A 57671-nucleotide genomic window follows, 5' to 3' on the forward strand; every position below is an offset into this window, starting at 1 on the left:
GTTCGAAGAGCGAAATCTGAACTGCGCGGTTTACCAGACGTTGACTGGGCGGTCGCACCGCACATCATCTACTCCCATGCTGACTACGATTGCTCCGATGATTCCTCATCGAGGCCGCCGGTACTCGGATTCGACGTCGCCGGGTTTGAATACACGGTTGATGGACAGCGAATGCGATACCTGGGAGTCGTAACTGATTGGAATGAGGATCCGTTCGAGGTCTACTTACAGATCGCCCAACTCGGCGAGACAGCAGCGACCGGCGTGGTTGTCTTCCCAAACCGAGAGGAGATTTACGACTTCCTCCAGTACCTGAAGACAGCCGAACTAGACCGCGATCGCGGTGTTCTCCCTGAAGAGCGCGACGAGTACTCGTCGGTTCCGAATGTCCAGGCGTTACACGAACAGATCCTCAATGAGGTGCCACTCCTCGATGGGATTGCGTTGCTTCCCCGTCGGAAATTCCTAGATGAGGGATTCGACACCCTCGCTGACTTGGTCTCTGTTCCAACCTATGCTTGATCTGGACGCTTCCGACGCCAATGTAGCACGAGCGGTGGTGTTGCCACTGGACTGCTCACGAAAGCAGTTGAAGCACTTGCTGTCCCTGTCCGGCGAGTCCGAGACGCCATTCGGGAAGCGACTCGATGAGTACTGCGTCGAGGCGTTGAAGGGAACGGGGAGTCCCGAGGATCCGCCCGTTGTGGAGTCCATCCACGAGATCGCCACGTTTGCAGCGCGTGCTGCTGTCCGCATCGAATTCGCCGATCCGCTTCCCGGAACGCATCACTACACGCAGTTCCCCGAACACAGTTCGGAGCGTCGGATGATGACACATCCGTTCCGGAAGCATCCTGGCCTCTCCCGATTTACACGAGATATTCGAGACCACTACGTCTACAACGTCCTCTACATGTTCCAGAATCTGCTACCTGAGGGACTACAACGTGAAATCGTTGCCGCGCTCTTCGCACCAGATTCCGAACGGAGGGCATCCACACCGAAACGACCGGCGCGAACGTACTACTCTCAGGACGAGTCGTTGAGGACGCTCCACTCTCGATACGCGAGTCGGGTTACGCAGTGCGAGGGTGGATACGAGATACCGTTCACTGAGGTGACTGCACGGACATTTATCGAGCCTGTAGACGACCGGCTGTACCTCCCCTCTCCCGATCTTGACGAGCTCCCGCCGCTCTCCAGACGAGGTGATTCCCTCTATATTCCAGAGGAAGTGGTGTTGGTTCGCCTCGCCAACTATGCGTGGCACGGCTGGTATCGATTAGTGAGTCTCGCTTACCAGACCCTTTCCGACAGCGACATCCAACGATACGTCGAAACAACGCCCCGCGTCGCTGAGACGATTCGTGACCACCTGGATTTGCGGAAGCCGAATCGGTCGTTCGTTCCGTATTACGGCGCAGCCTCTCAGAATCCACTCGTAGATCCGAGTTCGCGGGACACGATATCCAGACCAGATAAACGTCTCGTCACGGTCGCAGATACCATTCGTGCGAGTTCGACGCTCAATTTCGACGAGCCCATTTTCCTCCCAGAGTTGTTCGACGAGATCTGCGAGTTCTTTCCGTCTCCTGCAAGACCCGGCAACGACGTCTCCAACAAGCAAACGCTCAAAAATGCATTAGAGAGTGCGATTGATGACCGATTCGACACCACTGAGATGATCGCTTCCTACGAGATACCTGCACCTATCCCCACCCCGTTCGCCCCACGCACAAAAATGAGCTCTTGGAAGCAGTACCGGCACGAACTCGCTACGTTGACCGAGGCATCTATCGATATTCCTGACTCACGGAGCATCTTACCGTTCCTTCCCGAGTCGTTGCAACCCAGTACGTCGTCGGAGTACGCAGCATCGCAACAGCAGGCAGAGCAGGCAGCGGTGTCGATGCCGAGAGACGACGCTCCCCGAGTAATGTCCGTCCAACCGCTCGTCGATCCGTCCGATATCGAGGATTTGACCGCTCATGAAGTCCTGTTCCTTACGCGGGTCGGCTTAGCGATGGAGCGCCGAATCGGGACGTATTCGCTGACCGAGAGCATGGCGTCGTTCCGGGACACACCAGCCGGATCGGAACTCGATATCGACGTCGCACAGCTCGAAGACCGCGGCGTTCTCTCTCAACCCAAGGCCCCTCAGACGTACTATTCTGTCCCCGGATCGGTGCGCAAGCAACTGGGGATCAAGAACGTCAGCCACGACGGCTGGGGAGAGCGAGCTCCCTCCGAAGGGACTCTCCACCGGGTCGGGATAGATCTGCTCGCGTTTCTCGTCGCTTCCCGGCAGGACGTTGACCGCGTCGTCCGGTACTGCGATGCTTGGCGACTCCAGCCGACCGATTGTTGGGACGCAGTTTCGCATCTGGAGACGAAACGCCTCGACGTGGTCGGGTTCTCCCAGGGTGATCCGACCGTCATTGGCGAGGTCGAAACGAAGACTGGGGGTAAAGCAGGAACACAGGGGACGATGGAGAAACTCCGCTCGTTCCCGGAGCGGATAGATCGCTACTTCGTGACGCCGAGTGGAAAACACCTGCCTGCGATCCTGTCACGGCTCTCCGACATGGAACATTTCGACGTCGAAGTTAGCAAACGCAAAGAGGATGGGTACCGGCCTGCAGAGGTGCGTGAGGTACTCACCGAATCCGGGGCGATCAGTACTGTTTTCGACGAACTCCTCACGTACTACAACATCCGGAGACGGTTGCCTGACCAAAACGAGATGAGTGAGTGCGCGGATCGTATCGTCGGCGCAATCTGACCAGAAGTGTACTAGTACAGATAGGTATTTAGCACGTTTTCCCAATTCTCAGAACACGTTTAGATCCATTCTTAGCAGATTTGCCGTTCTCTAATCAGATATCAGTGAGCAGTGTACTCAGACGAATATTTGGGGGTTCTAACCGCCTCTTAGCACGTATTCGTAAAATGGTGGGGGACTACACTGAAGAGTGTACCTCGACGCACCCCGGGAAGATAGCAGCAGTAAGAAAACGTGCTAAGGAAGTCTCTCATTCGATGAGAGCTCACTCACCGAAGCCATCACTACCGGTATAATGTCTCCGTGGATGGCCCGCATGTAGTCACTCCCGCAGTGGATTCTGGATGGTGTGGAAGTAGGTGTGTTAGTTATTATTTTATTGAAAGTTCTGATGCGCAGAATCGGAGGGGTAAATTGTCGTGTAGATTCGAGAGATGTGCATCCGATACCGGTCGCGGTGGCCGTCAATGGGGAGCTTTTCCTTGTCTCCACGACCGCGTCCCGGGTACGGGGTATCTGCTAGGTAGCCGAGATTCTCCTTGCAGATCCGCTCGGTCTTCTCATCGGCGACGTCGAGGAACTCGCTGGCTTCGTCACCGAGCAGGACGTCGTACTCAGACATCCGAGAGAGGCGTCAACTCATCGCTGTCTGCCTCCTCCAACTTCTGGAAGCGCTCTTCCAGGTTCTGTCGCCGCCGCTGTTGCGCGAGTTGCTTCAGCAGGTCGTCGTACGTCTGGCTGGGTTCCTTTAGCTCGTGAAGCTCTTTCCGCGTTTCCTCTGTCACCGGGATGCGCTTGTCTGCCGACATAGCTCTGTACGGACGTATAATACTGATAGTCCTAACAATTACTCCCACGTTGTATCTCGTTGAATATGATCAAACCCTCATTCCCTCGCTGCCGACAACAGTCCCTCCGCGATCAGCGTCCCGTCAGTGGTCTCCACCCGATATACTGACTCTGTCCCTATCGACTCGACGGCGGTGACGGTCGTGTGACCGCCGATCCGTCGATTGCCGACGAACGACAGTCGCTTTCGATAGACCTTGGGCCTAATCTCCATCAGGTGTTCGAAGACTCGCCCTGTCTCTCGCCCTGGCGTGAGTCGCACCTTATCCGAGAACTCACCGCGTTCGCCTTCGTCGTGGCTCCATTCGTAGCCGAGGAGGTCGAGGTACTCGCACACCTTGTCGAATATCGGGCCTTCGTACTGGCAGTAACCCAACTCCTTGCCTTTCGGGAAGGTACCATCGGTGTCGAACATGCCGGCCAGCCAGCCGCGAGCGAAGTCCTCGTCGTTCGCTGGGTGGTTCGACCGCAGATCGTCGCGGATGAGCTTGTCGCTTGCGCCGGGTGAGACAGGCATCGTTGCCGTGTCGTTGTTGCCGTTGTAGCTTCGCTGTTTCAGTGCGAGGCGGTATTCCGGGGCGACATCCGCGGCGTATTCCACGACGGCTCGGCCCACTGCTTCATCAACTGAACTGACGTACGAACCGGTGTTTCGCGGGTCCTCACTGCGGTCTTTGTAGCCCGGGACACTCCCGTCTCCGGCGAACGCGCCCATGAGATAGCCGCGCTTGTAGGCGTTGTTCTCGTCGTAGTCATTTGGTGGTGCGAACCGGAAGACGTGATCGTCGGGTTCCAGCTTCTCGGCGTCGCGGAACATGGTTTTGTTCCACTTCTTCACGAAGAGCGGGTGCGTGGCGGCGACGTCGATCTCGGCGTCGGCAGTCGTGACTCGTAGCGTTTCTGTCCGGGTCGTTCGGATATCGGTCACTCGGCCGGTACGGTACATCCGGTAGCGGTGGTCTGTAGGGCTCGCGTCGAACGTGACAACCTGCTGGCCGACGTAGAGGGAATGAACGGGTTCCCAGGTCAGATCGGCTGTGAGAACCCGTGGTGGGCGCGCGTCGGTGTTCGCCAGCATACTACCGGCCTCCGTCGAGGAGTGCGTCGAGTCGGTCCCGGATGATTGACGGCGACAGTGGTTCCGCGGTTCGGTCGCTGATTGCGCCGAACGTTTCGACTGCGGTGGTGATCGCGGTTGGGTCATCGACGTCGGTTTCGCGCGCGAGGAGCCACGCGTAGCAGGCGACCTGTACCCGGTAGCGATGGCGCGTGTCGGCGTTCGGCTCGGTGAGTGCGATCTTCGTATCGGTGACTGTGACGGTGCCGTCGGGGTGTCGGAGGACGAAATCGGCTTGTCCTTCGAGTTCGAATTCGACGTCGTTCCGTCTGACGTGGCCACGGAGGCGTTTTTCCACGTAGACGTCGTCTGCGCGTTCCAGTTGCCTCCACAGGTCGGATTCGACGACGTCCGGCAGTACGTCCTCGGTGAGAAACGCGAGCAATCCGTCTCGCTCGGCGTCGGTTGCTGGTAGACCGTGCTTCCGCAACTGGTCGTCGATGATCTGTTGAACTTCATCGTTCACGGTACGGAGAGCGGTTGCTGACACGCCGTTTTGCACGGCGGTCGTGAGAACGCTGTGGACGAACGTGCCGACGTCCTCTGTATCGAATTCGTCGAGGGTGAGCGGCAGCTCGTCATCGACCGTGTCGGTGTCCGTGTGGAGTGGCCGGCCTTGGAGGTGGTCGAGTATGTTCGCCGCTGGTTCTTCGGAGAGCGGGTACAGCGTGCTCGGACGGAGGATTCGCGGGACGAGGCTGGGGAGACGGTTTCTCTCCGGCGGGGTCGTCGCTGCAAACGGTGGTCGGGTGGTTGCATCGTCGCGGGTGGGCTGTCCGGTGAGCGTGTCGACGGAATTGACTGCGACGTCGATGGATCGCTCCCTACTGTCCGGTGCTTCGACGTCGGTGGGGTACGTTCCAGCACCGGGCGTCCCGTCGAACCCGAGACCGTCACGGATCGATTCGAGCCAGCGATCCCGAGGGCGTTCGGGTCCGGGAATCTCGCGTGGGAGCGGGACGACGAGATGATTCCTGGCCCGGGACAATGCGACGAACAAGAGCCGCCAGGATTCGGCTCGCGTGAGTCGAGTCGCCGTCTGGACGCGGTCGTGACCCGCGAGTGTAGGATTGGAGGGCTCGGGTTCGGTCTCGTCCGTCCAGCGTTCGCTGGCCCACCGAAGGCCGACATCGAAGGGGTACGGTGTCGAACCGATCCGACTGTCGTCGCCGGGGTCGTACAGCCCGCCCGCGTAGACCGAGACTGACTCCACACTTGGCGTGGTAGCGTGTTCCGGCGGTGCGAACCCAACCATCGACCCGGTGGCGACGAGGCGCTGGCTAACTGGCCCGTGTTTATGCAACGGGAATCCGACGTCGGCGAGGGCGACAACGTCGCTCTCGTCGCCCTTCATCTGGTGAATCGTCTTGAACACGACGTCGTGATCGTCAGTATGGACGGGCTGGGTCGGGCCTGTATGAGGGTCGTCACGGTACTGCGTCAGCACGTCCGTCAGGTCGCTGAGGCCACTCAGTGACTCGGTCTCCCACTGCGTCACGAGTTCAACAAGCTTGTCCAGATTTGCGACGCGCTGGGCCGGCGCAACCCTAGGAGCAACATCGTTGGGATCGGCTCGTAGTGCCAGCGTGTCGATGATGTCGGCGAGGCTGACCGCGGCTGACTGACGCCTGAACGTCGCCCGCTGTTCACGGAGACGATGGAGTCGGTCGAGGACGTCGCGTTGTTCGGTGGATGTCTCGCTCGTAGCGGTGGTACGGACGGCGTCGAGCTGCCAGTCGTGTGCCTCGAAGGTCGCTTCGAGTGTGGATAGTCCGAGTTCGGATTCTGTGACGAGCGTGCGCGTGTGAACTGTGTCGACAGAATCTGCGAGCCACTCGACGACGTCGATGGCTGCCGTGACGGCAGGGCAGTCGAAGAGATACGCCGATGCGTCGGCGACTGTGAGCCCCTCGGCCTCAAACGCCTGCCGGTAGCGATCCATGTGTGTACGCCACCGGAACAACACCGTGACATCAGGGTCGTCGGGGGCGTCTTCACCTGCTCTCTCGGCCTCGCTATCGCGGTGGTGGAACGTGCCGTCGGCGAGACCACATGAGACGTACGTTGCTAAGATACCGGCTTCGCCCTTGCCGTGGTCCGGGGCGATGTATGGGATCGACCCGGGAACGGCGGCGGTATCGAACGCGGCGATGTGAACACTCGGCCCGGGGTTCGGGTCGCGGGCGGCGTTGAGATGCGGGTATGTGACGTCGAGGGAACCGATATCGCCACGCAGAGGGTCGGTAAGACTCGGCTCGGAAATCTCGTTGATTGCGGCGGCGACGTCGGGCGTGCAGCGATACGTGGTGGCCGCCGTCTCGGTCACGTGTGTGTCCCAGTCGATGCCTAGGTAGCGCCCTTCTTCGACGGCGCGTTCGAAAATCCCCGGATGCGCATCCCGCCACACGTAGACGGTCTGGCGGAGATCACCGGCTGCCAGGACGCGACAGTCCTCGGTGACGATCTCCGCGAGCGCGTCGTGCTGGAGCTGGGAGATGTCCTGCGCCTCGTCGATGATGACGCTTCCAAGGCGGTCCTGATACCGAGACAGCACTCGCTCCCGTTTCTTCGTCGTCGCGGCATTCGTGCCGAGAGTCCCCGTGAGGAACTCCGTGACGAGGTACGAGCAGTCCGTGTGCGAGATGACGCCGCGCTCGCGGGTGAGCCGCTGGTACGTCTCGCGGTACCCGTCGAGGAGCGTCTCGAAGGCGTCAACCGTCTCGATCCACTCCGTGTGTATCTGCTGGTCGGCGGCGACGAGTTTCTGCCGGTCAGATTCATCTATTGACCGGCACGCCTCCGTTGCTGCTTCGGTGCCGACACAGCGAGCGAGTGCATCGGCGATGTCATCGAACGACGCCGTCTCTCCTTCTTCATACACGGCCCCCACGGTTGCACGGAGTTCGTCGGTGAACTCCGCCGTCGTGAGCCGTCGTGATCGGCAGTGGTGGAGGGCTTGGCGCAGGAGGTCGGTTGGGCCGTCGTCGTACTCCCCCGGTGGATAGGCGACTTCGACGACGTCGATGGCGTCCGCGTACGCTGGGTCGGACACGAGTTCCTCGTAGCAGTCAGCGTGCAGGCGAGTGAGTTGCCCGTCGTTGCCGACGTCGGGCATCTCTGCGAATCCGACCTCGGCGACGAACTCTCCGAGGATACGTCGGAAGACGCCGTCAATCGTCCCGAAAAGCGGCGCTCGCCTGACGCGGTCCACCAAGTATTCGATGTCGTCCTCAGAGACGGCTGCGGCGACCGGCGACAGGTCGTGTTCGACGAGTTCTCGGAGGCGTTCGATAACTGCTGGCACGAAGTCGGCGGCGTCATCGCGGGTGAATGAGACCACGCAGAGATGCTGTTCGGGTGTTGAGTCGCCGGCGACGTACCGGCGCAGAAGTTCTTCTGCTGCGACGTGCGTGATCGTGACCGACTTACCAGCCCCCGGGTTACAGTTCAGGACGTACAAGCCGGTGTCCTGGTCGAAGTAGGCGTCCCGGATTCGTTTCTGTGCGTCTCGTAGTTCGGTCGGTTCATCGCGGTCAGTCGTGTCGTTGTTCGTGTTGGTGCTCTCAGGCATCGGGTGTCACCTCCGGTGTCGCTGACGTCTCCTCAGGAAGCATCGATTCGATCTCATTCGGCAGCGCTCGGTCTGCACTCAGGATTCGCTGGCGAGCATCACGGCTGATGGGTTCGACGTCGATGTGGTCGAGCAACGGCGACCGTGTCTGTTGACTCCCATCGACGTCGCGCACGTGGCGTGTGACGATGAGCGCCGTCGTGGCTGCGGAAATTGTATCGCGGAACTGGTCGAGGTCACGACCGCCGAGCCAGGCCGCCCGTGGGGCCAATCGTTCTGCGGGGCCGTCACCGGCGAGGATCGCGTGCTGGAGTTCCGACGGCATGGTGCTGGTCGCACGTGTCGGCCACTCGCCATCGACGAGCCCCACAGCGACGACGTACGGAATCTCGCGTGCCCAGATATCGTTCGCCTCCACGATATCGAGTGCCCGCGCGTTCGCGTGTTCCCGACGCCCCGGCCGTTGTCGTGCGAGCGACTCGCACATTCCGTGGACTGCTGTCCACGATTCGTCCGTCCACTCGTCTGCTAATCGCTGGCTGTACTTGCTTTCGACCTGTTCGACGAGCGTCTCCATCCGAACGGTCGCACGCGCCCCCGTTTCGGTCTCCAGCAGCGCCGGCGAATCCGTCGCCTGTCGCTCAGGTACTACTGTTTCCCGATACGATTCGACCACACCACCGAGAACGTCAGCAACAGCTGTCGGCGTCGGCTCCGGATCACGAGCGACCCACTCGACGTATTCGACCACTCGCCGGTCTGCCCACGTTGCCTCGTCGATGAGCGAGTTCCACGCGTGGGCGGGACGCGACTCTTGTGGGAGTCGGTGAACTGTCTCTGCGAGCACCTCGGCGGGAAGCGGCCATTCGTCAGTCGCCTCCTGCGGTGTCCACCCTACCTCCAGCGGTCGGAGGAGGAGTTCCCGATCCGGTTCGGCGGCGGCGAACAACTCACAGAGCGAGGTTACCAGCCGATACAGACCAGTTTCGACGAGGTCGATCTGCGTCCAGAACACCGGCGTAACGCCGTGTCGAATCGCGGCCCGCGTGAGCGGTTCCTCGTAGCTGTCCAGATCGCGGGCAACGACGGCGATGTCTCGAACGGGAACGCCGCGCTCCCTGAGCGCAGCGACGACGGCCATCGCAGCCCGAGCTTCCTGATAGCGGATCGTCGTCTCGATCTCCGCAACCGGAACGTCCGTGTCCAGATTCGGGGCATCGAATCGGATCGGAGACGGCGTGTCAGTCACGTAACCACCACCTGCCCCGGATTCGGTACTGACCACACGTCGGCGAGCCGCTGTTCGAGAAACGGCCCGGTTCCACGTCGGAGATAGAGGTGGGCTTCGACATCACACCGCGACATGATAGCGTTGAACAGATCGACCAGTGTCGCAGGGACCGTGCTCAGTCCGACCAGGGCGATCCGTTCGGCTGACGGATATGCTTCGTCCCACGCCGAGCCGTCCGTGTCGATCACGGTCCGCGTGGCACGACGGATGAGCGCACCATCTGACGGGGATTTCTCGGATCGACGTCGAAGCGCCCGCTCCACGGCAAGCGTCACGTCAAGAAGGTCGCCCGCATCGACGTCGATGGGCGACGGAGTCGATTCGACGGCCTGCCGAAACGCGTGCATCCGGACGGGATGGTAGTTCGTCGCCACTTCGAGTTCTCGCCGCGCCTGCTCGACGTCGTCCCCGCTCTGCGCCGGCTCCCCACCGAACACCAACCGGAACCGTTCGGTCGCCTCATTCTCTCCGCTCAGGATATCCCCGAGTAGTGCGAGCCGATCAACACGGTCCAGGGCCTTCGAGGACTTGCCCGCCGTCTCCAAGACGTTCGAGGCGACGACTGTGGGCCCGGCAAACGCGAACGCATCCAGCGGTAGATTCGCGTCTGTGAGGCGGAGCTTCAGATTCCGCCTGTGGAGTTCCACCGGGGCGATGACGACGGTCGATACGTGACTGGCGTGGTCAGCCCAGCCGAGAAGCGATTCGACGTCGCCGACGTGAACGGTGACAGATTCAGGGAGGGCGTCGGACGCTACAAACTCCGAGGCCATTCTCACTCGCCCGCATCCTCCGCGGGCGTGTAACACTCGGTCGTCACTTCCCGGATCAACCGGGCGAGTGGGGCCGTCGCAGCTGTCGGCTTGACGAGTTTCGACCGAGAGTCGTAACGCGCCGCACCGAGGTCATCGAGCGTGTCCAGATGGTTCTGAACCAGACCAACGTACACCCGCGAGCGCTGTTCACCAGTTACTTTGCTCGGATCTACTGCGTTCTCGCGGGACGCGATTTCTACTGAGAGTTCGTTCGCGTCCACGCCGTCCTCTGAGCGGTCCACCGAGAGGATCACCCGTCGGCGTCGGCTGTTCGAAACCGCCTGGAAGACGTCCTCCGGACTCATCGGTATCGCACGCCCGCAATCGACATCGGTCATCGTCGCCCCCGAGCGAGAATCTCGCCCCGATTCGTCAGCACGACCATCTGCCGATCCGAATCACCGATCAACTCCGCGTACTCCTTCGATTCAAGTCGGTCGAGAAGCTGGTCGAGCTCGGCTGCACTCCACTGGGTTTCGATTTCGAGATCGCGGCGGGTCGTCGTGCCAGCGGTCTCGTATGCGTGTTCGATAATCTGGACGAGCGCGAGGTCGTTGGCCGGCGTGTCAACCCCGTCTTCAGTCCCCTGAAAGACAGAGTTATCACTCGCGGCGCTGTTGGTGTCAAATGCTGTCATAACCTGGCAGCGTAGTCTCCGGTGTCACATCACCGGGGGCGCTTTCAGCCGACTAAGCGTACTGTCTAGACTATAAAAGATATTTGTATTCTTAGTGAGCGAAGCGGCAGAGAAACGCGACAGACGTCCTACAGCGCATTTTCTATGAAGAATTTAGGAAATCGTTATCACATATCCGACTAAGGGACTTTCATTCCAGGGAACGAACAGGGAACCATCTTAGCAAGAGGCCATCACACCACGGTGATTCCCCATGAACGATACCACACCGCTGCTGTACCCAATGGAGCGCGAACAGCTTCGGGCCGAATCAACCCTCGTCGTGACCGTGAAGTCGTCTAGTGAGTTCCACGACGACATCACCGACGGAATCGAGGCGCTCGAACAGGGCGACGCGGTGGATTCCACGCCGACGCTCTCGTTCACGAGTTACGACGATTTGATGGAGACACTGACGCCGCGCGTCCTTGGCCTCATCGAAGCCATCCATCGGGAAGAGTCAGCCAGCATCAACGAAACCGCACGGGTCGTTGACCGGGACGTGAAGAACGTCCACGAGGAACTCAGCCGACTCGCTCAACTGGGCATCATTTTCTTCGAGGAAGACGGCCAGAGTAAGCGCCCGGTCGTCTGGTTCGACGAGCTCGTCATCAATCTCCCCTCCGACCCAGATACTGGCGACATGACCACTGCCGCGCCGTGAAACAGCCGGTACATAGGTTTGCGAACGAATCGTATGTTCCGACGTGAGGGATTCGAACAGGGAGATGTGAAACACGCCGAAAAATACAGTATTCTGCGTACCCACAGATATCTGTATGCCGAGTATCACCGTCAATGTGGACGACGATCTCAAAGAGCGAATGGAGAGGCACCCAGAAATCAACTGGAGTGAGGTCACGCGGCAGGCAATCCAGGAGAAGATCGAGACGCTAGAAGTGATGGACGAACTCACCAAAGAAAGCGAACTCACCGAGAGTGATGTGCAGGAGATTGCTGACCAAATCAACGAGAGCGGACGTACGGGCGTCGATGAGGAATCCGCGTAGATACGACGGATGAGGCTGGTCATCGACGCCAACATCGTCATCTCCGCACTCATCGCTGACTCGAAAACGCGAGAACTCATCGTCACGCTCGAACCAGACCTGCTGACACCCGCGTTTGTCCACGACGAAATCGAGAACTATGAAGACCTGATCGTTGAGAAGTCCGGAATGGAACCAGACCGAGTGGAACAGTTTATCGAACTACTGTTTCAGTACATCGAGGTCGTCCCTGTCAACGAGTTCTCGTCAGCCATCGAGCCAGCAGACGAAGCAATCGGCGACACTGACCCTGACGACGTACTCTACCTCGCGTGTGCAGTCGCCACCGATGCAGTCATCTGGAGTGATGACTCCGACTTCGACGAACAGAGTCTAGTTACGGTCTATTCCACGAGCGACGTCATCGGCTCATTCGATACGCTCTAGCCCGGCTAATTCTCACGCGGGGGTGACAAACTTCGACTACCGCTCGCCACCCCGTAATAAACACTGTTAATGTCTGTTAACGGTAAATAATTATACACGCGCGGATGTTGACTCTCTATACGAGCAGCATGGAATCCGCGGCTGACCGCGGGGAGAAGAAGGAACTCCGGATGGAGCACCCTAGCGGGTGGCTCTACCTCACGCAGCACGACGCCATCCCGATCCTCGTGGATGCGTTGCTTGATCTTCCGCCGAACCGCGAGTTCAACAAAACTGAACTCGCAGAGCACGCCGGCGTCACACGCCAGACTGTTGGCAACTACACTGACTTTCTGCTTGAGGTCGAACTCATTGAGGAGGTTCCGAACACATCTCCACGTCGGTACCGGGTTGCAGACAGTAACGTCGTTCGAGAACTCTTCGAGTTGAACAGCGCGCTCAACAACGTCGGCGACGAGTAGCAGTTGGAGGAGTCGGTGCCGATGCTCGTTATACTCACCTATTGCGGCGAACGGGCAGTAGGTCCTTGGGCGGACTTCTCACCACTCGCCGTCAGTGGCACACTGGTAAGCTTGCTCCGATTGGTCGGTGAGCGTCTCCCAGTCGAACTGTTGGGCGCGTTCGAGCGGATCCCCCGGTGAGCGTCCGTCGTCGAGAAACTGCTACTGACCGTTCGACTAGCTTCCCCAAGCGCTTGTATACATTAAAAATATAGTATACATATGGGCTCGATCTCCGTACGCGTCCCCGACGACTTAGAGGAGGAGTTAGAGAGATTCATCGACGAGGAACGTCTCGATACGAGCACGGCGATCCGAAAACTGCTCTCGGAAGGACTAGAAGAGTGGCGAACGGAACAGGCCCTCGAACGGCTTGAGCGCGGCGAGGTGGCTTTCAGTAAAGCAGCCGACATCGCGGGTGTGGATACGTGGGAACTCGCCCGCCTCGCCCGCGAACGAGACATTTCGTGGATCGGCGATGACCACCTCGAATCCGACCTCGACGACCTCTAATGTTCGTCTTTGACACGACGCCGCTCATCTACCTCGCAAAAGCAGAGCGACTCTCTTTGCTCAGTCGTCTCGATGCATCTCGACTGATTCCTTCTCGATACGATAGTCCACGACGCACACTTGACGATTGAGGTTCCGCCGAAACGCCTATTGGTAAGACCAGCGTATTACGTTTATATGTCTGAAGCAGCTACAAACGACGATGGCGGAGACGACATTGCCACGGTGAACTTCAAAGTCACCGAGTCGTTCCTCGAACAGATAGACGACACGTGGCAGGGGCGGGGGTTCAACAGCCGGAGCGAGTTCATCCGGTACACGCTTCGGGACGCCGTCGAGTTCCCGATATTCGACCGCGACGAACTCGTCGCTCTGCTCGAAGCCGAAGAAGACATCCGTAAAGGTCGAACGACGAGTGCCGAGGAAGCCCGCGAGCGGTTCGGCACGAGCGATGAGTGACGACGGGTGGACGTGGGAACTCTCCTCGACGGCCGAAGACGACCTCGACAGACTGTATCCCGCCGACCAAGACCGGATACTCGATGAGCTCGATGAAATCGTCTCCTCGCCGTACCAGCGAGCCGATAAGTGAGGAGCATCTGGGGATGCCCACCTAACAACTGTTTTACGAGGGCTCTGTCGTTACCTCATCGAGCGCTTCACGAACACGCTCGTCGTCACTCTCCCCGTCAAGGTACCACCGTCGCCGCTGGGAGTCTTTGTGAATATTGGAGAGCCCTTGTCGGCTGATCGAGAGTGTCTTAGCGACGGATCGGTACGATTCACCGTCTTCCAGTCGTTCGAGTGTGTCTACGAGCTCGAAGTAACTGTCCTCCCCTCCATCGGGCTCAACGATGGGCTGTAGGTATCCCTCATCGTTGCGTCGGAACCCTGCAGGAACGTTTCCGACCCATTTTCCTTGGTCTTTCGCTCGCTTCACGCCGGCTTTCACGCGTCGGATCAGCTGTCGTCGCTCTTGCTGATACACCATACCGACGATGTCAGCGACGAACCGACCGGTGCCGTCCGGTTTGACCTTCTCGACAGCTCCGTCCGTGATGTGAATCGTAACGCCGTGTTCCTCACAGGCGTCGAAGAATTCCTGCAGCGTTGCACCGCGCCGAGAGATCCGGCTGATCTCCCAGACGATGACGTGGTCGAACTCGTCGTTTCGGATCGCGTCAAGGAGAGCGTTGAATTGTTCGCGCTCGTCGTTCGATCCGGATTCAATATCGACATACTGTTCGACCCTGTCTTGGGGGAGGTCATACTCGTCGATGTACCGGGTGATCGAGTCGCGTTGGTGCTGGTCGTCTTGTCGTTCTGTCGAAGGGCGAATGTACGTTCCGACTTTCCTCGCATTCTCCATATCTAACTTACCGCCTGTTGAACTCTTAAAGTTCGGATGTTGGTTGCAGGCTGCAAGCAGGCATGTGCCTCGTTACAGGGGTGTTCACCTGAACTCGACTCGGTCAATACTGTCGAACACTTCCCGCCACTGGTCGGGCATGTCGCTACTCGTATACTCGCCGTCGTTCGCTCGCTTTAGGACTTGGCGAGCTTCCGTGTTACTGAGGGTCGTGAGGTTCATTTCGCTGACCGCGTGTTTCCGGGACCGTTCTGTGCTCATCACACGATCTTCTCGTATCGCCGTGTAGACGTAGTACCAGAACCACATGTCGCCTTCTTGCTCGATTGATTCCGCCGATGGACTCGACGCCTCAGGGGATGCAAAAAGTCGCTCAGCGAGTGATACCCCAGGGAGTGTTGCGACCGTGTTGAGGAAAGCCCGGCGTAACATACTCTGTCGACAGAGGATGAGATACAAAACCCTTCCCCCAAGTGCAGTGACACCGGAATCTCGAACTAATCACAGAGGACTGCAAAATACTGATACCTGTTGGTGATTATCCGATTACACTCTACTGTGACTCTTCTTGGGGAGTGACCCTTAGTTAGGGACAGGGGACATTCGCACTCACTCCTCGAAGGATGGCTCCGATCTATCTTTCGACGTGATCATATTCCATGTTCGATTCGCGTCCTTCACAGTCGTCTGAGCAGGCTGATCGAGGAGTCGCCGACCGCGGGCGGTGAGATCATATATTTCTCCCTCAGACGTGACTGCTCGATCCAGAAGGTCGAAGAAATACAGCTCGTATAGAATCCCCTGTGTCGCGTAGAGATTCATCCCGATCCGATCTGCCGCTTCTCGTGGGGATATCCCGCTGTGGTTCTCCAGTTTCTGGAGTAAGTCATGCGCTTGTTCGGTCACGACCACGATATCGCTCGGAGTAACTTCCTCGTCGGCTTCCGCTGATAGCTCACGGGACAGTTCGACAGCTGATTCGACGAGCTCGCCAAACAGTTCGGATTGCCGACGTTCGTACTTCTCCTGTTTCGATAGGACGAACTCTCCTTTCTCCGTCGTGACGTGCATCCCGGAGTTCTCGGCTGGGCCGGGTTGTTCAAGCAACCCCATCTCGCTGAGTTTCGAGAGTTCTTTCGAGATGTAGTTCGGTGACTTGTCCAGCGCTGCGGCGATGTTCTTGCGCGTTTCACGGTTGTCGCTACAGAGGTCGAGGATTCCCCAGTCGGTCTCTGAAAGCTCCATTAGCAGTTTCCTGTACCCCTATTGTAATAGTTATTGTGTTCTTCTTCACCTATCTATTACTACGGTAGATGGAGATAGGTTTACTGGGAAACTTTATAAGTAGCGGAGCCATAGCGGGAGGTAGTCATGATTCAACGAGACCGAAGACGGAAACGACGGCGGAATAGAGGGATTTTCTCGCACCATTGCCCCTCTCGTCGTACAGCACGAGGTGAAAACCGTCTGCAACAGGACTCAACGTACGCGCTGAGTCTGCTAGAAGACCGGAGAAGTCACTCAACCTTGGGAGGAGCGATGAATGGAAGCAGCGGTAACACCTCTAATATTGTCGGCCAGGAGTCAGATAGTAGGGGGTGGTTGGTGTGAGCAGCCAGCAGCAGAACGAAGAGTCCCAAGAGAACTCACTAGACGGAGACGGAACTCCAGAACTCCGAACCATCGCGGCGCGGCTAGAGGCTCACTCGAAGCGGATCGAATCTCTCGAAGACGAACGTGAGGACGTGGGCAAGGAATACGACGCGCTTCGTGGCGAGGTCGAAAAGCTCCGACATGAGAACGAAGACCTTCGGGCGGAGATCGAGCGCTTGGACGCGCGAACTGACTTGCTGTCTTTCGTCGAGAACAGCGACGAGATGACGGCGAAGCAGCGTCGTATCGCGCTCATTCAACATCTGAAGAAGGCGGCTGAGAAGGAGCGTGAGCGCGGCCGGGATGCGAAGGCGTCGATGAATAAGGAAGAGGCTGAGGCGGCGCTGAAGTACCCCGACATCGACCGCACGACATTCTATGACGACCTTCGGAAGGCACCACGTCTCATCGGGATGAACGACGTCCTCTGGTACGAGAGCAACTCTGGCGGGGAGAGTCGGCTGAAGTTGAACCTGGAGAATGGTGATCTCCCTGGCGACGTCGTCGGTCACCCTAGGAGGAACGGAGGCGAGTAACTGTGGGGGCCCCACAACACCTCGGAGGTGGGAAGCCCCCGCCGACGGAGTTGGTCTCAGACGATACCCTCTGAGGCCTTAGGAATTGTACGGTAGAGGCGGTTGTAAATAAAGGTCGGTTAGCTGACGGTATGCTTGCTGACCGCTCGCTCCGCTCGCTCCGGTCGAGGAACCGCACCCCGGCAAGGGTGTTGTGGGGCTCCAACAAATCGACATGAGAGCAGAACACCACGATATCACCGAACGTCTGATAGGATTCCTCCGGGACTACTACCGGGAGGAAGTTGCACAGCTCGCTCAGCACTACCCGCGAGAACAACGCTCACTCCAGGTAAGCTACGATGACATCTTCCGATTCGACCCCGATCTCGCGGACGACATCCAAGAGCATCCGCGAGAGATGCTGGAGTACTTCGAAGAGGCGCTCCGACTGTACGACCTGCCCGTGGACGTCAGCCTCTCCGACGCCCACGTCCGCATTCACGACCTCCCAGACAATGATGTTCTAGATGTCGCGGAGGTTCCGCGTCACGAGAACATCGGGAGGCTGCTGGGGATTCGCGGCCAGGTCCAGAAGGTCAGTGCAGTGAAGCCGCGCATCGTCGAAGCCACCTTCGAGTGCCAGCGCTGCGGGACCCAGACGAGTATCCCGCAGGCCGGCGACCAGCTTCAGGAACCGCACGAGTGTCAGGGATGCGAACGACAGGGTCCGTTCCGGCTCGACTCGTCGGCCAGCACGTGGACCGACCACCAGTTCGCCCGCGTTCAGCAGCCGCCCGAGCGCACGAAAGGCGGTGAAGGCGAGACCATCGATGTCCATCTCGAAGACGACATCATTCAGGAGTTCGACGCCGGTGATCGCGTCACCCTCACCGGTGTTCTCGACATCGAGGAGCCGGGGAATGACCAGACGCGCGACTTCGACACCACCGTAGACGGGCAGGCAGTCGTCCGAGAGGAGAGTTCGTACGAAGATATCGACGTCTCCGAGCACCTGGATGAGATCGAGGCCATTGCCGCCGGCGAGCATGGTGACCCGTACGACCTGCTGGTTCAGTCGATCAACCCGGAGCACGAGGGAGACGAGGACGTGAAGCTCGCCATCGCGCTCCAGATGTTCGGCGGGTGGTCCCGCGGTGGGCAGAAGCGCGGGGACTCCCACATCCTCCTGATGGGTGACCCTGGTTGCGGAAAATCGACCTTCCTTCAGGCCGTCGATGAACTCGCACCGCGCTCGACGTACGCCTCCGGAAAGGGGGCCACGGCGGCGGGGTTAACCGCGGCGGCGGTAGCCGACGACTTCGGCGACGCCGAATGGGGCCTCGAAGCCGGTGCTCTCGTCCTCGCTGACGGCGGCGTCGCATGTATCGATGAGATAGACAAGGTCAACGACAGTGTCGTCTCGTCACTCCACGACGCCCTGGAGAGTCAGCTGGTCCGTATAAACAAAGCGGGCATCAACGCGACGCTGAACGCCCGGACGGCGCTGCTGGCGGGGGGAAATCCGGAACACGGACGGTTCAACCCCTACCAGCCGATTGCTCAGCAACTCGACCTCGGTCCGACGCTGCTGTCTCGGTTCGATCTGATGTTCATGGTCTCCGACTCGCCCGACGAGGAGGCCGACCGAGAGGTCATCGACCACATGATGCGGTCCCGGCGGGCGGCGGCGAAGAAGGAACTCGGTGAGAATCTCACCGAGGAAGAACGGAAGAGCATCGAGCCGGAGATCTCCCGCGAGACGCTGCGTGCATACATCGCCTACGCGAAGGAAGAGGTGACGCCGTACCTGCGGGAGGCGGAAACGGAGGCACGCGAGTACCTCCGTGAGGAGTTCCTGAAGCTCCGTCTCGCCAACGCCGACGAGGATGACAACCCAGTGCCGGTGACCTACCGACAGGAGGAAGCCATCGAGCGCCTCGCTGAGGCGTCTGCACGAGTGCGTCTCTCCGACGAAGTCCGGCGAGAGGACGTGGACCGTGCCCTCTCACTGGTTCGGACGTCGATGGAGCAGGTCGGCATCGACCCCGAGAGCGGGCAGTTCGATGCGGACGTCGTCGAGACGGGGCAGACCAAGAGCCAGCGCGACCGGCGGAAGCAGGTTCTTGCCGTCATCGAGGATCAGAACGGGGCGACCGTCGAAGCGGTCACGGACATCATCGACATGGACGAGGCGAAGATCGAGCCCGACATCGACTCGCTGAAGCAGCGCGGTCAGATCTACGAGATAGACGGCGAACTGAGGAGGTCGTAACCTTGACCACGCAACTCACCAGCGACTGGCACCAGAAGGTCCAAGGGAACGGCCGACGAGTTCGTCGAACTCCTCGACCACGTCAACGCGCGGACGCTTACCCTGTCCCGCGACGACGCCGAGGACTTGGTCGTGGAGCACCGCCACGAGGAAGGGCCCGCCACGTCGAGGAGATAGCGACATCGGAGTTCTGGCAGCAGTACACCGCCAGCGCAGTCTCCATCCACTGTTGAACCATCAGGTGGATTCGAGGGACTTTGAATCGCTATTCGTCTCTTTCCGGCACCCTATCATCCTTTACAACTTGTCGCGCTCCCCCTATGTTTCGTTCCATCTCTGTGACTCCGCCCATAATTGCATCCAGACCGCCCCAAAGAACGATTCCGATAGCGGTGACAAGCAAAAGCGCCGCCAGAAGTATCCTCATTATCGACATCCTTTTGCAGGTATTGAACTTGGGGGGCTATCAAATTCACCACTGAGGGCCGAACTTGACCAGGGAGCTTCGGGTAGATGATACACGTTTCACCGTCTTCACCAAGAAGATGAGGTGTATGGATGTATTGACTCACCTGTTTCTCCCAATCACGGTTGCTTATGTAGTTCGGCCAGATCTCTTTCCCTCACCGTGGTATTTTGCGCTTGCAGTGTTCGCAGTTCTCCCTGACTTCGATAAGTTACTCGGCATACCGGGATTGCTTCATTCGGTCTTTACAGTCGGCACTATCGGTTTGGGTGTTGGGCTCCTTGAGCGGCGATTCTCCGGAACCACAATATATGCAACAGTAGCGACGGTGTTTCTGTCCAGTCATCTGCTATTGGATCTCCTTGACGGTGGACCTGTTACGTTCTTGTACCCGATTATTGAGACTGGCGTGGGACTGAAGAATCCAACACAAATCGTGTTCGGTGATACTGTACAGGATGTTGCTGTCCACAATCCGCTCCAACGTGTCCACACTGGCGCAACTAACTCAAGCCGAGAAGCGTACTCACTGGTGAATGGCTACGGAATACTGTCGGCACTCGTGTTTGTGACAGTGTATCTCGGGATTGAGTCCCGACGCCGCTACAAGGATCGATAGATATGGAATCAAACACCCTCACTTACTGTCCTACTTGCGGCGCTGCGCTTGTCGACAAACAGATCGAAGGGCGGACACGTCGATACTGCCAGCAGTGTGAGAACCCGATTTACCGAAATCCAAAGCCGTGCGCGGGGGTACTCGTCGTTGACGAGGGCGATTTGCTACTCGTGAAGCGCACGCAACCCCCTGGTGTTGGTGCGTGGAGCGTCCCTGCGGGGTTTCTGGAGTACGACGAGCCTCCTGCTTTCGGTGCTGTTCGAGAACTCGAAGAAGAGACTAGTATAACGGCTTCAGCGGAAGATCTGGAACTGTTTGAGACCGCGTTCGTTACTGCGGGCGAACGGGCGAACGTTCTCGTCATCATCTATCGCGTCGAACGAAGCGCGACGAAAGGAGACCCCGAACCTGGCTCCGACGCAGGCGATGCTCGGTTCTGGGAGATGGAGGCCTTTGAGAGTGAAAATGAACAGGTCGAACCGGGCTACGAAGAGATTTTTCGGCGCGCTCGAAGGCTCTGAGGGCTACTCCGTGAGCATCTGATAGTAGTCGTCAATCGATTCGTCCACGGTGAAGTTCTCCTCAAAGGCCTCACGTGCATTCTTCCCCTGTTTCTCAACGAGTTCAGGGGTCGATTTCCAACGCTCGATGGCGTCTACAATACCGTCCACATCTCCCTGTGAGACGTGAATCCCGGCGTCGAACTGTTCAACAATTCGGGATTCGTCGTCGTCTGGTTGGGCGATTGTAAGGACAGGTTCCCCAGTAGCCATTGCGGTGTAGAGTTTGCTGGAGACGCAGATTCCCTCAAATCCTTCCTTGACTGTGACGACCGACACATCCGCAGACGTGAGACTGTACGGGAGGTCATCCCATGGTTGGTACGGGAGGAACTCCACCGTATCGCCTTTGATGTCGAGTTCTTCGGCCAGCGAGACGATATTTGATTTGTTGTCTCCCTCGCCGATGATGAGGAAGCCGACATCTTCGTCCTCGAACTCGGCAGCAGCCTCGACCAGCGTTTCGAGGTCGTGGAAGTCGGCGATGTTCCCCGAGTAGAGGATTGTGAACTGATCGACGAGTCCGTGTTCCTCGCTGAACCAGTTATCCTCCTTTTCCATCGGCTGGATGAACTCCTCGTCCTCCCAGTTGTGGATGATTTTGACCTTGCTCTCGTCGAACTTGGGGCCCGCGTTGCGGCTGATTCGCTCCTTCATCACGGGGCCGAGCGCGACGATGTGCTTCGCTGCGAGGAAGGCACGGCGATTCATAACATGCCAAACCCTATCTATAACCCCATTCTCCACAATATAATCGAGTTCTACCGGCTGATCGGGATACAAGTCGTGAACGATGTACGTGTAATCCCATCCGCGAATCCGGCAGACCAGCCACATAGCAACCGGAAGGAAAGGTGGGTTCGAAACGAAGACAACTTCTCGTTCTTTGTCAGTCTGGCTGATGAGCAAGACAAAGAACATCCAGACTGTGAAAATGCCCCAGTTGAAGAGGCGACGAACGAGAGACGACTGACGAAGTTGTGGCGCTCGTATGCGCTTGACGGGCACCCCTTCGTGTACCGTGTTTTGGGGTTGCTTTTCGTTGTCCCCGCTGTGGTAATTCGGTTGGCTCGTGAGAACTCTTAGATCTAACCCTCTATCCCGCAATCCAACGGCTAGGTCCGTTATCAGCTGGCCGGTCGATGCAGTATCCGGATGAAAATACTCGGTGATCAGCAGAAACTCCTTGTCGGAATCAGTCATTTAGAGTGGAAAGGGTTACTCGACAATCTCATCGCGGTGATTCTCGTACCATTCAATTGTCTCCCGAAGTCCTTCTTTGAACTCCGTGGAAGCTTCCCAATCGAATTTCTCCTTTGCACGGGACGTGTCCAGTCGACGACGCGGCTGGCCATCGGGCTTCGACGTGTCCCAGCTTATCTCTCCTTCAAAGTTAGTGAGGTCAGCGATAAGGTTGATTAGCTCCTTAATGCTGATTTCCATCCCGCTACCGAGATTGATGGGTGTGCTCTCATCAAGTTCTTCGGTTCCTCGAATGATTCCCTCTGCTGCGTCCTTCACGTAGAGGAACTCTCGGGTTGGCTCTCCAGTTCCCCATGCCGTGATGGAGTCTTCATTGTTCTCTCGGGCTTCGACGCATTTCCGAATAATAGCTGGGATGACGTGACTCGTCTCCAAGTTGAAGTCATCACGGGGCCCGTAGAGGTTTACCGGCATCAGGTATACGCTATTGAAATCGTACTGCTTTCGGTACGCTTTCGATTGTGTGAGGAGGGCCTTCTTCGCAATTCCGTATGGGGCGTTCGTCTCCTCAGGATAGCCATCGAAGAGATTCTCCTCTTCAAAGGGAACGGGAGTGTGCTTCGGGTACGAGCAGATGGTTCCCAGAATCGTGAACTTGTCCACGTCAAACTGACGTGCCATCTCCATGAGTTCGATGCCCATGATCGCGTTGTCGTAGAAGTAGCGTCCAGGGTTATCACGGTTCGCGCCGATGCCACCTACTGTAGCGGCGAGATGGATGACTACGTCTGCCCCCGAATCGGTGAACGCTCGGCGAATGTCTGCCTCTTCACAGAGGTCGTATTCGGAACTACGAGGGACGAATATCTCGGCGTTCGGCGCACGTTCTTTAAGTTTTTCAATGAGATGGCTTCCAAGGAAGCCCGCGCCCCCAGTCACCATCACCGTTCGACCATCCCAGAAATCCTTACTCATCGCCAGTCCACCCGTCCGTACCACGATTCCTTATTGTTCGCATACCAGTCGATTGTTCGCCGGATGCCTTCTTCCCACGAAACCTGCGGCTCCCAGCCAGTTTCTTCGTTAAGTTTCTCGAACCCGACGAGGAGTTCCTCAACGTCACTGTCGCCCGGGCGGTATCGCTCTTCCTCCTGAACGATTTCTGGATCTTCCCAGTAATCGTGTTCGGAACCAACTTGGAGAATCTTTTCAGTCCAGTCACGCATCGAGATATTTTCTCCGTAACCGTACACGTACTGTTCACCGGGATTCCCTTCGAGCGCAACGTGAAGATGGCCTCGAACACCGTCCTCAACGAAGCACATGTCACGTCGGGGTTCCAAATTGCCGAGTTCCACGATATCACGTTCGAGAGCCTGGGTAATGATGGTCCCCGTGATGTACCGGGGGTTCTGTCGTGGCCCGTAGTTGTTGAACATCCGAGTTGTGACAGTAGGGAGGTCATATGCGTCGTGGTAGTTCATTGTGAGGAAGTCCGCTGCCAGTTTTGAGGTCGCATATACACTGGTGGGATTGACGGGGGAGCGCTCGCTAAGAAGGACACGTCCGTCGTCACCAACCTCATGTTTGTCCTTCATCTCTTCTTTGATGTTGCCGTACTCCTCACTGGTGCCTGCAGTGTCGAATTTATAGATATCTAAGTCAAGATCCACGATAGATTGGAGGAGATTTAGTGTACCATTGATATTGGAATCAATGGTTTCGTAAGGACGTTCCCATGACTCTCCTACGTGGGCCTGAGCTCCAAGGTGAAAAATAATGGAATCACCATGACCTTGAAGATGAGATAGTGCTTCCTGCACGGAATGTTTGTCACGAAGGTCACCGCGATGAACTGTGATTTCATTGGTCCGATGGCGGATATTATGGAGTTCCCCACTTGATGTGGCACGGACAAAAGCATGGACATCAGCTCCCATTTCACAAAGTGTGTCAACAAGGTGTGACCCAACGAATCCATCTGCCCCGGTCACAAACACGGAGCGGTCACGGAGTCGATCTTCGACATGCATGTATAGTTCAACGGATAAGTGATATCTGTAAGAACCTTTCCATTGACTCAGCTCTGAGTAGATTATAAATAACCAAGGTCTTCCAGACAGTCCTCAACGTCTGTTTCCATGTCTCCCTGCAAAATTCAGATGAGCTCACACCGAATCTCAGCCCCTTCCAGTTTCGCTGGCGAATCTTACGCAAGCCATGTTGAGACACTCGAAGAATTCGTTCGAATCGGCCTCTGACTTACCAACAACATACTTTATATGAGTGATTCACTATTATACTGATTCACAGAACTTTAGTTAAACAACTTATTCTACTGGTTATTGCGATTGGGGGTCTATACCTTTGTTCCTATCAAATTTGTGCTCTTGAATCCTACTTCAATATTTTTTCCACAAATCTATCAACATAGCGCTCCACAGAATGATTTTCTATAGCGTATTGATAGCCGTTACTTGCAATATTCATACGATCTTCTCTCGAATAAAGTAGCTTTTTAATATAGTGTTCCCATTCATCCTCTGTTCTTGCAAGATACCCGTTACGCCCATGATGGACTACATCTTCATATGCCTTGTATCCTGATGCGACAACAGGAACCTTAGTAGCCATCGTTTCCGTGACTTTCATCGGGGATTTTCCGTTCATGAAAGGATCGTTTCCATCCAATGGAAGGGCCGCAATGTCAAATTCCCACATTTCTTTCACTACTTCTTCTATAGGACGCCAACTATCAGCACCGTAATCAACAAGAACGTAGTCTTCCAATTCAGAAAATAATGACTTTATCCTATCATCTCCCAAATAATTGACTATTTTAAATTTAAAATCGTGCTCCTGTGCGAGTCTCAGCAATGGACCTTTTATTATCTTTAGATTTCTAAAATGAACCCTTGCATCTCCCATCCAGCCTATTACCGGTAGGTTGTTCTCTTCCTCACTATGATCTTGGTTTGGCGGAGTAAATACATTAGTATTGATTGGAGTTGGGTTATAGACGGTATTCTCGTTTCTTTTTAATAAAGAATTGTGTAAAGTCTTTGAAGGCGCCATCACAAAGTCGCTATTCTCTATTAGCTTATCTGAGAATAAATACCCTGGATGTGGGATGGGGGATTCCCCGACCGTTCTGCTTGTCTCAAGTGTATCCCCCAGGTCATAAACAATAGTCGTATCTCGCTTCTCAAGTTCAAATACGAGGTTTGAAAGGAAACCTCCATCATTAATTATTACGATAACGTCATAATCATTTCTGAGTATTTTAGCTATAGCTTTCGGTGAGATATGCAAAAAATCTCTGTCCATGATGGTCCAACGATGGCCCTCTAACATCTCCACAGGATATCCTCTTTGTTCAAGCTCTTTAACAGGGAATTCGCCGCGATGAGACGTGACTTGACTCTTATTGTCTGCCTGAGCCAAAAATAATAACTTTTTCATAGTGGTTCAAAATTGGTTTGGGAAAGCACTTGTTGTATTAGTAAATTTGCTATACGAATGAGTTTTGCGCTTGACGAGGGAGTTCCTCTCTATCGCCGAGGGTGTCATAGAACGATTACCACACCTAAGAGCAGGGAGAATGCTGAGATGGTATAAACTCAGCGACCCTGCAGAGCACGAGCCACCAGAGATGATGCGTGGTTTCCTCCACTGCTGCTACAAGGACATCTACGGAATTCGTCCCGTTGAATGAGAGCTTCGGAACACGATTATCTGGCTGAGCTGTGGGTTCGATCGACCGTCGTCGAGAGACGCGGTCGGTCGCTTTCTCACCGGCCTCGAACACGTCGTTGACGAGGTCTTTGACCGCCTCGTCGAGCAGGCCGTGGCGGGCGGCCTGCTCGACTTGACCTACTGCATCAATTCAACTGACATGAGTGCGATACCCGCCGATCAAGATGCGTCGAAGTGCTACGATCCAACCGCCGACGAGTACTACTACGGCTACAGCTGTACGATCGTCTCGACCGGGCCAAAGATCCCGATTGCGACGGAGTTTACCGAGAGTAAGCAAGCGCCAGAAAAGACAGCGAGGGTGTCACGCGTGACGCGCTCGCTGTCGCCAAACCGATACTGGATGGTCGGTGACAGGCCTACGACACGCTCGACTGGCACGACCCCTGCGGCCAGCAGGTGGTCGTGCCAATTGCTCCGTACAACGCGCGAAACACCGACGACCCGAAAGACATCAAGTACAGGGGCGAAGACCGCATCGAACAACACAACGAGGACGTTCACCTCAAGCAGTCCACGTTGGATGAGAAGTACAACCGCCGTACTGGAGTCGAACGAACCAACGAATCAGTGAAGGACTGCGGCCTCGGGCGTGTGTTCGTCCGAGGCCGCGTCCACGCACGAGCGCAGGTGTTTCTTGCCCTGTGCCTTCGCCTTGTCGTCGCTATCACCAACTACGAACGCGGAGACAATCCAGGAAGTACGATCATCACGGTGTGAGAAGAGTTCTATGACACCCTCTTAAATAGAAAGCTATATTCATGATATAGTACGATGGAGAACCGTAATCAATGAGTTCTAAACTAGAAATATCTGCTTGCATTACTACCAAAGACAATGAGGATACTATTGGTGAATGTTTATCAAGTATCGGTGATTTCGTAGATGAAATTATTGTGGTAGACTCCTTCAGCGAAGATAGTACTATAGAAATATGTAGGAATTACGGCGCAAAAGTTATCGAGAAGGAATTCACCGGAATAGCGGATATGAAGCGAACAGCTATTGAAAACGCAAATAATGAGTGGGTATTTATAATAGATTCAGACGAAGTGATTCCACCGAAATTGAAACACGAGATAATAGAAAACTTCGATCCAAATAATTTTGTGGCATATTATATATGGAAAAAGAACTATATGTTTGATTCATGGATACGTGCTTCACACCCTGAGCGGCCACTTCTAGCAAAGAAAAGTGTTATTTATTTCGAAGAGGATTATGTTATGGAAGAACTATCAGTAGAAGACCAATATCGAAATGATACAGCACATCTTTCAAATCCTATTCATCATTATATTTATTCTAATTCTTACGAATATATAATGAAGCATAATCAATACTCCTCTCTAGAAGCACTTCGGCTCCATGACTCTAATCAAATGCACAGTGTGTTCTATCATTTTGCACTGGGGATCGGAACCTGTTGTTATTACCTATTTATATCACGTTCATTATTTGATGGATGGGAGGGGATATTCTGGTCTGGAATGCATATTTGGTTTCAATTGCTTGTTTATCAGAAGAGCAAAGACCTTCGGAAACTGAAGACGGAAAACCCAGAAGACTGGAGAACAGAGTGGTTGGAACAGTGTAAACGATAGAAATAAGATGTAACTCTTAAGAACACCTATGACAATCCTACACACGAAATTACTGACTGTTAGATAATATGATTCGAGTGAGCCGATAACTCACCCTAAACCCATTCTATTCCACCGGCAGTTGTCTTTCAGACGTTTTATGTGCTTAGGATATGATGTTTAACTACCTTTATGGATATTGCGCAGGTTACAACCGCACCGCCTCAAGCATGGGAAACCGGTGGGATTGCTAGAGTGGCATACGAACTTTCAAAAGAGCTCGTAGAACAGGGTAATAGTGTAGATATACTTACTACCGATGCTTACAACTCCGATGAGAGATACCCTTTAGACTCAAATCCAGAGGTGCGCGCGGGCATTAAGATTTTCCGTTATCCGAATATTAGTAATTATTTGGCATCTAAATATCATTTATATGCATCTCCGTCACTTGTAGCAAGTTTCCGAAGACGAATCCGGAACTACGATGTCGTTCATTGTCATGATGTAATTTCTTTTCACGCTCGCCCATTATTGCACTATTGTAACCGATATAATATTCCGTGTGTAGTAACCCTTCACGGTTCTCTACCGTGGCTCCATGAAACCGGTTTGATGGGGAAACTATCTAAACGACACATTGCGATCCCTGTTCTTGATATGGCTGATAGGATTCTAGCACTTAATGAATCTGAGGTGCGTCAAGCTGTAGAACTAGGAATTGATGAAGAAAAGATCTCGATTATCCCAAATGGAATTGATCTCGGTGATATCGAAGACCTCCCTAAAGAAGGACAATTCAAATCCAAGTTCGATATTAACGAATCCACAGATATAATTCTATATGTGGGAAGACTTCATAAATCGAAGGGTCTAGATTTATTAATAGACTCATTTTCAGAATTGGTTGAATCTCAACCAAATTCTAAATTGGTGTTTGTAGGCCCGGACGACCGATATAAATCTGAATTGACGGAGAAAATCATTGACAAAGGGATTAGTGAAAAGGTCTTGTTCACAGGATTTATTGAAGAAGACATGAAATATAAGGCATATACTGATTCTAAATGTTTGATAACACCTAATTTTGACGGCTTTCCAATGACATTTGTCGAATCTTGTCTGTGTGGGACCCCTATAATTACAACTAATCGTGGGGATACGTTAGGTTGGATCGATGGAAACACTGGATACGTTACCGAGTGGGACCAAGTGCAACTAGTCGAATCAATGATAAATATAATTCGTAATGATAGAAAATATGACTGCTTTTCCAATAACTGTAAACAAATAGTTAGAGAAAAGTTTAATTGGGAATCAATTACCTCCGACACATATGAAATATATGAGAGTTTGGATAGGAAAAAATAGGATTTATTGATATTCTTATAACTCATAATCTAGATTTTGCCAACAATTCGGTATCATAGTCAGCACCACTATATGATTGAACCACCACATATTCTGAGGATTTACAACCAGCTGAGCCTACAGCATTTCGAATGAATCCTAAGACCACAGGCCCCCTTGCGTTCGTCTTTAGCTAAGCCTCAAACCTCGTTACGTAGCGGTAGCGGCCGTCTACTGGAAGATCGGAGATTCCTTGTGGATCTTCTCAAGAAGGACACAACGATGGAGGTAGTGCTCAGTAGTACCGCTGCAAGAAGTGTGAGACGTGTTTCAACGACCTCACGGGGACGGTCTTCAAGTACCAAGTTCCCAATCACGGAGATATTCTAATGCTCAAAGAGATACGATCCGTGCCGACCGCATGGGTCGCAGCGGATCTCGGGTGAGACGCGGACGCAGTACTGGATTTTAGCCACCCCGTTCAGGAGATCTGTGGTGAGATCGACGAGATAACGTTCAGCGAGCTGTGTGAAGCTGATATGATCTACGTGACTGCAAGTAAGAAGGTAAACGAGAAAGAGGACGCAGAGGGGAGGGACCGCGGGCTCAAAAAAGGAAGGTAGCTTCGAGGCAGACAAGCTGCCAGTCGTGACGCTCGTCTGTCGGAGCGACGGACCAACTCGTTATCTAGTGTGGGAGGCGCCCGAAGGAGTAGACAAAATCATAGATTATCCTCAATCGTTCTTTTCGTGACTTTCAGTCTTTGGCGTAACGATGTTTTTATCGATTCAACAGTCCTATTTCCGTAATCTTGCGTTTATTTCGGCTAGCAGGTGCTTTTGAGTATTTTCAAAATTTGATTCAGTATTGATTTTTGTACCAGATCGCTCAGAGACGATTTTTTCAATAATACGATGTTGTCTCTCAATTGCTTCGGTAGTCAATTCTGGTTTCCGGTTAAAAATCACTTCTGGGGAGGCATAAAGGTAAATTAAAAGGTCAGGGTGTGGCACTAGGTCACTAAAAATACTATACAAGTGATCGTCAAAGTCTACTCCATTTGGTTGTATCGCATAGTCGTAAAAGTATCTATCCGCAATTATCACCTTCCCTCGATGTAGTTCTCGTAGGAGAGCAAGTCTAAACAAGAGATAGTCAATAAAATAATATGGGATCAATATATACTGATAGGGCCTCGGGAGGGGACTTGGAGCTCCTCTTTGTGTAGAACCTCCAGAAGATGCTCTATGCTCAATCAATGGGATAATAGAGCTTAGATCTGGAATTATATTTGGCCTACCATGAAGGTATTTAGTCTCAACGAACTCATTTTCTAAGTTGTTGAGAAGATGTTCCGCAGTGGTAGACTTACCGGAACCATCAGGGCCGATGAGACTAATGAACGCACCACCCTTCCTCTGAAAGAACTCATCAATATGGTCCTTAATAAAGCCGGTCAACTTCTTTGAGGTAAACTTTGATTGGAAAATATCCCGAAGTAATCGGAAACGATATTTCTCTATCTTCGTAAAATCCCCATCAATAGCTAATTGCAGTATCTTCTGGCTCAACTTCCCGTAAATAGGTATTAATGAATTCTTGAAAGAGTTTGGATCAGATTTGGCAAATTCAGATATCCGATTGGTATACTCTGACTTGATATGTCCGTTTTGAATTATATCCTTCAAACAAAGCACAGCAGCTTCTGCCCCCTTTTCTGGAATGTAGAAGCTTTCTTGGGATTGCCTATTCTCAAGGATATAGTCCGAGTCGATCCATTCCATTCCTTTCCAAGTGAGCGGATACCACATATCAACTTTGACGCCACCGGTACTACTGGAGAAAATAACCGTGCTGAAACAATACCGGTCGGAAGTCTTGATAGCATAGTAGCTATTACTATTTGCGGTCTCTTCGAATACAGTTAAGAGTGATTCAACATCTTGGCGCTTCACTAATATATCGATATCGTGGTCAACCTCCTCTGGTAAAGGTCCATAATTTCTAAGGACAACATAACTAATGTCCTCTTGACTAATACGCTCAAATAGGTCTTGGATGAAGTAACTATGCGTGCTCACTTGATTCCTCCAGAATGTCGATGAGTTCCTCGACTTTCTGTTCTGTTTTTATGTTAAGTTCCTCAACCTGGTTGAGGACACGCTTCTTCTCTGTCGCAAACCAGCTGTCGTAATTAATCATCTTCTCAAATGCTTCATCTACAAATTGTGTATGATCACCGGTAATTAATGTTTCTGAATTACCATAGATACTGGGGAGACCACCTAACGGTCTTGAAAAAATCACACAGCCTGCTGCCATCGCCTCTAAGATCAGAAGAGGAGTGTCTATTGAACTACTAATTTTTCGATATGGCTGTAAGAATACGTCTGCATGTTCCAACTCGGTTCTTACCAATTCATCCACCCGTGGAGTATAACTCTCGAAATCGATATGAGTATAATCAATTGTTGATGAATTGAGATACTCATGTGTTTCTCTTGCTATTTTATCCTCTTCCCAATATGTGCCTATAACTTTAGAATTAAAATTGTCGTATCCTTCTAACTTTTCAATTAATTCTATAGATTCGAATATGCCTTTCCCATCGTCGAGTCTCCCTAAGAATAGTATATTAATCGGTTTCTCTAAAGCATCATTTTTCTCTTGAAAATATGATTCTGGAACGGGAGGGTGACATAAATGCGTCCTTGAACGGAACTGTGAAACTCTCCTCTGGAGTCGTTTTGATATGCATAGAGAAGACCCACCATATGGAGTGAGAACTTTAGAACCAAGATTACCGAGCCGTTCAAATGTATTCTCTGGGTACTCAAGATAGTAGTAGTGGAATTCTGTACTATTTGTCGTCATACAGGTATACATAAACTGCGGAATACGGCTCTTATCTACGTAAAGTACAATGACATGATCATAATCGGATAGATGATTGGTAGCAGACCTAAATTCCTCGAAAAATACTTCACGTATGCTATTTTCATTAGACTCTCTATATTCATCAGAATCATAATACACTGCATCTACTTGATGTCCTTTTTGTATGATCCCTGGAGCGATTCTGCGTACAAGAGAATTGGTCCCCCCGATATTTGACAGATTAAAGGAACCATCCTGACCAAAGAAGGCGATCCGCATTGATGGTTGATAATATGAAGTGAATAAAAATAAAGTTACTCCTTTGATTTACGACAGTGCCACCCGTGGTTAGATAGTCGGGAAACTATTGAATCCGCGTAGGGCGTCAGGATGAGTCGTCCCCCAAGTTTCGATAGCTTCTGGCCGAAAGTAGGCTGGCTTTCATGCATACTCGGATATGTCCAGTTAGTGGCGCTAATGCTTCTAGTTCCGCAGTTTCCTGAAGAACGTGTGAATATCTCTAAATTATCCACCTTACTATCGGTTGGAGTAACCTGATTCCCAAGATACTGTCTAGTCCAGCACATCCTCGGCTGGTGTTCGTCCATCTAGTGCTCGATTCGGCCGATGTCGGTTGTAGTAGTGTCTGAACCGCCGAAACCACCGGTTGCGCTTGATAAACTACCCTTCTAGAACGAGTGAAAGCGGTCGATCCGCATCGCCACGGTTTGGGACTATTTTTCGATGTGGTTCCGCTGGCCGTAGTTGAGGTGACCGCTCAACTCACGCCGAGCAAGGGCAGTCGGATAGCCAACAGAATCAACCATAAACTCGGTGTTGGTGATGGAGGAATGTCGCCGCGGGATCAGTCCCGCGACGGCTGAACACATTGATCTCCAGCAGCAACTTCGACTCCGTGTCGATGGCGGCGTACAGCCACTTCTTGTCATCGACAACCTCGATCTGTTTCTCATCAACCGCGACCTGCGACGGCTCCGTCGTCGTCGGGTCGCTTTGTGCGTCGACGAGCGTCCCTTTCCAATTCCAAACGGCCCGATGACAGCGATCGACACCCAACCATCCCAAGACGGCCTTGACTTCACGCTACGACAGCCCCATTGAGTGAAGTCGAACCGCGAAACAGAGCACGGGTGTCGGCGTCCGCTCATTCTCCCAAGCGTCTTGCTTCTCGATATCTAAGCCTTCTCTGAGGAGGTCTGCGAGTCGCATGAGCACTTCTGCTACGACCTCCTCGCTTCTCAAACTCGCTCAACTAGACAGTGCCTGCTCACTTTTCAATCTGACTTAATTAGACAGTCCCTCCGAGAAGTATATACACTAAGAGTTGCAAATAGAGTTACTAACATAATATGCTCAGACGTCTGAAATCCTGGCATATGGTTATCCGATCTAACCGACTCAAATTGATGATTATAGGTATTAATTTACTCATTGCTGCCTACATACTTCGTTTAATTCCATATCTAAATTATCCATTTGACCCCGCTGGATTCCGATTTATGCTCTATAACACGATTGAACTCACGTATCAACTTGGGAGGATTCCTGTCCCCGACTCGTTACCGTACGCTGCAAGCCACCGAATCACCTTAACAAGCGAGTGGGGGCGGCTGACAACTATTCCAGTTGTCTGGCACGTACTTGGCGCAGATACACTCACCCAACGATATGCGACACTCCGATATGTGATTTGGCAACCATTATTGGTTGTAGGGTCAGTTGTCTTCCTGGCACACCGGTTAGGTCTATCCCCGCAGGAACAATTTATATCCGCTTTGGTTCCGCTATTTGCTACGGCAGAGTTCGTGAACAAGACTGTCTCGGGAATGAACGACACTGGTGCAGGAATAGCATTTTTCACATTCGCTCTAACAATGATATTTGTCTGGAATCAAACAGGAGACCGGAGATACTGGCTTTTATTCACATTTGGCCTTATTTTGACGATGGCATGGGATACGACCGTTACGATGGTGTTGCTATTCACGCTCTTTGCAGGCTTTTTTGTTCTTCGACGACAGACTCTTCTGGCTTTTTCATCGGTCGTTTGCTTCTATTATTTGCTTGCAGGTAGTGACTTTCTGAGGATTGCCATAATCGGTGCCATCTCTTCCCTAACAGGTGGTACTCCACATATTGAGGTTAGTGGAACCTCTATCGGCTGGGACCTGAGTGCCGTTCTTGTCACCATGGATCGGATGCTTACCTTTGCCATTTTGGCAGCTATTTCGATCATTATCCTATTGCAGATTGTATCAGCTCACAGACAAAGTTCTCATGATATTAGGCAACCACACTACCTCCTCCTCACGTTTATTTTCGGAGCGGGAATGAGCATTATAGTATTCGTTATTTATAAAGGCCTATTCGGAGCCGTCTTCCGGCTACCTCGGTATGTCGCCCCATTAGTTTTCGTGGGGGTACCCGTCGTACTGTTTCTCTTTCATAGCCACAGAATTCCAACATCGCGGTTCAGACATTCTATTCTCACACTTGTGGTTATCCTGATGATTGTCTCCCCCGCAGCAATTCTGACAGGACATCCTGATCAATCGAAAACGCACTTCACACATACCGAGGCAACCGGAATAACAACAACACAGCAATATCTTCCTTCCGATGCTAGTATCTACGCCACGCAACACTTGGCACCTACATACGGTGGGACTCACGATCGGGTTATCCTTCCGAATGCAGCTCATCTTTCAAACCAAGACTTCCAAACTACGCTATCCGGTATTTTTCATTCGCCCGGAGGTCAGGAGACCACGCAAGCCCTCTCAATTTTGGAGGATCGATATTTCCCAATCGAGTATATCGCTCTCTCAACGCGAGCATCAGAGGAAGGATTTGGGATCAAATCTGCGGCACGGGTGTTCGAACCAGCTGATGAAGGATATACGAATCAGTACGGTGATAAAGCTAATCGTGTCTATGTGAATGGGGAGCTGGTATTACATCAGGTTCGAGAATAATGAAGACAGATATTGAGTGTGGTTGACTAGATTGTACTCCCGTTAGTGGTCCGTAATCTCAGTACCTCTCACATATATCCTAACGCCTCAAGCTGCCCTTCAACTTCCTCGGAGGACTTGTGAGTGTCTGCTTGATCAATATCCGGGGTGTGTGATCTAGTATCCTTAGCACTTGTCAGGGCCCATGGGACTTTCTTCACTTTAGGGTGGGGGAAACCCAGCGGATGATTATATACGCCGAATTCGCCAAATGCCTCTCCGTGGTCTGCCGTGATCACAACTTTTTCTGCATCAATATTATCTAAGAGCACAGAAACATTATCAAGCCCATATCGAAGTTCATCAAGATATGATCTCCAAATCTTCTCTTTAGGATGCCCCCGACGAAGACTGCCAAATGGGTCCTTTTCGTGCGGCTTCATTTCTCGGTTCTCTCGGAGTGCGTTCGCTGTGTAGGGCTCATGCGGTTGCTTGTAATGTACGACCATCCGGTTAGGATTGTGCTCCCTCGAAACGGAGATTGCATGGTTAGTGATGGTTTCAGGTCGAGTCAAATCAGTTAACTTACACCCATCTGTTTTTTGCCACACCTCCTCAATTAGGTAGAAATCCTCTTTATTCACGACATCCCACTCGCAGAGATATGGTTCAAAACCCGACTCGGTTGTCGTTATACGGGGTGAACCCTCTGACATAACCCAGTCTGCGATCCCGCAGTAGTTCACCAATGCCGTTTCCTGAATTTCATCTAGGCGGTCCCGATTGAACGTATTTGCTATCCATTCGCGCGTTGCACTCCCAACTGACCAAATTGAATTGACGTTGTCAATAAAGTCGTACTCTGGAGCAACTTCTTTCAATGCATCCACTCGGCATGTATCGAGCACGATAACAACGTCCCAGTCTCGATCATAAATGTTTGTTCCGAACCGAAAACGCGACGAGGCGGCTAATAGCGGACCTTCAACCAAATTGTAATGGATCGGTCGGATCACGTTATTAAACACGGAATCTTCGATACTTGTCATATCCTCTGTCTGGGTGTCCATTTTTAAATATCAATCGGTTTGTTAAATCTGCTCTGTTGAATCCGCAGAAGGCGGCGGGATAGCGTCGCTGTAAAGGCGGTAGCGAAGTGGAAGAGCCGAATGTGACTAAACTCCTCTTCTGCTTCGTCAAACAAGCCGTGTCGCTGGCTCAAGAGCGCTGTGCCGCCAGTCCAACGGCGGTGAGTGAACCGGCTGGCCACGGATTTCCCGGCTGGAAGCATGTCACGCTCCACTTTTTGCGGGTTCACATAGACGCGACGTACCGCGAGATCGTCTATTGGGCGAGTGAGATGGATCGAGTTCATGGGCTGTTACAGCTTGCTCGAACAGCATTTCCTGCACCTACAACGCTGTACCGGTCGTTCGAGAGGGTGCCATATCCGTGTGGCGCGGTTTTCTTTGGGAGTCCGCGAACATCTGCGATCCGGACTCGCACAGGTCCATCGGTGCCACGTTTTTCGACCGTAAAACGGCATCGAGAGACTATCAATATCACTCGAATCGACATATACGCACGCTGAAAACAACGGTCCTCGTAGATCCTGACTCGTGTGCTATCTTCGACGTTCACTGTTCGACACACTGGCCGCACGACACCCAGACTGGCCGTAAAGTGGCTCTTCGCAACACCGAGAAAATCGAGAGTCTCGCCGGTGACAAGGGTTATGACGACCAATTTTTCAGGACACCCTCCGGTTAGAGGGCGTCCGGACACTCCTTCGTCACCGGCTGTTCGCTCCCTACGACCACGCCCAAAACGCACGGTTGGACAGCGAATTATACAGTCAGATATGGATGACCGAGACGGCCTTTTTCTCCATCAAATGTTGGATCGGCTCCACCGTCCACACTCATGCGTGGTATCGCGGGCTCCGTGAACTTGTGCTGACCGCCACTGTCTACAACCTTGAACAGGCTATCAAACAGCGATCCCCACGCCATCATCGAATCAACTAAGCAGGGTAAAGGGAGCCACACCTATTCCGGGTTCGCTGCCCAAGATAGGGCATCCTTGGCATAGGACAATCAAAGCCACGCGTTCTATGACGCTGATGAATAATCGGCCTTTGACCACCCAAGTACCTCTTCACGCACGCTGGGGACTTAGCAGGCTTTCATCCCATCAGAGCAGTGGATCAAACAATGTCCGCAACGTTATAGTATGAAATCTATGAAATAATAGTCAATATGGTTCAAATTTCTGGTAAAAAAGTAGTATGAGTATTCACGAAGGAAAAAGAAGGAAATGTACTATTGGATAGCCAATCCGATCATCAATTCGTGATGCAAGTTCACGATCTTCGTCCGAAAAGCCGCGAGTGAAACGGAGTGCAAGAAGATAGCTAGACGCGATAGATAGAGGTAAAACAACACCGATCAGTATATTTTTCCCACCAGATGAAGCTACAAACCAACCTACTACAAATGAGGGAGCAGCTGCGAGCCAAACTCGGAGCAACCTCGTGCTGAAGGGAATGATAGCTCGGAGAAGGTATATCTCGATAACACCAAAAAATCCAGCTATAGTTAGTGCACTTCCAGTCGCAATTCCCGCGCCGACAATCCCAAACCGAGGGACAAGCAATATGTCGAGACCGAAATTAACAGTAACTAAGACGAGCGTGTTGAAGAGCGTTAATCGAGTGTGCCCAAGACCTTCAAGCATCATACCCTCGGGCCCAAACGCTGAATTTAAAAGATAGCCGACCACGAGCGCGACAAGGGTGCTGCTAGCAACCACATATGTGTCTGTGAAGAGTAATGAAAGATATAGTTCGGGTGCCAGAACCAGGGTAATTGCAACTGGGAGTGAAAATATAGTGATCCATCGAGTTGCGAGCTGATATCGATTTTCGAGAAGAGAAGTGTCCCTTTTATTTTCTGATACAATAGGCTTAAAAATGGGTGTCAAAGAGCCGAGAACGATGAGGAGATTCCCGGCGAGGAGATACGCGACTCGATAGTGACCCACCTCAGCTGAACCAAGAAAATAACCTATGAGAAAATAATCGATCTGGCCGACAAGAGAATAAATAACACCTGCCAAGACTAATGGTAGGGAATATGAAAGAAGCGCTCGATTCGATATTGGATTCGATTTTGCATGTCGAATCCAGTCTGCTTCATAAATGAGGAATGCTATCCCACACGCGACTGCAGCCACTAGTCCAAGAAGGTAACCACCGACAAGTCCGAATAAACCAGCACCCGTCGACACCAGTACGATTGCACCAAGGGTTCGAACGAGTGGATTGAGGAAGTCTCGTATTACCACACGATACTTCATTTTTTTCAAGCTATTAAATGACGATATTAATATCTTGAAAGCTGTTTGAAGAGGAATAAGGAGGACAAAGAGTGGAATGATAAGTGCGATTTGGGGTTCATTAAATAGTGTCGCTAACTGCTCCCTCAAGAAAAAAATGCCCACTGCACCGAGAGCAGAACCGACGACACCAATAGTGAACACGTTCTGGAGTGTTTTTTTTGCCTGCCCATAGTGAGAGTCGCTCAGATACTGAGGGATAAAATAATCGACCGACCGATAAATATTCAAACTAACAAATCCCTGAACAAACATTAGGATAGAAAGACCAAGTGTAAAAATACCATACTCAGACGGTGTCACCAGACGTGTTGCGATAGCAACAAAGGCGAAGCCGAGAGCCTTCCCGACTATATTTCCAAAAAATGTGATACTTCCCTGAGTAGCCAGAGTGACTATTCCTTTACTGTTCTTGTTACCCATATATTTAATTGAGGTATCCCATATCACTGAGTCGTTTTTCGAGTTCGGCCTCTTCGTCTTCGTTCCACTGTCTTCCTCCAGTCTTCGATTGGCCGTATTCTTTCGTTACACGGACTTCTCTTTCGTCGACCAGCCTGCTAGAGAAGATTTCTGTTTTGACAGAGCCGTCCATTGATGCCGGTATCGGACTGTCGTGTAGGTAGAGCAACGTCGGTGCCATATCGAGGACGCTTATATTGTCGATACTCCCCATATCAAAGGAAGTCCCACTCGCAATAAGAATACCATCCGTTCGGTGATCCCCTGACCGATCGTGGGCGTTCTGTGCTGACGGCTGTATGAGCGAATCTGAGTGACCGCCTTTCATTGTATGATCTGGAACTGTGCGGACAATTAGGTCTGGAGCACTATCCAACATCCACCCTTTGAATTCTTCGTCACTTCGGATGACATCCTCAACTAATTTTGCCCCCGTATCTGGATGGCGAATCGAGAGTAAGGATTCCCGGATCTTTTCGACAATTTCGTCGTACTGCCCACGTGAGACAGTTCCCTTGGAGAATTTGTCGTCAACATTGACGTACAACGCTTGTCCAGACAATGCTGTAAAGAATGCCTGCGTCTCTTCCCAAACAATATCACGGTGTTCATCGTCTTGAAGTGAACTTCCAAACTCGAACCAAGACGCTGGAAGTATCGATTTGGTCGTCCCAGCTATATTTGCTCGGTTAAGTGCTTCCCATCCTGTTTTGATTGTCTTCGCTAGAATATCGTCAATCATTCTCTTCGGAGATGCGCCAGACTGGCGCGAAAGGAATCCTTCCTCCTCTAACCACTCATCGATATAGATATCATACGATAACGGACCAAAGCCGTGGTCGGAGAGCACAACAACGTCACAGTCGTTGTCAACTTCGTCTAGAAGCCGACCGATGCCACGATCAACAGTCGCATAGTACTCTTCGATAGCCCCGACTAGCGGAGAATCCGGATCATAACGCGGATGTGACTCGTCGAAGTACTTCCAAAAGAAGTGTTGAACGCGATCCGATCCATCGTAGACTGTCATTGAAAAGTCCGTCTCGTGTTCTTGAAGTAATTCGAGGAAGATCTCAGTCTGGCGTTCTGCGACCTCAATCAGATTTTGTTTGAACGCCTTGTAGTCTCCCGCCCGTTGGAGTGACCAGTCTTCGAAGAGATCCTCAATCGGACCGACACGGTCAACTAACGACTGTGGTTTCGCAAAGTCGTCAACTATATTGGGTGTCGGAAATCCTGAAACAATGAATCCGTCCACATCACTGGGAGGGTACACGAACGGAATTTTGAATAATCCAGTGCTTATGCCGTGATCGTTCATAACCTCCCAGAATGGGGTCGCACTTCGATCCGAGGAATTGATTGACCGTCTTTTGTACTCCTCATCGAACGTGCTAAAATCGAAGATACCGTGCTTGCCAGGATTCGTACCCGTATTAATAGAATTCCAGGCTGGCGGCGAAACAGGGGGGGTGATCGACTTAAGAGGCCCAGAAACACCGTTCTGTTTGAGTTGAGCAAGATTCGGTAATCGTCCCGCTTCAATCATGGGATCGATAACATCCCACTCACCCCCATCAAGACCAATAACGAGCGTGTCCATATACATCTCCAATATTTCTCAGCAGTTATGAATCCTTCAGATGGACATCGAAAAGACAATCAATCTATTCTAGCGAGTGATCTATAGATGATCCACGATCTCGAAGTCCGCGACCTTCAAGTAAATGTCGACGAACGCGGTCATCTCGTCGAAGTATTCCGGAACGACTGGGATGAGTACGATATTGACCCGGCGATGTCTTACTATTCGATGACCTATCCGGGAATCATCCGCGCCTGGCACCGCCATCTCGAAGGCCAGATCGACCACTTCGTCTGCCCTGAAGGCCGTATCAAGGTCGGTGTCTACGACGATCGGATAGGTTCTCCTACTGAAGGCGAACTCAATACGTTTGTCATCGGCGGGCACAATCAACAAATGATCCGTATACCTGGCGACTGCTGGCACGGCTTCAAAGCGATTGGCGACAAGCCTTCACTCCTTATAAACTATCCAACGGAACTCTACGACTACGAGAATCCGGACGAAGAGCGCATCCCCTACGACACAGACAAAATACCTTTAGACTGGGAAGAAGAACCGCACGCATAATGAAGGGAGTACTCCTTTCGGGGGGAACAGGCTCACGCCTCCGTCCGATAACCCACACCGGGCCGAAACAACTCGTCCCAGTGGCGAACAAACCAGTCCTCGAATACGCTATCGAGGACCTCAAAGAGGCTGGCATCACCGAAATCGGTGTCATCCTCGGAAACAAAGGCCGCGACGAGATACAGAAACTCCTCGGTGACGGATCCAAATATGGCGTGAATATCACGTACATCGTCCAGGGAAACCCACTTGGACTCGCGCACGCTGCCGGCTGTGCAAAAGACTTCGTCGGTGACGATGATTTCGTGATGTACCTCGGGGACAACATCCTGAAATCGGGCGTCACCGATCTTGTCGAGAGCTTTGAGGCGGGTGACTATGGTGCCGGAATCGCACTCCAAGAAGTAGACGATCCGCAGGCCTTTGGTATCGCAGATGTTGATGATGAGGGCAACGTCACGAAGCTCATCGAGAAACCCAACGAACCGCCGACGAACCTCGCGCTTATCGGAATGTATGTGTTCTCATCCGCGGTCTTCGACTCTATCGACGAACTCGAACCGTCGTGGCGTGGCGAGCTCGAAATTACGGACGCCATTCAGGATCTTCTCGAAGACGGCTACGAAATCAACTCTCACGTCGTCACGGGCTGGTGGAAGGACACCGGAAAACCCGAGGACATTCTGGAAGCGAACCGTCTCGTCCTCGAGGATACCAAACTGAATACAGCAGGCGTCGTTGAGGACGGTGCAGAGACCGACGGCCGTATCGAACTTGCGGACTCCTCGGTTATCGAAGACGGTGCTGTCGTTCGCGGTCCCGTCTCCATCGCAGAGAACACGACGATCAAGAGCGGGACGTACGTTGGTCCGTATACGTCGATTGGTGCGAACTCCACACTGGAGGATATCCACATCGAGAATAGCGTCGTCATCGGCGGTTCTGAAATCACCGCGAATGGCCGTATCGTCGATAGCTTACTCGGACGCAACGCCAACGTCGAGAGCGCGGACGAACTCCTTCCGGAGGGACGACGCCTAGTCGTTGGCGAAAACTCACAGCTCAAACTCTAACGATGCGCATCATCACTCACACCTGTCCGGCCTGTGGCACCGTCGTTGCAGCGAACGAACTCGAAGACAACCGCGTGATGAAGTGTCCGGGACTCGGCTGTCAGGAAGTTCTTCGCTTCGAGCATCTCCCCGAGGACGCACGCGAACACTTCCTCGAAAACCGGGACCGATACCAAATCTAACGCAGCGCGTTCCAGGCAGTTTCGACGTCCTCGCGCAACGTTGGCTGGGGACGACCAAGCTCTGATTCCACCTTTTCAACGTCAAGGCAGCTGTACGTCGGTCGCGTCGCATCTCGTTCGACGTCGTCCATCGATCCCTTACTGAGTAATTCCTCGCTATTGCCGACGTGATCGGCAATCACTTCCCCGAACTCGTAGGGGGTAGCACACGATGAACACGTGATATGGAAGAGGCCAGTAGCATCCTGCTTGATCAGATCCAGTAGTGTTTCGGCGGCTTGGCCGGCGCGTGTCGGGGTTACCCATTGATCCGTGAACAAGGGTACGTCTTGGCCTGACTGGAGTTGGCTACGAACCCACGCCGGGAACCCCATGAGATCTTTGCTACTTCGGTGGATACCCCAGACGAACGATAGCCGAATCACGAGCGCATCCGTGGTTTCTTCGGTGACCGCCTGTTCGCCTGCTAGCTTCGACTCGCCATACACCTGTACTGGATTCGTGTCTGCCGACTCACCGTACGGATCACGTTCCGTCCCATCGAAGACGTAGTCGGTCGAAATGTGAACGAATCCTACATCGTTCGAGTCACAGTGAGCGGCCAACCCGCCTGGTGCGTCGCCGTTGAGTATTTGGGCTTGTTTCGGATTCGTTTCACAGCCATCGACATCCGTCATCGCGGCACAGTTGACGACCACGTCTGGGTCGTGTTTGCTGAGGACGTCGTCGAACGAGTCGTATTCTCGAAGATCGAACTGCGTGAGTAGAATGTCGAACGCCGGTCGCTTTGAGTGATAGGTTCCAGAGACGTTCCATCCGCGTTGCTGACCTGCACGTACGACGTTGCTACCGAGGAGACCGTTCGCACCGACGACGAGGAGTTGCATACTGTAGTGTTCCGACAGAAATGTAAATAGGTACTGCGAATACGATCATAACATGCGAATTCTCGTCACTGGCGGTGCTGGATTCATCGGGTCAAATTTCATCCATTACGTCCTTGACGAACACGAGGATGACGAAATAATCACGCTGGACGCATTGACGTATGCGGGTTCGAAGGATAACCTCGATGGCGTTCTTGACGACCCACGACACGAGTTCGTCGAAGGTGATATCCGCGACCGCGAACTCGTCACGGACCTCGTCTCCGACGTCGATGCAATCGTCAACTTCGCGGCGGAATCACACGTAGACCGGTCAATCGGAGGTGCGAAACCCTTCGTCACGACGAACGTCCAGGGCACTCAGACCCTCCTTGACGCCGCCAACGAAGCAGATATCGAGCGCTTCCTCCAGATCTCGACCGATGAGGTGTACGGCCAGATTCTCGACGGGAAGTTCTCCGAGGACGACCCACTCAACCCCCGGAACCCCTATTCGGCTACGAAGGCAGGTGCAGACCTCCTCGTACAGAGCTTCCAAACGACTCACGACCTCCCCGTCCTCATAACGCGGACATGCAATAACTTCGGTCCCCGTCAGCACCCCGAAAAACTCATCCCGAAATTCATCCAGAACGCGGCCGACGGCCAGGACCTGCCCGTCTACGGCGATGGGTCAAACGTCCGCGAGTGGATCTACGTCGAGGATAACTGCCGAGCACTCGACGTGGTCCTCCGGGAGGGGGAAGTGGGAGAGATCTATAACATCGGAAGTCACGCGGAGAAGACGAATCTCGAAGTCACCGAAGCGATTCTGGACGCCGTCGGGGCAGACGACGACCTGATCGAATTCGTCGAGGACCGCGCCGGCCACGACCAGCGCTACGCACTCGAAACCGAGAAAATCGAAGCACTCGGCTGGGAACCGGAATACACGTTCGAAGAGGGTCTCGAACGAACCGTCGAGTACTACTTGAACTGACGATGCCTACCGAAGAGAAACCGATCCCGCCGTCCGAGTGGCAGGCAATCGTAGAGAACGTTCCACTCGTCTCCGTTGACCTCGTCGTCGAACATGATGGCGGTATTCTCTTGGGCAAACGCGAAAACGAGCCCGCCAAAGGAGAATGGTTCGTGCCCGGTGGAACGGTACTGAAGAATGAATCCCGGACTGAGGCTGTCCACCGCGTCGCTAAGGAAGAACTCGGAGAATCTGTCGTCATTGACGAGTGCCTTGGTACCTACGAGCATTTCTACGATACGTCTGAGATTGTGGGTGTTGACTCGAAACACTACGTGGCGACTGCGTATCGCTGCCATCTCGAACACGACGAGCCCGATTTCTCTGGCGACGACCAACACAGCGCGCTTGACGTCTTCCATCCACCGTTCAACGACCTTCATCCGTACGTTGAACGATATCTTGACGACCTCTAAGATAGTACTTGGACTACCGAAGACCCTGCTCACGAATCATCTTCCCGATCTGATCCCTCAGCCGTTGGATCGAAATCAGGGAAACCGAACAAAGCAGCGTCGAAAGTCCCGAATGCGAAATGGACTACCCGATGGGTACCCCGTAGTTCTGATGTCGCGCCAGATGTTCGGCGACGATTGACCGTCATCGGGACTCGATAGGATCGACGCGGTTCCGATCGGACGCTGCTTTTTATCGGTTCGCGGGCGACACAGAGTTGTCGTTGACACCAACAATCCCGCTCACGAAGAGATGTAACCGATCGATCGTGTTGCCACGTCAGCAGTGCGCTCGTCGACGGTGGAAGTCATGTGAAACTCGACTTCTGTAGCGCTATTGAGCGTTGCGAGCGACCACGGGAGGACGTGGCTTCGTTTCCCAAGCGGCTCGCCCTCGTAGTCAACATCTCGGAGCGTGAGCGACTCCTCGTGATAGGTTTTCGTGGAGATCAAGACGGTGATGAGCTGGACGCCGTGGGTAGTGAATCGTGGTGCCCCCACACGAGCATCGGACGACCTTTCTCGGAGAGCGGATCGGTTCCCCAGACGATATCGCCGCGTTCTAGGTCATCGAACGCGGTCACTGCACCCGCTCCATGTCGTCGGTCTGGAGTTCCTCCAGACTCTCCTCGCCGTAAACACCGAGATCCGCTCCTCGGAGAAAGAGAGGTATGGACGGGTCACACACTCAAGTACCCACGTCCGCTCGACAGAGACATGCCGCCCTCGTCGTCGATACCGTCCCTTCGCTCCCTTGCGGCGGTCAGTGACCGATTCCTGGACGAGGGGCATGTCCGGATCCAGGAGTACCCCGACGGGACGCTGATCGGGGTCAGGCTCGACGACGACAACCGGCTCCGGGTCGTGTTTCCCGAGACATCAGTCGACGGGCGCGAGAACTATTCTTGGGTCCCGGCAGATTCGGTGCCGCCGCAGTACGACTTCGCCATTCGGTATCTCAGACGGCGGCTCGATCGGAACGCGTTGCACACCTCCGTCGCCGACCCGACAGCTGTGACGATCTGGGGGATCGCGGTCCATCGCCGCCACCGGGGCTACGATTGGGATCTCGCTCCGCCGGTGGTCGGTCTCGATATCGACCATCCCGGGACGGCGTTGCTGCCGCACGAACTCGATCGGGCGTTCGACGAGCTCGGCCTCCCGACGCTTCCGACGCTCGACACGGAGGTACATGTCCGGGAGCTCTCCGCCGACGGCGTCGCGCCGCCGGAGACGCGCTGGGGCGACGGGACCGCCCTCGGCGTCCTCTACCGGAAGAAGGGCGGCGGCCTAGCAGTCACACGGGCGCCGGCGTATCAGGACGCGCCACCGGATCCCGAGCCGATCACCGAGTCAGCGGAGACGTACGCCGCGGAGGTCGCCTCGCCCGAGACGATCGCGTCGCTGGCGACGACACTCGACTCGGAGGGCCAGTCGCCGACCGTGTCGGCGATCACCGATCGTGTCATGGACCGGACGCTCCGGGACCAGTACCCGCGTATCACACACGGCGAGACGACGCTGGCCATCGACGCGCTCCGAAGTGCCGTCGCTCGACGGGTGGCCGAGTTCGTCGGCTCGTCGGCGAACAGCTAGCGCCGTCTAGTTCACTCGTCCGTCTGTTGGGGAGGTTCGCGCTGTACCACGAGGACAGGGCCGAGGAACCGGTCGGCGACTTGGTCCGCCGGCAGCCCGAACACGAACGTCGCCAGGGAGGGATCGGATTCGCCCATGACGACGGTATCGAACTCCTCGGCCGCCTCGACGATCGCGCCGAGTGCCTCCCGGTCCCGATCGACACGCGTCTCGATCGTCGACGTGTCCATCCCCAAGTTCCCCAGCCGGTCCAGCAGTCCATCGAGGAGTGTCCCGACGTCCTCGTCCGTTTCATTGTCCGCCGCGACGTGGTACAGCGTCACCGACACATCCGTCTCCCCGAACAGGCCGGCGACGACACGGGCGAGGCGGTCGATCCCCACGGCACCACGGACAGCGACGAGGACGTCTTCGACCGGGCCGGTGGCGTTCGGGACGAGCGCGGCCAGACAGTCGTGTTCGGTCGTCATCCGGTCGATCGTCTTCTGGCCGTTGTGGGTGAACACGAGCCGTCGCTCGACGGTCGCTCCCGCCTCCTCGAAGATCGTCTCGTACTCGTCGAGCCGTTCGATGGCTCGGTCCTCGAACTGCATCCGCGCCTGTCCCGGTGCCGTTTGTTCCGGGATGACGTGATACCCCAAGAGGACGACGTGGGCGTTCGCGAGGAGGCCGGGAACACCCTCCGGAACTGATTCCCCTTCGAGCACGCGAATCGGGACGAGTATCGATGGACGGTCCGTCATGGTTAGATGTCCCCCTTGAGTGTGACGTCCCCAGCGTAATAACGGTACCAGAGGTACGAGACGAGCATCACCACGATACCGATGCCGATCGACGCGGGCTGCATGAACGCGATCAGCCCGAAACTGGCGAGCGCACCCACCGCCGGAACCACCGGATAGCCCGGCACACGGTAGCTGGGGGAGTACCACTCGGGATCCCGCCGTCGCAACACGATCAGTGCGATACACATCAGTCCGTACATGATCAGGTGGAGGAACGAGGCGACCTCCGCGAGCAGTTCGACTCGGCCGGTCGCGACGAGGACCAGGATCGGCCCACCGGCAGCGAGCAACGCGATGTGTGGGGTGCCGTATCGGAGGTTGATCTCGCTCGCCTTTCTGGGGAGCAAGGCATCACGGCTGAGTGCGTACACCGCCCGCGATGCGCTGAGAATCGACGCGTTCGCGCTCGAGAACGTCGCCAACAGCCCGGCCCCCAAGATCGCGATCGCACCAGGCAACCCGAGGAAGTCACGTGCGACCTCGACCATGGCCGTTTCACCGAACTGTCCCAACCGGTCGGCACCGAACGCGCTGGTCGCGACGAAGATCGTCACGACGTAGAAGACCGTGACAATAAGCACCGAGCCGACCATCGCCAGCGGGAGGTTCCGGCCCGGCTGTTTGATCTCGCCCGCGACGGTCGCGACCTGGGCGAACCCCAGATACGACGTGAACACGAGCGCCGCGGTCGTCAACACCGGAAAGTATCCCCTCGAAAAGAACTGCTCGGGAACGGTTCCGCCACCGAACACACCCACGGCGTCGAGGACACCGTACGAGAGAAAGCCCGTGAGCACCACGAGGAGGATCCCGACCACCACGTTCTGGATCTTCGCGGTGTTCTCCGTGCCGCCGATACTCAACGCCGTCAGTGCGGCGCCAAAGAGCAGTCCGATCCCGATGACGGGATTGAACGAGAGCGCGATACCGAGTTCGCTGAAGACGGCGCTCGCGTAGTGACCGAGCCCGACCAGATAGAACGCGGAGGCGAACATCAGCCCCAGCCACAGGCCCAACCCGACGATCGCGCCGTAGGCGGTTCCCATCCCGCGGGAGACGAAGTAGTACCCGCCACCGCTCCGGGGCATCGCCGTGGCGAGTTCCGAGGTCGGGAGCGCCACGAGCAACGCGATCAGTCCGCCGATAGCGAACGAGAGTGTGGCAGCGAGCCCCGCGTTGCTTGCCGCCAGTCCCGGGAACACGAAGATGCCCGCACCGATCATGGTCCCGATCCCGATCGCGAGCCCGCCGACCAGCCCGATCGTTCGCTCGAGTTCGACGTCGTCATCGTGGACGGTCGTGTCGTCGGTGACCGCCTCCGGCTCCGCAGCGGGTGACTCACCGGCGACGTTCTCGCCCGTTGGCGTGACGTCGACGGGCTGTTCAGTCATACGACACGGATAGTTTCAGCCGTCAGATAAAACCGCCGGCCGGTTGTACGGGTGACTCGACAGCCGGGACAACTTGAGCAACTCGAGCGGCTACTGGTCCGGAATTGCGCTGACCAACGTTCGGAGCGGTAGTCCGAAGGTCGCGAGACGAGTCTCGGGCAGCGGTACGTCTCCGCCGTTGGACTGTCGGACGAACGTTTAATCCCCCCGTCTGTCAAAGTGGTCGTCATGGCTTGTATCCCCGTTCGTGGAGGGCCCTGAGCGTGGCGGGAGTGGTCTTCTGGGCACTCGTTGTGCTGGCGACGCTCACCAGCCTCGCCACGGCGTGGGCCCTCGGTGCCAACAGTAACTCGCCGCCGTTCGCTCCGGCGATCGGTGCCAACGCCGTCTCGACGATGCGGGCGGCCTTCCTCATCGGCATCCTCGCGGCGCTCGGCGCACTCACCCAGGGTGGGGCGATCTCCGAGACGGTCGGGGCGGGGCTCATCAACGGCGTCCAGATCACGTCGCTGGCTGCGACAGCGGGCTTGCTGACCGCGACTGGGTTCATGATATTCGGCGTCTACAGCGGCTATCCGGTCCCGGCTGCGTTCGCGACTACCGGGGCGATGGTCGGCGTCGGACTCTCGCTCGGTGGCGACCCCGCCCTCGACACGTACCGCCGCATCGCGACCTTCTGGGTGCTTGTCCCCCCCGTTTCGGGCGGGCTCGCCTATCTGACCGCCACCCTCCTCCGACGCGACGATATCCCGGAGACCGTCGGCGTCCCGTTGCTCGCGGCGGTCGTCGGCGGCATCATCGCGAACATCCAACTGGGGGTCATCCCCTCGCCGCCGGAGGCAACCCAGAGCTCCATCGCGGGGTTCATCGCGCGACAGATCGAGACTCCGACGTTCGCCGGGATCGACCCCCTCGCGGTGCTCGTGACGATCGCGGCCGCCGCGGCGGGGTTTCGGCTCATCCGCCGCCGGACCCAAGCGTCGACAGAGGACGGTATCCGGACGTTCCTCCTCATCCTCGGGAGCGTCGTCGCCTTCTCCAGTGGCGGCAGTCAGGTCGGGCTGGCGACCGGCCCGCTCGAGAACCTCTATCGGGCCGAACTCGGGCTCCCCGGTATCGTCCTGTTGACGTTGGGCGCGACCGGCATCCTCGCGGGCGCGTGGATGGGCGCGCCCAAGTTGCTCCAAGCGACCTCCCGCGAGTACGCACAGCTCGGGGTCAGACGCTCTATCGCCGCGCTGGTTCCCGGATTCATCATCGCGCAAGTCGCTATCGCGCTGGGGATCCCTATCTCGTTCAACAACATCATCATCTCCGGCGTCATCGGCGGCGGGCTCGCGGGCGGCTCGGCCGGCGTCTCTCGCCGGAAGATCGGCGTGACCCTCGCGTTCTGGCTCATCACGCTCACCACCTCGATCGCGATCGGGTTCGGACTCTACAAGGCCTTCGCCGCGGTGCTCGGCGGGTAAGCGGAGCCGGATCAGCGGACAACAGTCACCGTCACGGGGGCTTCCCCGACGACGCTCGTCGCCACGGTTCCGAGCAGCCGGCGAGCGATATCGCTCCGTTCGCCGCCGTGTCCCCCCATCACGACGTGGTCGACGTCGTGGGCGTCGACGTACTCGAGGATAGCCTCGGCCGGGTCACCGGTTTTCACCGCCGTCTCGATCGGTCGGTCGACATCGGTGGCCCGTTCATTCGCTTGTTCGACGACGCGCTCGGCCCGGTCACGTGCGCGCTCGCGACGGTCCTCGCTGGATTCGAGGATCCCCCCCTCGCTCATCCCCGCGTCGAGCGGCGTCACCACGTTCAGGACTGTCAGCCGACAGTCGAAGAGTTCGAGCGCCTGTTTGAATGCCTCGTCAGCCAGCGGTGATCCGTCGAGCGGGACGAGAACGTGCGATGGCGCCATAGGACCGCTTGGATCTGCTTGCACATATTGACAGTGGTCGTCCGACGCACAGGTGTGGCCGATACGACCGAACCGGCCCCGTGCTCCGGCAACGAGAGCGCACCCATCCGAACAGTAGCACCTCGGTCAACGGCACCCACTGCGTACATCCGGCAGTGCGTGGAGTAGAAGCGACCTGTCGGGCACGAGAGACGCGGCCGCGTTATTCGCGTTCACCCCCTCCGTTGCCCCGTACTCCCGGTTCCGCCGAGAGATCGAGTTCGGCGACGAGCCGCGCACTCATCACTTGGTCGACGATCGCGAACAGCTGCGCGTCGTCGGTGGTGAAGTCCGCGAAGAGACCGAGCGGCACCTCGCCGCCGGCCATCTCGCGGTGGCCTCCGGCGCTCCCGACGTCCCCGAACGCCCCGTCGAGCACGTCGCCGATGTGGACCCGCGAGTCCGTCGACCGGGCCGAGAGCTGGATCCCGTCATCGACGACGGCGAACACGATCGCGGTCTCGACGCCCTCCAAGGTCGCGAGGTAGTCGGCTGCCTGCGGTAACGCGTCACGCTCGCTCGTCCGTCCGATCCCCGAGATCAGGACCGAGCCACGCACGGTCCGGTTCGTGATCGCCTTCGCGATCGCATCGACGGTCGCGCCGGTAACCGACGGCGTCGAGAGTGCCCGGAGTAATGCGTTGTCCGCGTGGTCGTGAAGCCACCCCGCAGCGTCGTACTCGGCCCGTGTCGCCCCTCGGAGAAACCCGAGCGTCTCACGACGGAGCGCGAACAGGAGTGCCGTCCCGAGGTCGGTGTCCATCTCGGTGTCCAGCTCTCGGACGTACTCCGTCAGAATCGTCGCCGTCGCGCCGACGTGCTCGCGATGATCGACGAACTCTGCCTCGATCTCCTCGCTCGGATGGTGATCGATCACGATATCGACCGGGGTGCCCGCCGAAACCCGGTTGTTCGCCCCCGGAACCGCGTGATCGACGAACGCGAGCAGTGACCCCGCAGGGCGATTTTGGACGGCGCCGGCCTCGAACGACTGCAGATCGATGTCGAGGAGATTGACGAACGCGCGGTTCTGCTGGTGAGAGATATCACCGCTGTACAGGATGTGCTGTTCGTCGATACCGGCGGCCATCGCGATCCGGCCTAACGCGAACGCGCTCGCGAGACAGTCAGGATCGGGGTTGTTGTGACAGACGATAGTGAGCTCCTCGCCGGCCGCGAGGAGTTCCGTGAGTTCCCGTGCGGGATGCATGCTTCCGTATTGTGGGACTACGCATAAGCTACTGCTGTCGCCGCCATCGCCCTCGACCTCGGCGAACTCCGGTGCCGCTTCGAGTCCGTTCGCGAGTTCGCCGAGGATCGGCGTTCACGATCCGACGCTCGGCAGGTACTCGCCGGTCTCCCGTCGGACCCCGCTCAGGAGGATCGAGGCCGCGACGAGCGGCATGGCGGCACAGGCGAGGTAGACGGGCCAGAAGCCGACCACATCGACGACGGGGAGCGTGACGATGGGACCGAATCCGCCGCCGATGTCCCCGAACACGTTGTTCGTCCCCACGGCACGACCCATCTCGCCGTCGGCGACGAGGTCACCCAACAGCGCCATCAGCGGCCCGCTGGTTCCTCCCTGGCCGAGACCGATACACAGGCAGGCGAGGGCCAAGGTCGGTACTGTATCCGCGAGCGCGAGCAGCACGAATCCGACCGACGTAACGCCCAGAAACACCAGCAGGATCGGGACTCGCGACTGATTCCGGTCGCTGATATATCCCCCGAGGTACATCGACAGCCCCGCGGCCACGACGGTGATACCCATGAACAGTCCCGAGGTACCCTGTGCGTCGAAGCCGAACACGCCGAGTCGGTTCTGATCGAGGAATACGACCAGCGTCGCGAACAGAGCCCCGATGTAGACGAACAACACGGCGAAGTTGACCAGACCGACCGTGACCGCTGGAATCCCCGTGTTGATGTCCCACGGCTTGACCGACCGATCCGCTCCGCCGTCAACGTGTGTCTCTGGCACTGTCAGGTACGCGACGACGCTGGCGAAGAACGCGAAGCCTGTGGCGACGATGAACGCGACGACGGTCCCGGAGAGTTCGCTGACGAGCCCACCGAGGACCACTCCGGCGGGGAACCCGAAGAGGACGCCGCCCCTGATGAGTCCCATGTTCGACCCCCGTGATCCGCCGTCGCTGATGTCGTCGGCGATCGTGTACGCAGTCGCGAAGACGAGCGCGCTCCCGACACCCCAGAGAAGCCGCGCGGCCATGAACCACCCCTCGGGAAACGGCGCGGTCATCGCGACAACGTAACCGGACGTGGAGATCCCTTGGACGAACATCCCGATGACGAACGGCTTTCGCGTTCCGAACCGGTCGACGAGGCTCCCGGCCGGCGCGTTCGCGAACAGCCGTGAAAACCGGTTCGCGCTCAGGATGAGCCCGACGAGAAACGGGGAGATCCCGAGAACGGCGCCGAGGTTCGGCAGGATGGGAAAGATCACGCCGCCGCCGAAGCCGATAAAGAACGTACTGACGATGACCGCCCCGAGAACGAGCCGCCCCTCGTTTCTTCGCTCGGGGAGCCAGTCGTTCACGTTCGAAACGACCCGTCTGACGGGCTTAAACGTATTCAACCTGAGGCGGTAGCGCGGAGTCCCCTCCCTCAAGGAGCGAGGGAAGTGAGTACTCAGCGACCAGTTTCCTCTACCGGACTACCCAGTAGCGTCTCCCATCCGTCCTCGTTCGATCGATGCCGGATGCCACCGTGGCGAGAACGAGGCCCCCCTCCGTTCGAAATCGCCTTCATTCCCGCGGTTCCGGCCCGATCATCAGATGTGTCCCAGACAACGTATCCGTCGTCGGTCGTGAATCCGCTGTCGGCACATCCCCCAGATCGGCTCCGCGTAGACCCACTGTACTCTGTGTATGGTAGCCGTTCTAGACGAGGACGTTCGGGGGCCCGATCCGTACGTTCGGGCTACATGCGCCACTGTTGTGCGTAACAATCCGTCAGGGTCCACAAGTCCCATCCGTCGGGTTCTACCGACACGTCCCACGATGACAGAAAACGACTACGACATGGACGAACGGGTGGAGAGTATCGATGTGGCGGAGAACAGCGACGACGGAGGGTCCCGAAGGCGGTTCCTCAGTCGGTCGGCGATCGCCGGCGGCGCGCTGTTGACGCTGGGCAGCGGTGCCGGCCTCTCGCTGGCACAGGAGGACGACGAGGAGGATCCCGAAGAGGAGGAGGAGAGTCCGCTGTTCGACGACGAGGAGGGAACCGACGTGGACGTGCTGAACTACGCGCTCACGCTCGAACACCTGGAGAACGCATTCTACCGAACGGGACTCGAGACCTTCGACGCGGAGGACTTCCTCGAGTCGGACGCGACGATCGTCTCCACCGAGGCGGACGCGGAGGTGCTGTACGAGAACCTGGAGACGATCGGCGAACACGAGGCGGCCCACGTCGACCTGCTCACGCAGGTGGTCGACCTGCTCGGCGGGACGCCCGTCGAGGAGGCGGAGTACGACTTCGGCCTCGAGGACGTCGCCGGGTTCATGTCGCTTGCGTCGACGCTCGAGAACACGGGTGTCGCCGCCTACGCGGGCGCAGCGCCCGCGATCGAGAGCCCGGACCTCCTGCGGACCGCGCTCGGCGTCCACAGCGTCGAGGCCCGACACGCGGCCGTCGTGGCCGCCGCCGGCAACGGCGACCCGTACCCGGCCGCGGTCGACGAGCCGGCCGCCCAGTCGGACGTTCTCGCCGCCGTCGACCCGCTCATCGAAGACGACTCGGAGGACGAAGACGAGGATGAGGACGAGGAAGAAGAAGAGGCCGAAGACGGTGAAGAAACGGAAGACGAGGACGACGAGAACGGGACCGAGACCGGTACTCCGGAAGGCACCGAAACTGGAGCTCCGAACGGCACCGAAACTGGAGCCCCGAACGGCACCGAAACTGGAGCCCCGAACGGCACCGAGACCGGAACGCCGAACGGGACGTAACGAGGCGAGCGGACGCTCCGCTCCGAGCCGATACGCTCGGTGTTCCGGTCCCCCGGGGGTACCGGCGTCGGACACGCCGAGGTCGTGCGTGCGGACGACATGACAGTCGAGATCCGTCTCACCGCACGCGACACCCCCGACTACTGAGGACGCACACGAGATCGAGCAGTGGGGGCACACGGAGACCGACCCGCCCCCGCACTGGGGTCATCGACCTCACGGCGATGACGGCAGTTTCTTCGAGGCGTTCGTGCCGGTCGTCGGTTCGGGTGAAGACGCGTTGAGGCACTCCGGACCGGACTCGCCGAGTTGGGTCGGGAGAACGAGAGCGCTTGTGCGCTGTGTGATCACCCACGCAAGGGTTCCGGATCAGCGACGACCGATAGCTCCGACGCTGTTGGGATCGGACAACTCGGTTCGCCGTGTCACCTCCTGCTTCGTGTGAGGTTCAGCAAGACCCTACTGACCGGAACGAGAGTGAGACTGGAGCGTGGCGTGTGTGGGCGAAACACGCTGGTATCGATGTTGACTCAGTTACCGGTCAGTGATAGCGCCTGTCTATCCGAACTGTGGGCGTCTCACTGTTGGGATATAAACTACATTACAATGGTGGTCATGTAAGCCTAGTATCATGCATGTCCGATCCAAAACGGACTCTGGACAGTGACGGCGAGGTCCACCGACCTCCAACGGAATCGCCCTCCGCAGCGTGTGATCAGCAACCGCGGTCTCTACACGATGGTGAGTGATCGCGGTTCGATGCGCCCCCAGCTTGCTGCCGTCCTTCTCGCGCTCGTGGTCGTCTTATCGGTCCTTGCGCCGATCGGGACGGCTGCGTCCGGGACGGAATCCGCAAAGCAGTTGGACGCGAGCATCATCGCCGACCACTCCGGGACGGCCGTCGCGATCGAGCAGTCCGAGACGACTGTCACGGCCGAACCCGGCGACACGGTCACACTAACGACTGAATTCCACTTCTCCGGTGTGGCGGGACCGGGGACTGCCGTGAAGCTCCCCGGGACCTGGCAAGGAGAACTGACTGACCCCGCTGGCGGGTCTCCGAAGCCGACTAATGGAACCGCCAATGTCCTTGAGATCGTCTGGCTCACACCGGGAACATATCAGGTTACGTATCAGATCCAGGTCCCCGAAGGCGCCGAACCTGGAGCGTATCACGTTAACGTTTCCGGGTCAGCGATCGATCCGGCCGATGCCGGGTTCATCTCCGACAGCACATCTACTACGATCACTGTCGAGGCCCCACCCGAGCCGGCCGACTTCCAGGTTAGGGAGCTAAACGCACCGGAGACAGTGACACAGGGCGACCCGATCACGGTGTCCGCCGACGTCACTAACGAGGGAGACGAAGCGGGAACTCAGACAGTTGCGTTCCGCCTCGACACCGATAACGACGGCGACCTCGAGGAGGACGAGACGCTTGTCTCGAAAGAGATCACGCTCGCCGGCGGAGACACGCAGACTGTCACCTTCGAGGACCTGGACACCGGCTCGTTAGCGCTCGGTGAGTACGACCACGGCATTGTCACGGAGGACGACTCCGCGACGGCGTCGATCACCATCGAAGCACAGCCAGACCCGGCGAGCTTCGATATCACGAGCGTGAACGCGCCCGCGACAACGGCGGGCGACACCGCGCAGGTTACGGTTACGATCGAGAACACAGGAGACCTCGAGGGAACACGGACCGTTCAGCTCCTAATGGACGGGACAGTCCGGGACGACGCTTCCGTCTCTGTGGCAGGCAAGGCGTCCAAGCAGGTCACGTTCGAGGTCGACACAAGCGGTATGGCCCCGAACGAGTACGACTTCGACGTCGTCACGGACGACGATACCTCCTCCGGGACGCTCACCGTCGAACCCTCGACGCCGGACAACCGACCGCCGTCGGCTGACGCCGGCAACGACAAGCGCGTGACCGAGGGGTCGACCGTGACGCTCGACGCGGGCGGCTCGAGCGACCCCGACGGTGACGACTTGTCGTACGACTGGACGCAGACCGCCGGACCGACGGCGGATCTCGAGGACGTCGACACGGCCACGCCCTCCTTCGACGCCCCGAACGTCGACGAGGAGACGACGCTGACGTTCGAGCTCACCGTCTCCGACGGCAAACAGACTGCCTCGGACACCGTATCCGTGACCGTCGAGGATAGCACCGAGACGGCACCCGAACCGGACCCAGCCGACTTCCGGGTGAAGAACCTCGATGCGCCCGACAGCGTGACGAACGGCGACTCGATCACCGTCTCCGCGGAGATCACGAACGACGGTGGGGTGAAGGAGAAGCAGACGGTTGGCTTCCGCCTCGACACGGACGACGACGGCGACCTCGAAGAGGACGAGACGATCGCGACGAGGGAGGTCTCCCTCGACCCCGGCGAATCGACCACCGTCACCTTCGCCGGAGTGACCACCGACTCGCTCTCGCCGGAGGAGTACCTCCACGGCGTGTTCACGGACGACGACTCGGCGACAGCGACGATCACGATCGAGGAACAACAGGATCAGCAGCCGTCCAACCGTGCGCCGGACGCCGATGCGGGCGACGACCGGACCGTCGAGGCGGGGACGTCGCTCGAGTTGGACGCAAGCGGCTCGAGCGATCCCGACGGTGACGACTTGTCGTACGACTGGACGCAGATCGACGGACCGACGGTGGATCTCGAGGACGCCGACACGGCCACGCCCACCTTCGACGCCCCGAACGTCGACGAGGAGACGACGCTGACGTTCGAGCTCACCGTCTCCGACGGGGATACGCACGATACCGAGACCGTCGAGGTCACGGTCAACCCGTCCGAAACGGAGGAGGAGTCTGACGAGACCTATTACCAGGTCGACTTCGTCGCGGGCGAGCCTCTCGAGCAGCTCGGCCCCGCCGACTCCGATGCCTTCTACAGCGATCAGGAACGGCTGATCCGCTACCTCCACGGAAGCACCGACGAGCCGGTGAAGCGGGTCGGGACGACTCACACGCTCGACTCGGCGGTCGCGACGTGCATCGAGGAGGCGAGCTTCACCGTCGACGACGGGAAGGTGACGGTCACGTTCACCGTTGCCGACGACTGTGAAACGCAGCTGTCGTTGGTGGCCTACGAGAAGCCCGTCGACGACTGGAGCCGCGAGCTGGCGGACGAGCAGGTACTCGTCGACGCCGAGACTGAGACGTTCGCTCCCGGCACGCACACGATCACGGTCGAACTGCCCGACACGGACTCGGACTGAGCCGCGGACACGACCGCGCCTCCAGTCTGCCGGTTTTTCTTCGTTCCTGGCTACGCATCGTGAGCCGTTATGCTGTCTGTTATCAAGCCTATCGGGACACGAGAGACGGTCGATGTGCCGGAACGAACCGCCGCTGGTGAGCGTCGTCGTGCCGGCGTACGATCGGCCGGCGCTGCTGGCGGAGGCAGTACGGAGCGTCGTCGACCAGACCTACGACCGGATCGAGGTCGTGGTCGTCGACGACGGCTCGACCGCGGACCTACGCGCCGCGCTCGACGACGTGCCGGTCGGGACGCTCTCGGAGTACCAGTCCCATCGCCACCCGTCGAACCGAGGCGCGAACGCG

51 protein-coding genes and 5 pseudogenes (2 of these 56 cut by a window edge) are annotated in these 57671 nt (G+C 55.9%); 28 read left to right on the forward strand and 28 right to left on the reverse strand.

The window, feature by feature from the left end; all coding sequences use genetic code 11:
- Together ABJD39_RS02085 and ABJD39_RS02090 are read left to right on the forward strand one after the other, a co-directional pair.
- Positions 1–522 carry the 3' portion of a hypothetical protein gene (locus tag ABJD39_RS02085; protein ID WP_348611479.1) on the forward strand. The gene continues 795 nt to the left of window position 1, outside the view, so 522 of the gene's 1317 nt are visible here — the last part of the coding sequence; the start codon falls outside the window, past its left edge; the stop codon is at positions 520–522.
- Positions 515–2782, forward strand: coding sequence for a hypothetical protein (locus tag ABJD39_RS02090; RefSeq protein ID WP_348611482.1), 2268 nt, complete (start codon positions 515–517; stop codon positions 2780–2782). The genes ABJD39_RS02085 and ABJD39_RS02090 overlap by 8 nt, the downstream gene beginning before the upstream one ends.
- 376 nt (positions 2783–3158) lie before the next feature.
- Here the strand turns inward: ABJD39_RS02090 and ABJD39_RS02095 are convergent, their stop codons facing one another.
- The 8 genes from ABJD39_RS02095 to ABJD39_RS02130 all read right to left on the reverse strand — a co-directional run bounded on the left by ABJD39_RS02095 (position 3159) and on the right by ABJD39_RS02130 (position 11062).
- Positions 3159–3404 carry a type II toxin-antitoxin system RelE/ParE family toxin gene (locus ABJD39_RS02095; RefSeq protein ID WP_348611484.1) on the reverse strand — a complete coding sequence of 82 codons (246 nt, stop codon included), beginning with the start codon at positions 3402–3404 and terminating at the stop codon, positions 3159–3161.
- Positions 3397–3591 carry a hypothetical protein gene (locus tag ABJD39_RS02100; RefSeq protein ID WP_348611486.1) on the reverse strand — a complete coding sequence of 65 codons (195 nt, stop codon included), beginning with the start codon at positions 3589–3591 and terminating at the stop codon, positions 3397–3399. Before ABJD39_RS02100 ends, ABJD39_RS02095 begins: the two co-directional genes overlap by 8 nt.
- A gap of 77 nt (positions 3592–3668) precedes the next feature.
- Positions 3669–4709: a hypothetical protein gene (locus tag ABJD39_RS02105; protein ID WP_348611489.1), complete on the reverse strand. Its 1041-nt coding sequence runs from the start codon at positions 4707–4709 to the stop codon at positions 3669–3671.
- Between the two features lies 1 nt (position 4710).
- Positions 4711–8319 carry a UvrD-helicase domain-containing protein gene (locus ABJD39_RS02110; protein WP_348611492.1) on the reverse strand — a complete coding sequence of 1203 codons (3609 nt, stop codon included), beginning with the start codon at positions 8317–8319 and terminating at the stop codon, positions 4711–4713.
- Positions 8312–9568, reverse strand: a complete 1257-nt coding sequence (locus ABJD39_RS02115) for a hypothetical protein (RefSeq protein WP_348611495.1) — start codon at positions 9566–9568, stop codon at positions 8312–8314. The genes ABJD39_RS02110 and ABJD39_RS02115 overlap by 8 nt, the downstream gene beginning before the upstream one ends.
- Positions 9565–10389: a hypothetical protein gene (locus tag ABJD39_RS02120; RefSeq protein ID WP_348611498.1), complete on the reverse strand. Its 825-nt coding sequence runs from the start codon at positions 10387–10389 to the stop codon at positions 9565–9567. Before ABJD39_RS02120 ends, ABJD39_RS02115 begins: the two co-directional genes overlap by 4 nt.
- Positions 10386–10730 carry a DUF7344 domain-containing protein gene (locus tag ABJD39_RS02125; RefSeq protein ID WP_348611500.1) on the reverse strand — a complete coding sequence of 115 codons (345 nt, stop codon included), beginning with the start codon at positions 10728–10730 and terminating at the stop codon, positions 10386–10388. The genes ABJD39_RS02120 and ABJD39_RS02125 overlap by 4 nt, the downstream gene beginning before the upstream one ends.
- Before the next feature lie 29 nt (positions 10731–10759).
- Positions 10760–11062: a hypothetical protein gene (locus tag ABJD39_RS02130; protein WP_348611502.1), complete on the reverse strand. Its 303-nt coding sequence runs from the start codon at positions 11060–11062 to the stop codon at positions 10760–10762.
- A gap of 253 nt (positions 11063–11315) precedes the next feature.
- On the opposite strand from ABJD39_RS02130, the gene ABJD39_RS02135 reads away from it, so the two are divergent.
- The 7 genes and pseudogenes from ABJD39_RS02135 to ABJD39_RS02165 all read left to right on the forward strand — a co-directional run.
- Positions 11316–11765 (forward strand): hypothetical protein, encoded by a 450-nt coding sequence (locus tag ABJD39_RS02135; protein ID WP_348611503.1) that lies wholly within the window; start codon positions 11316–11318, stop codon positions 11763–11765.
- Between the two features lie 115 nt (positions 11766–11880).
- The gene (locus ABJD39_RS02140; RefSeq protein WP_348611506.1) at positions 11881–12111 is read left to right on the forward strand and encodes a hypothetical protein; all 231 of its coding nucleotides are present in this window, start codon (positions 11881–11883) and stop codon (positions 12109–12111) included.
- Positions 12112–12120: 9 nt separating this feature from the next.
- Positions 12121–12537, forward strand: a complete 417-nt coding sequence (locus ABJD39_RS02145) for a PIN domain-containing protein (protein ID WP_348611509.1) — start codon at positions 12121–12123, stop codon at positions 12535–12537.
- A 128-nt stretch (positions 12538–12665) separates the two neighbouring features.
- Entirely contained in the window at positions 12666–12998 is a 333-nt protein-coding gene (locus ABJD39_RS02150; protein ID WP_348611510.1) for a hypothetical protein, read from the forward strand.
- Between the two features lie 261 nt (positions 12999–13259).
- On the forward strand, positions 13260–13550 hold the full coding sequence (locus ABJD39_RS02155) for a UPF0175 family protein (RefSeq protein ID WP_348611513.1): 291 nt from the start codon (positions 13260–13262) through the stop codon (positions 13548–13550).
- Between the two features lie 177 nt (positions 13551–13727).
- Entirely contained in the window at positions 13728–14009 is a 282-nt protein-coding gene (locus tag ABJD39_RS02160; protein ID WP_348611516.1) for a ribbon-helix-helix domain-containing protein, read from the forward strand.
- Positions 14002–14127 (forward strand): annotated as a pseudogene (locus ABJD39_RS02165) (type II toxin-antitoxin system RelE family toxin); the annotation flags it as partial. The gene ABJD39_RS02160 and the pseudogene ABJD39_RS02165, both read left to right, overlap by 8 nt.
- A 48-nt stretch (positions 14128–14175) precedes the next feature.
- Here the strand turns inward: ABJD39_RS02165 and ABJD39_RS02170 are convergent.
- From ABJD39_RS02170 to ABJD39_RS02180, 3 genes are all read right to left on the reverse strand, one after another.
- Positions 14176–14919 (reverse strand): recombinase family protein, encoded by a 744-nt coding sequence (locus tag ABJD39_RS02170; RefSeq protein ID WP_348611519.1) that lies wholly within the window; start codon positions 14917–14919, stop codon positions 14176–14178.
- 84 nt (positions 14920–15003) lie between these two features.
- Positions 15004–15351 carry a hypothetical protein gene (locus ABJD39_RS02175; RefSeq protein ID WP_348611522.1) on the reverse strand — a complete coding sequence of 116 codons (348 nt, stop codon included), beginning with the start codon at positions 15349–15351 and terminating at the stop codon, positions 15004–15006.
- Positions 15352–15528: 177 nt separating this feature from the next.
- Complete coding sequence (locus tag ABJD39_RS02180) at positions 15529–16164, reverse strand: hypothetical protein (protein ID WP_006183591.1); 636 nt, start codon at positions 16162–16164, stop codon at positions 15529–15531.
- Positions 16165–16526: 362 nt separating this feature from the next.
- On the opposite strand from ABJD39_RS02180, the gene ABJD39_RS02185 reads away from it, so the two are divergent.
- The 4 genes from ABJD39_RS02185 (at position 16527) to ABJD39_RS02195 (ending at position 20968) form a co-directional block, all read left to right on the forward strand.
- Positions 16527–17108, forward strand: a complete 582-nt coding sequence (locus ABJD39_RS02185) for a hypothetical protein (protein ID WP_348611526.1) — start codon at positions 16527–16529, stop codon at positions 17106–17108.
- Between the two features lie 214 nt (positions 17109–17322).
- Positions 17323–19362 carry a minichromosome maintenance protein MCM gene (locus ABJD39_RS02190; protein ID WP_348611529.1) on the forward strand — a complete coding sequence of 680 codons (2040 nt, stop codon included), beginning with the start codon at positions 17323–17325 and terminating at the stop codon, positions 19360–19362.
- A 554-nt stretch (positions 19363–19916) separates the two neighbouring features.
- On the forward strand, positions 19917–20447 hold the full coding sequence (locus ABJD39_RS14995; RefSeq protein WP_431357892.1) for a metal-dependent hydrolase: 531 nt from the start codon (positions 19917–19919) through the stop codon (positions 20445–20447).
- A 2-nt stretch (positions 20448–20449) separates the two neighbouring features.
- On the forward strand, positions 20450–20968 hold the full coding sequence (locus ABJD39_RS02195) for an NUDIX domain-containing protein (RefSeq protein ID WP_348611532.1): 519 nt from the start codon (positions 20450–20452) through the stop codon (positions 20966–20968).
- A 3-nt stretch (positions 20969–20971) separates the two neighbouring features.
- Here ABJD39_RS02195 and ABJD39_RS02200 read toward each other — a convergent pair whose 3' ends face one another.
- From ABJD39_RS02200 to ABJD39_RS02215, 4 genes are all read right to left on the reverse strand, one after another.
- The gene (locus tag ABJD39_RS02200) at positions 20972–22210 is read right to left on the reverse strand and encodes a glycosyltransferase family 4 protein (protein WP_348611535.1); all 1239 of its coding nucleotides are present in this window, start codon (positions 22208–22210) and stop codon (positions 20972–20974) included.
- Positions 22211–22225: 15 nt separating this feature from the next.
- A complete protein-coding gene (locus ABJD39_RS02205) occupies positions 22226–23185 on the reverse strand; it encodes a GDP-L-fucose synthase family protein (protein ID WP_348611538.1) in 960 nt (319 codons plus the stop codon).
- Positions 23182–24243, reverse strand: coding sequence for a GDP-mannose 4,6-dehydratase (locus ABJD39_RS02210; RefSeq protein WP_348611541.1), 1062 nt, complete (start codon positions 24241–24243; stop codon positions 23182–23184). The genes ABJD39_RS02205 and ABJD39_RS02210 overlap by 4 nt, the downstream gene beginning before the upstream one ends.
- Positions 24244–24607: 364 nt before the next feature.
- Complete coding sequence (locus ABJD39_RS02215) at positions 24608–25654, reverse strand: glycosyltransferase family 4 protein (protein WP_348611544.1); 1047 nt, start codon at positions 25652–25654, stop codon at positions 24608–24610.
- Positions 25655–25736: 82 nt separating this feature from the next.
- Here ABJD39_RS02215 and ABJD39_RS02220 point away from each other — a divergent pair.
- From ABJD39_RS02220 to ABJD39_RS02230, 3 genes and pseudogenes are all read left to right on the forward strand, one after another.
- Positions 25737–26686: pseudogene (locus ABJD39_RS02220) on the forward strand (transposase).
- A gap of 71 nt (positions 26687–26757) precedes the next feature.
- On the forward strand, positions 26758–27570 hold the full coding sequence (locus tag ABJD39_RS02225; protein ID WP_348611547.1) for a glycosyltransferase family 2 protein: 813 nt from the start codon (positions 26758–26760) through the stop codon (positions 27568–27570).
- Positions 27571–27741: 171 nt separating this feature from the next.
- Positions 27742–28920 carry a glycosyltransferase gene (locus ABJD39_RS02230; protein WP_348611550.1) on the forward strand — a complete coding sequence of 393 codons (1179 nt, stop codon included), beginning with the start codon at positions 27742–27744 and terminating at the stop codon, positions 28918–28920.
- A gap of 776 nt (positions 28921–29696) precedes the next feature.
- On the opposite strand, the gene ABJD39_RS02235 is transcribed toward ABJD39_RS02230, so the two are convergent.
- The 3 genes and pseudogenes from ABJD39_RS02235 to ABJD39_RS02245 form a co-directional block, all read right to left on the reverse strand.
- A complete protein-coding gene (locus tag ABJD39_RS02235; protein WP_348611553.1) occupies positions 29697–30683 on the reverse strand; it encodes a hypothetical protein in 987 nt (328 codons plus the stop codon).
- A 283-nt stretch (positions 30684–30966) separates the two neighbouring features.
- The gene (locus tag ABJD39_RS02240) at positions 30967–32055 is read right to left on the reverse strand and encodes a glycosyltransferase (protein ID WP_348611556.1); all 1089 of its coding nucleotides are present in this window, start codon (positions 32053–32055) and stop codon (positions 30967–30969) included.
- A 294-nt stretch (positions 32056–32349) separates the two neighbouring features.
- Positions 32350–33006: pseudogene (locus ABJD39_RS02245) on the reverse strand (IS6 family transposase).
- A gap of 596 nt (positions 33007–33602) precedes the next feature.
- Between ABJD39_RS02245 and ABJD39_RS02250 the strand changes: the two are divergent.
- Positions 33603–34772 carry a hypothetical protein gene (locus ABJD39_RS02250; RefSeq protein ID WP_348611559.1) on the forward strand — a complete coding sequence of 390 codons (1170 nt, stop codon included), beginning with the start codon at positions 33603–33605 and terminating at the stop codon, positions 34770–34772.
- A gap of 68 nt (positions 34773–34840) precedes the next feature.
- Here ABJD39_RS02250 and ABJD39_RS02255 read toward each other — a convergent pair whose 3' ends face one another.
- Positions 34841–35659 (reverse strand): hypothetical protein, encoded by an 819-nt coding sequence (locus ABJD39_RS02255; protein ID WP_348611562.1) that lies wholly within the window; start codon positions 35657–35659, stop codon positions 34841–34843.
- Between the two features lie 263 nt (positions 35660–35922).
- Between ABJD39_RS02255 and ABJD39_RS02260 the strand changes: the two are divergent.
- Positions 35923–36778 (forward strand): annotated as a pseudogene (locus ABJD39_RS02260) (transposase).
- 268 nt (positions 36779–37046) lie between these two features.
- On the opposite strand, the gene ABJD39_RS02265 reads toward ABJD39_RS02260, so the two are convergent.
- Positions 37047–38570, reverse strand: coding sequence for a flippase (locus tag ABJD39_RS02265; RefSeq protein WP_348611565.1), 1524 nt, complete (start codon positions 38568–38570; stop codon positions 37047–37049).
- A 4-nt stretch (positions 38571–38574) separates the two neighbouring features.
- Positions 38575–40212 carry an alkaline phosphatase family protein gene (locus ABJD39_RS02270; RefSeq protein ID WP_348611568.1) on the reverse strand — a complete coding sequence of 546 codons (1638 nt, stop codon included), beginning with the start codon at positions 40210–40212 and terminating at the stop codon, positions 38575–38577.
- Positions 40213–40299: 87 nt separating this feature from the next.
- Between ABJD39_RS02270 and ABJD39_RS02275 the strand changes: the two genes are divergently transcribed.
- The 3 genes from ABJD39_RS02275 to ABJD39_RS02285 are packed head-to-tail and all read left to right on the forward strand — an operon-like array spanning position 40300 to position 42019.
- The gene (locus tag ABJD39_RS02275) at positions 40300–40764 is read left to right on the forward strand and encodes a dTDP-4-dehydrorhamnose 3,5-epimerase family protein (RefSeq protein ID WP_348611571.1); all 465 of its coding nucleotides are present in this window, start codon (positions 40300–40302) and stop codon (positions 40762–40764) included.
- Positions 40764–41837: a glucose-1-phosphate thymidylyltransferase gene (locus ABJD39_RS02280; RefSeq protein ID WP_348611574.1), complete on the forward strand. Its 1074-nt coding sequence runs from the start codon at positions 40764–40766 to the stop codon at positions 41835–41837. Before ABJD39_RS02275 ends, ABJD39_RS02280 begins: the two co-directional genes overlap by 1 nt.
- 2 nt (positions 41838–41839) lie before the next feature.
- Positions 41840–42019: a hypothetical protein gene (locus ABJD39_RS02285; RefSeq protein ID WP_348611577.1), complete on the forward strand. Its 180-nt coding sequence runs from the start codon at positions 41840–41842 to the stop codon at positions 42017–42019.
- Here the strand turns inward: ABJD39_RS02285 and rfbD are convergent.
- A complete protein-coding gene (rfbD, locus tag ABJD39_RS02290) occupies positions 42016–42906 on the reverse strand; it encodes a dTDP-4-dehydrorhamnose reductase (RefSeq protein ID WP_348611579.1) in 891 nt (296 codons plus the stop codon). The two genes, ABJD39_RS02285 and rfbD, sit on opposite strands and share 4 nt — an antisense overlap.
- A gap of 52 nt (positions 42907–42958) precedes the next feature.
- On the opposite strand from rfbD, the gene rfbB reads away from it, so the two are divergent.
- Complete coding sequence (gene rfbB / locus ABJD39_RS02295; protein WP_348611582.1) at positions 42959–43885, forward strand: dTDP-glucose 4,6-dehydratase; 927 nt, start codon at positions 42959–42961, stop codon at positions 43883–43885.
- 2 nt (positions 43886–43887) lie between these two features.
- A complete protein-coding gene (locus ABJD39_RS02300) occupies positions 43888–44340 on the forward strand; it encodes a GDP-mannose mannosyl hydrolase (RefSeq protein ID WP_348611585.1) in 453 nt (150 codons plus the stop codon).
- A gap of 282 nt (positions 44341–44622) precedes the next feature.
- On the opposite strand, the pseudogene ABJD39_RS02305 reads toward ABJD39_RS02300, so the two are convergent.
- Positions 44623–44963: pseudogene (locus ABJD39_RS02305) on the reverse strand (PemK-like protein).
- A 133-nt stretch (positions 44964–45096) separates the two neighbouring features.
- Between ABJD39_RS02305 and ABJD39_RS02310 the strand changes: the two are divergent.
- Positions 45097–45975 carry a hypothetical protein gene (locus ABJD39_RS02310; protein WP_348611588.1) on the forward strand — a complete coding sequence of 293 codons (879 nt, stop codon included), beginning with the start codon at positions 45097–45099 and terminating at the stop codon, positions 45973–45975.
- An 11-nt stretch (positions 45976–45986) separates the two neighbouring features.
- Here the strand turns inward: ABJD39_RS02310 and ABJD39_RS02315 are convergent, their stop codons facing one another.
- Together ABJD39_RS02315 and ABJD39_RS02320 are read right to left on the reverse strand one after the other, a co-directional pair.
- A complete protein-coding gene (locus ABJD39_RS02315; RefSeq protein ID WP_348611591.1) occupies positions 45987–46718 on the reverse strand; it encodes a universal stress protein in 732 nt (243 codons plus the stop codon).
- 2 nt (positions 46719–46720) lie between these two features.
- Positions 46721–48151: an APC family permease gene (locus ABJD39_RS02320; protein ID WP_348611594.1), complete on the reverse strand. Its 1431-nt coding sequence runs from the start codon at positions 48149–48151 to the stop codon at positions 46721–46723.
- A 263-nt stretch (positions 48152–48414) separates the two neighbouring features.
- On the opposite strand from ABJD39_RS02320, the gene ABJD39_RS02325 reads away from it, so the two are divergent.
- Positions 48415–49620 carry an inorganic phosphate transporter gene (locus tag ABJD39_RS02325; RefSeq protein ID WP_348611597.1) on the forward strand — a complete coding sequence of 402 codons (1206 nt, stop codon included), beginning with the start codon at positions 48415–48417 and terminating at the stop codon, positions 49618–49620.
- An 11-nt stretch (positions 49621–49631) separates the two neighbouring features.
- Here the strand turns inward: ABJD39_RS02325 and ABJD39_RS02330 are convergent, their stop codons facing one another.
- From ABJD39_RS02330 to ABJD39_RS02340, 3 genes are all read right to left on the reverse strand, one after another.
- Entirely contained in the window at positions 49632–50063 is a 432-nt protein-coding gene (locus ABJD39_RS02330) for a universal stress protein (RefSeq protein ID WP_348611600.1), read from the reverse strand.
- 202 nt (positions 50064–50265) lie between these two features.
- The gene (locus ABJD39_RS02335) at positions 50266–51312 is read right to left on the reverse strand and encodes a DHH family phosphoesterase (protein ID WP_348611603.1); all 1047 of its coding nucleotides are present in this window, start codon (positions 51310–51312) and stop codon (positions 50266–50268) included.
- Between the two features lie 114 nt (positions 51313–51426).
- A complete protein-coding gene (locus tag ABJD39_RS02340) occupies positions 51427–52662 on the reverse strand; it encodes an MFS transporter (protein ID WP_348611606.1) in 1236 nt (411 codons plus the stop codon).
- A gap of 463 nt (positions 52663–53125) precedes the next feature.
- Here ABJD39_RS02340 and ABJD39_RS02345 point away from each other — a divergent pair, with 463 nt between their 5' ends.
- The 3 genes from ABJD39_RS02345 to ABJD39_RS02355 form a co-directional block, all read left to right on the forward strand.
- Complete coding sequence (locus ABJD39_RS02345; protein WP_348611609.1) at positions 53126–54079, forward strand: ferritin-like domain-containing protein; 954 nt, start codon at positions 53126–53128, stop codon at positions 54077–54079.
- A gap of 759 nt (positions 54080–54838) precedes the next feature.
- The gene (locus tag ABJD39_RS02350; RefSeq protein WP_348611612.1) at positions 54839–57325 is read left to right on the forward strand and encodes a PKD domain-containing protein; all 2487 of its coding nucleotides are present in this window, start codon (positions 54839–54841) and stop codon (positions 57323–57325) included.
- Between the two features lie 112 nt (positions 57326–57437).
- On the forward strand, positions 57438–57671 hold the beginning of the coding sequence (locus ABJD39_RS02355; RefSeq protein WP_348611615.1) for a glycosyltransferase family 2 protein. 750 nt of this gene lie beyond the right edge of the window; only the first 234 of its 984 coding nucleotides appear in the window; its start codon is at positions 57438–57440; the stop codon falls past the right edge of the window.

The sequence above is a fragment of the Halobaculum rarum genome (assembly GCF_040025155.1).
Taxonomy (GTDB): Archaea; Halobacteriota; Halobacteria; order Halobacteriales; family Haloferacaceae; genus Halobaculum; species Halobaculum rarum.

Excerpts from the sequence above, each read along its gene's own strand:
- ABJD39_RS02090 (WP_348611482.1), top strand. The coding sequence starts at position 515 with ATGCTTGATCTGGACGCTTCCGACGCCAATGTAGCACGAGCGGTGGTG.
- ABJD39_RS02095 (WP_348611484.1), bottom strand. The coding sequence starts at position 3,404 with ATGTCTGAGTACGACGTCCTGCTCGGTGACGAAGCCAGCGAGTTCCTC.
- ABJD39_RS02100 (WP_348611486.1), bottom strand. The coding sequence starts at position 3,591 with ATGTCGGCAGACAAGCGCATCCCGGTGACAGAGGAAACGCGGAAAGAG.
- ABJD39_RS02105 (WP_348611489.1), bottom strand. The coding sequence starts at position 4,709 with ATGCTGGCGAACACCGACGCGCGCCCACCACGGGTTCTCACAGCCGAT.
- ABJD39_RS02110 (WP_348611492.1), bottom strand. The coding sequence starts at position 8,319 with ATGCCTGAGAGCACCAACACGAACAACGACACGACTGACCGCGATGAA.
- ABJD39_RS02125 (WP_348611500.1), bottom strand. The coding sequence starts at position 10,730 with ATGAGTCCGGAGGACGTCTTCCAGGCGGTTTCGAACAGCCGACGCCGA.
- ABJD39_RS02130 (WP_348611502.1), bottom strand. The coding sequence starts at position 11,062 with ATGACAGCATTTGACACCAACAGCGCCGCGAGTGATAACTCTGTCTTT.
- ABJD39_RS02135 (WP_348611503.1), top strand. The coding sequence starts at position 11,316 with ATGAACGATACCACACCGCTGCTGTACCCAATGGAGCGCGAACAGCTT.
- ABJD39_RS02140 (WP_348611506.1), top strand. The coding sequence starts at position 11,881 with ATGCCGAGTATCACCGTCAATGTGGACGACGATCTCAAAGAGCGAATG.
- ABJD39_RS02145 (WP_348611509.1), top strand. The coding sequence starts at position 12,121 with ATGAGGCTGGTCATCGACGCCAACATCGTCATCTCCGCACTCATCGCT.
- ABJD39_RS02150 (WP_348611510.1), top strand. The coding sequence starts at position 12,666 with ATGGAATCCGCGGCTGACCGCGGGGAGAAGAAGGAACTCCGGATGGAG.
- ABJD39_RS02155 (WP_348611513.1), top strand. The coding sequence starts at position 13,260 with ATGGGCTCGATCTCCGTACGCGTCCCCGACGACTTAGAGGAGGAGTTA.
- ABJD39_RS02160 (WP_348611516.1), top strand. The coding sequence starts at position 13,728 with ATGTCTGAAGCAGCTACAAACGACGATGGCGGAGACGACATTGCCACG.
- ABJD39_RS02170 (WP_348611519.1), bottom strand. The coding sequence starts at position 14,919 with ATGGAGAATGCGAGGAAAGTCGGAACGTACATTCGCCCTTCGACAGAA.
- ABJD39_RS02175 (WP_348611522.1), bottom strand. The coding sequence starts at position 15,351 with ATGTTACGCCGGGCTTTCCTCAACACGGTCGCAACACTCCCTGGGGTA.
- ABJD39_RS02180 (WP_006183591.1), bottom strand. The coding sequence starts at position 16,164 with ATGGAGCTTTCAGAGACCGACTGGGGAATCCTCGACCTCTGTAGCGAC.
- ABJD39_RS02190 (WP_348611529.1), top strand. The coding sequence starts at position 17,323 with ATGAGAGCAGAACACCACGATATCACCGAACGTCTGATAGGATTCCTC.
- ABJD39_RS14995 (WP_431357892.1), top strand. The coding sequence starts at position 19,917 with ATGGATGTATTGACTCACCTGTTTCTCCCAATCACGGTTGCTTATGTA.
- ABJD39_RS02195 (WP_348611532.1), top strand. The coding sequence starts at position 20,450 with ATGGAATCAAACACCCTCACTTACTGTCCTACTTGCGGCGCTGCGCTT.
- ABJD39_RS02200 (WP_348611535.1), bottom strand. The coding sequence starts at position 22,210 with ATGACTGATTCCGACAAGGAGTTTCTGCTGATCACCGAGTATTTTCAT.
- ABJD39_RS02205 (WP_348611538.1), bottom strand. The coding sequence starts at position 23,185 with ATGAGTAAGGATTTCTGGGATGGTCGAACGGTGATGGTGACTGGGGGC.
- ABJD39_RS02210 (WP_348611541.1), bottom strand. The coding sequence starts at position 24,243 with ATGCATGTCGAAGATCGACTCCGTGACCGCTCCGTGTTTGTGACCGGG.
- ABJD39_RS02225 (WP_348611547.1), top strand. The coding sequence starts at position 26,758 with ATGAGTTCTAAACTAGAAATATCTGCTTGCATTACTACCAAAGACAAT.
- ABJD39_RS02230 (WP_348611550.1), top strand. The coding sequence starts at position 27,742 with ATGGATATTGCGCAGGTTACAACCGCACCGCCTCAAGCATGGGAAACC.
- ABJD39_RS02235 (WP_348611553.1), bottom strand. The coding sequence starts at position 30,683 with ATGGAATGGATCGACTCGGACTATATCCTTGAGAATAGGCAATCCCAA.
- ABJD39_RS02240 (WP_348611556.1), bottom strand. The coding sequence starts at position 32,055 with ATGCGGATCGCCTTCTTTGGTCAGGATGGTTCCTTTAATCTGTCAAAT.
- ABJD39_RS02265 (WP_348611565.1), bottom strand. The coding sequence starts at position 38,570 with ATGGGTAACAAGAACAGTAAAGGAATAGTCACTCTGGCTACTCAGGGA.
- ABJD39_RS02270 (WP_348611568.1), bottom strand. The coding sequence starts at position 40,212 with ATGGACACGCTCGTTATTGGTCTTGATGGGGGTGAGTGGGATGTTATC.
- ABJD39_RS02275 (WP_348611571.1), top strand. The coding sequence starts at position 40,300 with ATGATCCACGATCTCGAAGTCCGCGACCTTCAAGTAAATGTCGACGAA.
- ABJD39_RS02280 (WP_348611574.1), top strand. The coding sequence starts at position 40,764 with ATGAAGGGAGTACTCCTTTCGGGGGGAACAGGCTCACGCCTCCGTCCG.
- ABJD39_RS02285 (WP_348611577.1), top strand. The coding sequence starts at position 41,840 with ATGCGCATCATCACTCACACCTGTCCGGCCTGTGGCACCGTCGTTGCA.
- rfbD (WP_348611579.1), bottom strand. The coding sequence starts at position 42,906 with ATGCAACTCCTCGTCGTCGGTGCGAACGGTCTCCTCGGTAGCAACGTC.
- rfbB (WP_348611582.1), top strand. The coding sequence starts at position 42,959 with ATGCGAATTCTCGTCACTGGCGGTGCTGGATTCATCGGGTCAAATTTC.
- ABJD39_RS02300 (WP_348611585.1), top strand. The coding sequence starts at position 43,888 with ATGCCTACCGAAGAGAAACCGATCCCGCCGTCCGAGTGGCAGGCAATC.
- ABJD39_RS02310 (WP_348611588.1), top strand. The coding sequence starts at position 45,097 with ATGCCGCCCTCGTCGTCGATACCGTCCCTTCGCTCCCTTGCGGCGGTC.
- ABJD39_RS02315 (WP_348611591.1), bottom strand. The coding sequence starts at position 46,718 with ATGACGGACCGTCCATCGATACTCGTCCCGATTCGCGTGCTCGAAGGG.
- ABJD39_RS02320 (WP_348611594.1), bottom strand. The coding sequence starts at position 48,151 with ATGACTGAACAGCCCGTCGACGTCACGCCAACGGGCGAGAACGTCGCC.
- ABJD39_RS02330 (WP_348611600.1), bottom strand. The coding sequence starts at position 50,063 with ATGGCGCCATCGCACGTTCTCGTCCCGCTCGACGGATCACCGCTGGCT.
- ABJD39_RS02335 (WP_348611603.1), bottom strand. The coding sequence starts at position 51,312 with ATGCATCCCGCACGGGAACTCACGGAACTCCTCGCGGCCGGCGAGGAG.
- ABJD39_RS02345 (WP_348611609.1), top strand. The coding sequence starts at position 53,126 with ATGACAGAAAACGACTACGACATGGACGAACGGGTGGAGAGTATCGAT.
- ABJD39_RS02350 (WP_348611612.1), top strand. The coding sequence starts at position 54,839 with ATGCGCCCCCAGCTTGCTGCCGTCCTTCTCGCGCTCGTGGTCGTCTTA.